At 39.8% G+C, this 57671-nt stretch carries 59 protein-coding genes, 1 riboswitch and 1 other annotated feature (2 of these 61 cut by a window edge); of the genes, 3 read left to right on the top strand and 56 right to left on the bottom strand.

The window, feature by feature from the left end:
• The 16 genes from IJI01_RS03930 to IJI01_RS03855 all read right to left on the bottom strand — a co-directional run.
• Positions 1 to 67: the 5' end (the start) of a heavy metal translocating P-type ATPase gene (locus tag IJI01_RS03930; protein WP_292186168.1), read on the bottom strand. 1847 nt of this gene lie to the left of the window's left edge; only the first 67 of its 1914 coding nucleotides appear in the window; it begins with the start codon at positions 65 to 67; its stop codon lies off the left edge, out of view.
• Positions 68 to 129: 62 nt separating this feature from the next.
• A complete protein-coding gene (locus IJI01_RS03925; protein ID WP_292186165.1) occupies positions 130 to 345 on the bottom strand; it encodes a cation transporter in 216 nt (71 codons plus the stop codon).
• 69 nt (positions 346 to 414) lie between these two features.
• Complete coding sequence (locus tag IJI01_RS03920; protein ID WP_292186162.1) at positions 415 to 774, bottom strand: ArsR/SmtB family transcription factor; 360 nt, start codon at positions 772 to 774, stop codon at positions 415 to 417.
• 489 nt (positions 775 to 1263) lie between these two features.
• Positions 1264 to 2484 (bottom strand): tyrosine--tRNA ligase, encoded by a 1221-nt coding sequence (gene tyrS, locus IJI01_RS03915; protein WP_292186159.1) that lies wholly within the window; start codon positions 2482 to 2484, stop codon positions 1264 to 1266.
• Between the two features lie 72 nt (positions 2485 to 2556).
• Positions 2557 to 2836: a binding site (T-box leader), on the bottom strand.
• A gap of 64 nt (positions 2837 to 2900) precedes the next feature.
• Entirely contained in the window at positions 2901 to 4430 is a 1530-nt protein-coding gene (gene abc-f, locus IJI01_RS03910) for a ribosomal protection-like ABC-F family protein (RefSeq protein WP_292186156.1), read from the bottom strand.
• Between the two features lie 38 nt (positions 4431 to 4468).
• On the bottom strand, positions 4469 to 5440 hold the full coding sequence (rsgA, locus tag IJI01_RS03905; RefSeq protein ID WP_292186153.1) for a ribosome small subunit-dependent GTPase A: 972 nt from the start codon (positions 5438 to 5440) through the stop codon (positions 4469 to 4471).
• A gap of 352 nt (positions 5441 to 5792) precedes the next feature.
• A complete protein-coding gene (locus tag IJI01_RS03900) occupies positions 5793 to 6077 on the bottom strand; it encodes a hypothetical protein (protein WP_292186150.1) in 285 nt (94 codons plus the stop codon).
• A gap of 208 nt (positions 6078 to 6285) precedes the next feature.
• Positions 6286 to 6465, bottom strand: coding sequence for a hypothetical protein (locus IJI01_RS03895; RefSeq protein WP_292186148.1), 180 nt, complete (start codon positions 6463 to 6465; stop codon positions 6286 to 6288).
• A 220-nt stretch (positions 6466 to 6685) separates the two neighbouring features.
• Positions 6686 to 7402: a DUF4097 family beta strand repeat-containing protein gene (locus IJI01_RS03890; RefSeq protein WP_292186145.1), complete on the bottom strand. Its 717-nt coding sequence runs from the start codon at positions 7400 to 7402 to the stop codon at positions 6686 to 6688.
• Entirely contained in the window at positions 7399 to 8415 is a 1017-nt protein-coding gene (locus tag IJI01_RS03885) for a permease prefix domain 1-containing protein (RefSeq protein ID WP_292186142.1), read from the bottom strand. Before IJI01_RS03885 ends, IJI01_RS03890 begins: the two co-directional genes overlap by 4 nt.
• A gap of 2 nt (positions 8416 to 8417) precedes the next feature.
• Positions 8418 to 8753 (bottom strand): PadR family transcriptional regulator, encoded by a 336-nt coding sequence (locus IJI01_RS03880; RefSeq protein ID WP_292186139.1) that lies wholly within the window; start codon positions 8751 to 8753, stop codon positions 8418 to 8420.
• A gap of 251 nt (positions 8754 to 9004) precedes the next feature.
• Complete coding sequence (locus tag IJI01_RS03875; protein ID WP_292186136.1) at positions 9005 to 9571, bottom strand: folate family ECF transporter S component; 567 nt, start codon at positions 9569 to 9571, stop codon at positions 9005 to 9007.
• A 65-nt stretch (positions 9572 to 9636) separates the two neighbouring features.
• A riboswitch (THF riboswitch) is annotated at positions 9637 to 9735 on the bottom strand.
• Positions 9736 to 9810: 75 nt separating this feature from the next.
• Positions 9811 to 10833 (bottom strand): NAD(P)H-dependent glycerol-3-phosphate dehydrogenase, encoded by a 1023-nt coding sequence (locus IJI01_RS03870; RefSeq protein ID WP_292186133.1) that lies wholly within the window; start codon positions 10831 to 10833, stop codon positions 9811 to 9813.
• A 15-nt stretch (positions 10834 to 10848) separates the two neighbouring features.
• Positions 10849 to 11532, bottom strand: a complete 684-nt coding sequence (locus tag IJI01_RS03865) for a glycerol-3-phosphate acyltransferase (RefSeq protein WP_292186130.1) — start codon at positions 11530 to 11532, stop codon at positions 10849 to 10851.
• A 1-nt stretch (position 11533) separates the two neighbouring features.
• Positions 11534 to 12862, bottom strand: a complete 1329-nt coding sequence (der, locus tag IJI01_RS03860) for a ribosome biogenesis GTPase Der (RefSeq protein WP_292186126.1) — start codon at positions 12860 to 12862, stop codon at positions 11534 to 11536.
• A 50-nt stretch (positions 12863 to 12912) separates the two neighbouring features.
• Positions 12913 to 14271 (bottom strand): DUF512 domain-containing protein, encoded by a 1359-nt coding sequence (locus tag IJI01_RS03855; RefSeq protein WP_292186123.1) that lies wholly within the window; start codon positions 14269 to 14271, stop codon positions 12913 to 12915.
• Between the two features lie 118 nt (positions 14272 to 14389).
• Here IJI01_RS03855 and IJI01_RS03850 point away from each other — a divergent pair, with 118 nt between their 5' ends.
• A complete protein-coding gene (locus IJI01_RS03850; RefSeq protein WP_292186121.1) occupies positions 14390 to 15589 on the top strand; it encodes a ribose-phosphate pyrophosphokinase in 1200 nt (399 codons plus the stop codon).
• A gap of 86 nt (positions 15590 to 15675) precedes the next feature.
• On the opposite strand, the gene IJI01_RS03845 is transcribed toward IJI01_RS03850, so the two are convergent.
• From IJI01_RS03845 to IJI01_RS03670, 36 genes are all read right to left on the bottom strand, one after another.
• The gene (locus tag IJI01_RS03845) at positions 15676 to 18177 is read right to left on the bottom strand and encodes a sensor histidine kinase (protein ID WP_292186118.1); all 2502 of its coding nucleotides are present in this window, start codon (positions 18175 to 18177) and stop codon (positions 15676 to 15678) included.
• 3 nt (positions 18178 to 18180) lie between these two features.
• The gene (locus IJI01_RS03840; RefSeq protein WP_292186115.1) at positions 18181 to 18876 is read right to left on the bottom strand and encodes a response regulator transcription factor; all 696 of its coding nucleotides are present in this window, start codon (positions 18874 to 18876) and stop codon (positions 18181 to 18183) included.
• 122 nt (positions 18877 to 18998) lie between these two features.
• A complete protein-coding gene (pgeF, locus tag IJI01_RS03835) occupies positions 18999 to 19868 on the bottom strand; it encodes a peptidoglycan editing factor PgeF (protein WP_292186113.1) in 870 nt (289 codons plus the stop codon).
• 17 nt (positions 19869 to 19885) lie between these two features.
• Complete coding sequence (locus IJI01_RS03830) at positions 19886 to 20251, bottom strand: YraN family protein (protein WP_292186110.1); 366 nt, start codon at positions 20249 to 20251, stop codon at positions 19886 to 19888.
• Between the two features lie 74 nt (positions 20252 to 20325).
• Entirely contained in the window at positions 20326 to 20622 is a 297-nt protein-coding gene (locus IJI01_RS03825; RefSeq protein ID WP_292186107.1) for an EscU/YscU/HrcU family type III secretion system export apparatus switch protein, read from the bottom strand.
• A 2-nt stretch (positions 20623 to 20624) separates the two neighbouring features.
• Positions 20625 to 22421: a flagellar hook-length control protein FliK gene (gene fliK, locus IJI01_RS03820; RefSeq protein WP_292186104.1), complete on the bottom strand. Its 1797-nt coding sequence runs from the start codon at positions 22419 to 22421 to the stop codon at positions 20625 to 20627.
• A complete protein-coding gene (locus tag IJI01_RS03815; RefSeq protein ID WP_292186101.1) occupies positions 22418 to 23179 on the bottom strand; it encodes a ribonuclease HII in 762 nt (253 codons plus the stop codon). The genes fliK and IJI01_RS03815 overlap by 4 nt, the downstream gene beginning before the upstream one ends.
• Positions 23179 to 23712 carry a signal peptidase I gene (lepB, locus tag IJI01_RS03810; protein WP_292186098.1) on the bottom strand — a complete coding sequence of 178 codons (534 nt, stop codon included), beginning with the start codon at positions 23710 to 23712 and terminating at the stop codon, positions 23179 to 23181. The genes IJI01_RS03815 and lepB (IJI01_RS03810) overlap by 1 nt, the downstream gene beginning before the upstream one ends.
• Positions 23713 to 23749: 37 nt before the next feature.
• The gene (gene ylqF, locus IJI01_RS03805; RefSeq protein WP_292186095.1) at positions 23750 to 24631 is read right to left on the bottom strand and encodes a ribosome biogenesis GTPase YlqF; all 882 of its coding nucleotides are present in this window, start codon (positions 24629 to 24631) and stop codon (positions 23750 to 23752) included.
• Between the two features lie 15 nt (positions 24632 to 24646).
• The gene (gene lepB / locus IJI01_RS03800; RefSeq protein ID WP_292186092.1) at positions 24647 to 25243 is read right to left on the bottom strand and encodes a signal peptidase I; all 597 of its coding nucleotides are present in this window, start codon (positions 25241 to 25243) and stop codon (positions 24647 to 24649) included.
• A gap of 96 nt (positions 25244 to 25339) precedes the next feature.
• On the bottom strand, positions 25340 to 25690 hold the full coding sequence (rplS, locus tag IJI01_RS03795; protein ID WP_292186090.1) for a 50S ribosomal protein L19: 351 nt from the start codon (positions 25688 to 25690) through the stop codon (positions 25340 to 25342).
• A 142-nt stretch (positions 25691 to 25832) separates the two neighbouring features.
• Positions 25833 to 26258, bottom strand: coding sequence for a cytidine deaminase (gene cdd, locus IJI01_RS03790; protein ID WP_292186087.1), 426 nt, complete (start codon positions 26256 to 26258; stop codon positions 25833 to 25835).
• Positions 26259 to 26261: 3 nt separating this feature from the next.
• Positions 26262 to 27206, bottom strand: a complete 945-nt coding sequence (locus IJI01_RS03785) for an ABC transporter permease (protein WP_292186084.1) — start codon at positions 27204 to 27206, stop codon at positions 26262 to 26264.
• Positions 27203 to 28345 carry an ABC transporter permease gene (locus IJI01_RS03780; RefSeq protein WP_292186923.1) on the bottom strand — a complete coding sequence of 381 codons (1143 nt, stop codon included), beginning with the start codon at positions 28343 to 28345 and terminating at the stop codon, positions 27203 to 27205. Before IJI01_RS03780 ends, IJI01_RS03785 begins: the two co-directional genes overlap by 4 nt.
• Complete coding sequence (locus IJI01_RS03775; protein WP_292186082.1) at positions 28345 to 29886, bottom strand: ABC transporter ATP-binding protein; 1542 nt, start codon at positions 29884 to 29886, stop codon at positions 28345 to 28347. The genes IJI01_RS03780 and IJI01_RS03775 overlap by 1 nt, the downstream gene beginning before the upstream one ends.
• Positions 29887 to 30041: 155 nt before the next feature.
• On the bottom strand, positions 30042 to 31253 hold the full coding sequence (locus IJI01_RS03770) for a BMP family lipoprotein (protein WP_292186079.1): 1212 nt from the start codon (positions 31251 to 31253) through the stop codon (positions 30042 to 30044).
• 47 nt (positions 31254 to 31300) lie between these two features.
• Positions 31301 to 32077, bottom strand: a complete 777-nt coding sequence (gene udp / locus IJI01_RS03765; protein WP_292186077.1) for a uridine phosphorylase — start codon at positions 32075 to 32077, stop codon at positions 31301 to 31303.
• Positions 32078 to 32171: 94 nt separating this feature from the next.
• A complete protein-coding gene (gene rimM / locus IJI01_RS03760; protein ID WP_292186075.1) occupies positions 32172 to 32684 on the bottom strand; it encodes a ribosome maturation factor RimM in 513 nt (170 codons plus the stop codon).
• An 11-nt stretch (positions 32685 to 32695) separates the two neighbouring features.
• Positions 32696 to 33511: a tRNA (guanosine(37)-N1)-methyltransferase TrmD gene (gene trmD / locus IJI01_RS03755; protein ID WP_292186072.1), complete on the bottom strand. Its 816-nt coding sequence runs from the start codon at positions 33509 to 33511 to the stop codon at positions 32696 to 32698.
• A 91-nt stretch (positions 33512 to 33602) separates the two neighbouring features.
• Positions 33603 to 33830, bottom strand: a complete 228-nt coding sequence (locus IJI01_RS03750; protein WP_292186069.1) for a KH domain-containing protein — start codon at positions 33828 to 33830, stop codon at positions 33603 to 33605.
• Positions 33831 to 33872: 42 nt separating this feature from the next.
• Positions 33873 to 34115, bottom strand: a complete 243-nt coding sequence (rpsP, locus tag IJI01_RS03745) for a 30S ribosomal protein S16 (protein ID WP_292186066.1) — start codon at positions 34113 to 34115, stop codon at positions 33873 to 33875.
• Between the two features lie 83 nt (positions 34116 to 34198).
• A complete protein-coding gene (gene ffh / locus IJI01_RS03740) occupies positions 34199 to 35581 on the bottom strand; it encodes a signal recognition particle protein (RefSeq protein WP_292186064.1) in 1383 nt (460 codons plus the stop codon).
• A gap of 3 nt (positions 35582 to 35584) precedes the next feature.
• The gene (gene ylxM / locus IJI01_RS03735; RefSeq protein WP_292186062.1) at positions 35585 to 35932 is read right to left on the bottom strand and encodes a YlxM family DNA-binding protein; all 348 of its coding nucleotides are present in this window, start codon (positions 35930 to 35932) and stop codon (positions 35585 to 35587) included.
• A 106-nt stretch (positions 35933 to 36038) separates the two neighbouring features.
• Complete coding sequence (locus IJI01_RS03730; RefSeq protein WP_292186059.1) at positions 36039 to 36899, bottom strand: AraC family transcriptional regulator; 861 nt, start codon at positions 36897 to 36899, stop codon at positions 36039 to 36041.
• A 7-nt stretch (positions 36900 to 36906) separates the two neighbouring features.
• Entirely contained in the window at positions 36907 to 37995 is a 1089-nt protein-coding gene (locus IJI01_RS03725; RefSeq protein WP_292186056.1) for a glycoside hydrolase family 25 protein, read from the bottom strand.
• Between the two features lie 2 nt (positions 37996 to 37997).
• Positions 37998 to 38879, bottom strand: a complete 882-nt coding sequence (locus IJI01_RS03720) for a YitT family protein (protein ID WP_292186053.1) — start codon at positions 38877 to 38879, stop codon at positions 37998 to 38000.
• 1 nt (position 38880) lies between these two features.
• Positions 38881 to 40107, bottom strand: a complete 1227-nt coding sequence (ilvA, locus tag IJI01_RS03715; protein WP_292186051.1) for a threonine ammonia-lyase — start codon at positions 40105 to 40107, stop codon at positions 38881 to 38883.
• 33 nt (positions 40108 to 40140) lie between these two features.
• Positions 40141 to 41055, bottom strand: coding sequence for a signal recognition particle-docking protein FtsY (ftsY, locus tag IJI01_RS03710; protein ID WP_292186048.1), 915 nt, complete (start codon positions 41053 to 41055; stop codon positions 40141 to 40143).
• Positions 41055 to 44612, bottom strand: a complete 3558-nt coding sequence (gene smc, locus IJI01_RS03705) for a chromosome segregation protein SMC (protein WP_292186045.1) — start codon at positions 44610 to 44612, stop codon at positions 41055 to 41057. Before smc ends, ftsY begins: the two co-directional genes overlap by 1 nt.
• Positions 44613 to 44614: 2 nt before the next feature.
• On the bottom strand, positions 44615 to 45307 hold the full coding sequence (rnc, locus tag IJI01_RS03700) for a ribonuclease III (RefSeq protein ID WP_292186042.1): 693 nt from the start codon (positions 45305 to 45307) through the stop codon (positions 44615 to 44617).
• A gap of 73 nt (positions 45308 to 45380) precedes the next feature.
• Positions 45381 to 45617, bottom strand: coding sequence for an acyl carrier protein (gene acpP, locus IJI01_RS03695; protein ID WP_292186039.1), 237 nt, complete (start codon positions 45615 to 45617; stop codon positions 45381 to 45383).
• 60 nt (positions 45618 to 45677) lie between these two features.
• Complete coding sequence (gene plsX, locus IJI01_RS03690; protein ID WP_292186037.1) at positions 45678 to 46682, bottom strand: phosphate acyltransferase PlsX; 1005 nt, start codon at positions 46680 to 46682, stop codon at positions 45678 to 45680.
• 125 nt (positions 46683 to 46807) lie between these two features.
• On the bottom strand, positions 46808 to 46990 hold the full coding sequence (gene rpmF / locus IJI01_RS03685) for a 50S ribosomal protein L32 (RefSeq protein WP_013280968.1): 183 nt from the start codon (positions 46988 to 46990) through the stop codon (positions 46808 to 46810).
• A 123-nt stretch (positions 46991 to 47113) separates the two neighbouring features.
• Positions 47114 to 48805: an ArnT family glycosyltransferase gene (locus tag IJI01_RS03680; protein ID WP_292186028.1), complete on the bottom strand. Its 1692-nt coding sequence runs from the start codon at positions 48803 to 48805 to the stop codon at positions 47114 to 47116.
• A gap of 49 nt (positions 48806 to 48854) precedes the next feature.
• Positions 48855 to 49715 (bottom strand): AraC family transcriptional regulator, encoded by an 861-nt coding sequence (locus IJI01_RS03675; protein ID WP_292186026.1) that lies wholly within the window; start codon positions 49713 to 49715, stop codon positions 48855 to 48857.
• A 162-nt stretch (positions 49716 to 49877) separates the two neighbouring features.
• Positions 49878 to 51071 (bottom strand): acetate/propionate family kinase, encoded by a 1194-nt coding sequence (locus tag IJI01_RS03670; RefSeq protein ID WP_292186023.1) that lies wholly within the window; start codon positions 51069 to 51071, stop codon positions 49878 to 49880.
• Positions 51072 to 51259: 188 nt separating this feature from the next.
• Here IJI01_RS03670 and IJI01_RS03665 point away from each other — a divergent pair, with 188 nt between their 5' ends.
• Together IJI01_RS03665 and IJI01_RS03660 are read left to right on the top strand one after the other, a co-directional pair.
• Entirely contained in the window at positions 51260 to 52507 is a 1248-nt protein-coding gene (locus IJI01_RS03665; protein ID WP_292186020.1) for a tRNA(Met) cytidine acetate ligase, read from the top strand.
• Between the two features lie 96 nt (positions 52508 to 52603).
• Positions 52604 to 54715, top strand: coding sequence for a hypothetical protein (locus tag IJI01_RS03660; protein WP_292186017.1), 2112 nt, complete (start codon positions 52604 to 52606; stop codon positions 54713 to 54715).
• Position 54716: 1 nt separating this feature from the next.
• On the opposite strand, the gene IJI01_RS03655 is transcribed toward IJI01_RS03660, so the two are convergent.
• The 4 genes from IJI01_RS03655 to IJI01_RS03640 all read right to left on the bottom strand — a co-directional run.
• Entirely contained in the window at positions 54717 to 55352 is a 636-nt protein-coding gene (locus IJI01_RS03655; protein ID WP_292186015.1) for a GDSL-type esterase/lipase family protein, read from the bottom strand.
• Positions 55353 to 55474: 122 nt separating this feature from the next.
• Positions 55475 to 56491 carry a TRAP transporter substrate-binding protein gene (locus IJI01_RS03650; protein WP_292186012.1) on the bottom strand — a complete coding sequence of 339 codons (1017 nt, stop codon included), beginning with the start codon at positions 56489 to 56491 and terminating at the stop codon, positions 55475 to 55477.
• Positions 56491 to 57300, bottom strand: coding sequence for a response regulator transcription factor (locus tag IJI01_RS03645; protein ID WP_292186009.1), 810 nt, complete (start codon positions 57298 to 57300; stop codon positions 56491 to 56493). The genes IJI01_RS03650 and IJI01_RS03645 overlap by 1 nt, the downstream gene beginning before the upstream one ends.
• A 13-nt stretch (positions 57301 to 57313) precedes the next feature.
• Positions 57314 to 57671 carry the 3' portion of a sensor histidine kinase gene (locus tag IJI01_RS03640; RefSeq protein WP_292186006.1) on the bottom strand. The gene runs 1142 nt beyond the window's last position, so the window shows 358 of its 1500 coding nt (coding positions 1143–1500); its start codon lies beyond the right edge, outside the window; the stop codon is at positions 57314 to 57316.

Genomic DNA, 57671 nt, shown 5'->3' with positions numbered 1-57671 from the left:
GCAGTACTACAAATATTACAAGTACAGCTATTATTCTATTTCTGTTCTTCTTCTGTTTCTTTGTCATGTCTTTTTTCCTCATATTTTATGCGATAACGCATGCCTTCGTGCCAAAGCACTTCCGTCATGCTATAGCTCAATTTCACAGTCTGGCTCAACCTTCTTGCAGGCCTTAACAGCAGCATCAAGAACTGAATCAAATACATCATCAGCTGCCTCAAGCATAAGCTTCTGAGTCATGAAATTAACTCTAACGCTTTCTACTCCATCAATTTTCTTAACAGCTTCTTCCATCTTAGCAGCACAGTTTGCACAATCAACTTCACACTTAAATGTCTTCTTCATAGTTTTTCCCTCTTTTCCTTTTCTTTTTATCTTTAATTTAATTATTCACTTTATTTACGATTCACCAGGTTATTCTTTGATATGGTTCATGCCCTGATCAATAATAGTTCTGACATGATCATCAGCAAGGAAATAGATAATTGATTTGCCTTCTCTTCTATTACTTACCAGCTTACTTTGCTTTAATATCTTAAGCTGATGAGAAATAGCTGACTGAGTCATTCCAAGTGTTTCTGCTATATCGCATACACACATTTCTGATTCAAATAATGCAAATAAGATTTTTATTCTGGTCGAATCACCAAACACCTTAAACAGCTCAGCGAGATCATAAAGATCATCATCCTCAGGCATCTCATGATTGATTTTATTAACAAGCTTTATATGAACTGCATGTTCATCACAGAGCTCAACATCATTCAAAGCCATCTCAGAACCTCCTTGTCTTATACATATGAATATCTGTTCATATGTTTAAACTATCACTAAGTTATTTATTTGTCAACACCACTTTGCTTTGTTTTTTATCTTTTTTTATCTTTGTTTCTTGCTTTGTTTTTTGCTTTTTTCCTGCCCCCGTCTGCTGAAATCTTCATCTTTGAAATTTAAGCAGGCTCTTTTATCACTATAGCATTTATGCAGACGCACTTTTCGCTGACCAATTCTCGATTATATGCATTTCTTGCAGCATCAATAATTTTCTTATGTTAATGCGTTAATAATTTGCCATTTTAGTCTGCCTATTTTCCATTTTCTTGAGTTTCAGCAGGTCGATTATCAAAATATCGACAACAAATTAAAAAGCACATCCCAGGTTACTAGATATATACCTTTTTTCCAGAATAACCAGAAAAAATAGGATATACCAGCACCTGTAGATGTGCTTCGTTATGTTGTTATATTGTTATATTTATTAAATTAAGCTGTTACCTTCTTGTAAGACTTCTTACCCTTACGAACCATTACGCCATCGCCGAATACGTCCTTAGTATAAGTTGTCTTAACATCTGTAACCTTCTCTTCGTTGAAGGTTACGCCGCCCTGCTCAACGGCACGTCTAGCCTCGCTTCTTGTAGCACAAAGACCAGCTGAAACAAGTACCTGAAGGATATCTACAACACCATCTCTGAAGTCCTCTTCCTTAAGAGCTACAGCCGGAACATTGCTCATATCTCCGCCACCTGCGAAAAGAGCTCTAGCTGCGTCCTGAGCCTTCTGAGCTTCCTCTTTACCATGAACAAGAGCTGTAAGCTCAAATGCGAGGATTTCCTTCTTCTCGTTGATTCTGGAATCATCCCACTTCTCCATCTCGAGAATCTCTTCGATAGGAATGAATGTGAGCATCTTGATGCACTTATCTACGTCAGCATCGCCAACATTTCTCCAGTACTGATAGAAATCAAATGGTGATGTCTTGTTAGGATCAAGCCATACAGCGTTACCAGCTGTCTTACCCATCTTCTTACCCTGTGAGTCTGTAAGAAGTGTGATTGTCATAGCGTGAGCATCCTTACCAAGCTTACGACGGATAAGCTCTGTACCACCGAGCATGTTGCTCCACTGATCGTCGCCACCAAACTCAAGGTTACAGTTGTACTTCTGGAACATGTAATAGAAGTCGTATGACTGCATGATCATGTAGTTAAACTCAAGGAATGAAAGTCCCTTCTCCATACGCTGCTTGTAGCACTCAGCACGGAGCATGTTGTTAACTGAAAAGCATGCGCCAACCTCACGAAGAAGCTCGATGTAGTTAAGGTTCATGAGCCAGTCAGCATTGTTAACCATCATAGCCTTGCCTTCGCCAAAGTCGATGAATTTCTCCATCTGCTTTTTGAAGCACTCAGCGTTGTGATCGATGTCTTCTCTTGTGAGCATCTTACGCATATCAGTTCTGCCTGATGGATCACCGATCATTGTTGTACCACCGCCGATAAGAGCGATAGGCTTGTTACCAGCCATCTGAAGTCTCTTCATAAGTGTAAGAGCCATGAAATGACCAGCTGTAAGAGAATCTGCTGTACAGTCAAAGCCAATGTAGAATGTAGCCTTACCTGCATTAACAAGGTCTCTTATCTGTTCCTCATCTGTTACCTGGGCAATAAGTCCTCTTGCCTTAAGTTCGTCAAAAATCTGCATAAAGCACCTCCAAAATATTATCCGGATCGTGTAAGAACAAATAAAAAAGTCCTTCACAATCCACAAAAGATCGTGAAGGACGAATTAATCGTGTTACCACCTTCATTCACACACAGCTCGCACTATGTGCCTCAGTAAGTACGACATCTCAGATAAAAAATATCAATCTGATCAGCGATACTCTTTTGATATAACGGTCAATCCCGTCCAAGTCTAGTATTCAAAATTTCCTGAAATTCAACCTGGCAGCTCACGGAGGTATTCATCATCGCTCTTAACATACGCCTCTCACCAACCGGCAATTCTCTGTTGTCAGAATTCGATTCTTACTTGATCCGATCATAGCCTTTTCAATATATAGCAATTTTAGTTAACAGGTTAAAAAATGTCAATATGGTTATACTATAAAGATAATTTTATCCCTCCTGTATTTTAACAATGTCCGTTGCTATTTTCTCTTGGAATCTGACATCATGTTCCACAATTAGCATTGTAGGCTCAAATTCAAGTATCAGCTTTTCAATCTGCATTCTGGAGAATACATCGATGTAGTTAAGTGGTTCATCCCAGATATACAGATGTGCAGGTGTTATGAGACTTGCTGCGATCAGCACTTTTTTCTTTTGCCCTTCAGAATAATCCTCCATATTCTTGTAAAACTGAGCCCTACCAAAATCAAGTTGTCGAAGGATTGCAAGGAACAGGCTGTAATCAAAGCCTCTCTTTTCACAGAAATCCTTAAGTGAGCCTACTAAAAAAGATGTATCCTGATTGACATAGGAAACGATAAGCCCCGAGCCTACGTTAAGAGTTCCATCAACAATGAGAGGTTCTTTGTTTTCGCCAAGTTTTTGGAAAATAGCCTTAATTATGCTGGATTTACCGCATCCGTTTTCTCCGGAAATAATTACTCTGTCTCCTTGCTTTACCTGAAATCTCAAGTTTTCAAATAGAGGCTGTGCTGCATCTTCGTATCTAAGTGTCAGATCCTTGGCATCAATCAGCACATTCTTGTGATATTTAAGAGGACAGAGTTTTAAATCCACTACAGTCTCTATATCCTGCAAAAGGCCCTCTTTTTCTTCGATCTCTCTATCTATCCTGTTTTCGAAAGCTTTGACTCTGGCCTCCATTTTCTTGGTCTTTGCCCCAATAAATGATCTTGACGATATGCTTCTGTCATGTTCCTTAACTGGATCAAAGCCAATCTTGGAATTCTCACTCTTATCAGCCCACCTGCTGTTTCTGTCGGCAGCAGCCTTAAGTTTTCCAATTTCTTTGAGATGCTTTTCGTTTTCTGCCTTGGCAAAAGAATCGCTCTTTTCCTTATTATCCCACCAGGAAGAGAAATTTCCCGCCTGCACTTCTACCGTCTGCCTGTTAAGCACTAGAACGTGGTCGCATACAGCATCCAGAAGATCTCTGTCATGTGAAACAAGGATAAACCCTTTTTTCTTTGACAGATACTCTTTTACAATCCTTCGAGCTTCCTGGTCCAGATGATTTGTTGGCTCGTCGATCAGCAAGAATTCATTCTCTGTAGCAAATAAAACTGCCAGCATGATTCTTGTCTTTTCCCCATGGCTAAGGCTAATAAATGGTCTGTACAAGCACTCTGCATCCATCGAAAGCTGATTCATCTGAACCATTACCTGCCAGGATTCAACTTGAGGTTTCCACTCTCCTATCATTTCATCTGCTGTCACCTGCTGATTCGTATCATCGTAAGGATAGGGAAAATAGTCAAACTTTGTCGAAGCACTTATGCTGCCCTTGTACTCATATTTTCCCATCAGGAGATTTAAAAGAGTTGTTTTGCCTTTGCCATTTCTGCCAATAAAACCAAGTTTCCAGTCTGTATCTATGTTAAAAGAAACATTTGTTAATACATCGTCCGCACTGTTATCATATGCAAATGTAAGATCACTAACTCTGATCTGAGACATTTATATCACCTGCTCTCAAGAGCCAATAGGTGGCTCAATTAATATTTTTTGAACATCTTATTTCTTTCTTTTCTCCATTTTGACACCTCCTTCTTCATTGCATAATTCCGTTTATTTTCTGAGCCAAGATTCTTATATAACTGATACCTATCTAGTGATAATTCACCGCTCTCTATAGCCTTTTTTATCGCACAGCCAGGCTCTGTCTCATGTTTGCAGTCACTGAATCTGCACTGCATCTCAAGCTCTTTGATGTCAGAAAAAGTATCATCTATTCCTTCTGCGACGTTAGCCATCCCAACTTCTCTCATGCCTGGCGTATCTATTATTGATACGCCATTAGGAAGTTCGATAAGCTGCCTATGCGTCGTTGTATGCCGGCCGGTAGAATCAGACTCTCTTATTTCAGACGTTTTCATGATTTCCTTACCAGATATAGCATTTATAAGTGTTGATTTACCAGCGCCAGAAGAGCCCATAAGGCATATGGTCGTTCCACTAATCATGTACTCTTTTAACTCATCAAGTCCAATTTCATAAATTGCAGAAATGGCATGAACTCTCACTTTGTCAGATATCGTTTCAACCTCTCTAATGTATCTGCCGGTGTTATTGCACAGGTCAGACTTGGTCAATACTACTACAGGAATCGAGCCTCCCTGAAGAACAATGCTGACATATCGCGCAATTCTATTGTAGCTGTAATCTTCATTTAAAGAAGTAATTATAAAGGTGTAATCCACATTGGCAACCATATACTGCATTACGCCTGTTTTGGCCTGATCAGGTCTTTGCAGCATGTTTTTCCTGTTGCATACTGCCTCTATAATCGAGTCTCCAACTGGATTTAGACTAAAATCAACATAATCCCCAACTACAGGAAAGCATTCTGCATCCTTTTCATAAAAGCTTCCCTTTAGCTTTCCAGGAATGTCTGTACCCTCGTATCTAATGGTGTAACTATTCTTCTGTATTTCAGAAATTCTACCTGTAACTACTGTATTATTCATTTCTATCATCTCTCCATTTTATTGTTTATTTGCAAGTTCAAACATATGGAGATCAACGGGGAATACTAATTGAAAAATCTAGAAAAATCTTGCAGGAAGTAGTTCGCAAACAAAAAGAAAAGCCGCGACAAAAAATGCCACGGCTCATAAATCAATATAATATATCTGCCCAATCAGAATTAAAGGGCATAAACCGAGGTCTCCATATAATATTCAGTTACAATCTCTATTCTCATTGCACTCATTATTATGATTACCTCGCTTTCTTAATATTTACTACTTCTTGAGTCTAACAGTATATATGTACTGCGTCAAGTATTAATCTAAGCAAACAGAGACATTTCTTGCTGACTCAGATTGCAATCTTCCAGGAATTCCTGTCCATATTGAAATATAGCCTCACAGTTCTATACATATCAAGTATCAACACCCTGCACTCGAAGACTTTGTCCTTACTACAGACATAGACTCCATCTGGAGTTGTATACGTCTCTTTATTAAAGAGCTGCCTGTATCCCTTTATTGTATAGGCCTCATAAACGCCATCATCATTCAAGAGCCTGAATCTCATTGGAATCAAACTCCCATCCGCCTTATATTCACATATAACATCAACTTTATCTATAATCCTGCTCATAAACTCACCTGCCCCAAATGCAAACATTTGTTTGGTAATTATATTATATGAACAGGTGTTCTATTTTGCAACCACTAAATTAATTGGCGCCTCCCCCACGTCATAGGACTTTTGTTCGTTCGCAAATTTGTGAATAGTAAATCAGCAGGTAGCTATAGGGGTTGCTACCTGCTGATCTATGGAGGTGATGTATATTAGGGAGAACGCGTTACATCATTACTAATAATGCTGATATAATTCCTGCTCCTATGAGAAGGAAGGCTGAAACTATACTCTTAATAATTATTTCAAAGGTTCGTGAATCAATATACTTACCGCCAAGCAACATTGCATTGATCGTTTTAGGGCCTCTTACAATAGCTGTTTCTTTTGTATATATTCGCTGCATATTGTCATCCCCCTTTACTTTTTAACTCCCAAACACAATATCTTGTAGTTCTTGAAAATATTATATACTAGATATTCTAAAAAATGGATAAACTGAATATGAAATTTTGATAACTAAATATTGATATAATGTTTCAAAATACCACAATATATAGAAAAGCCAGAATTTACCTAAGTAAACTCCGGCTTTTCACACGTCTCATGTATTCATTATATAAGTCTTATTCTATAACTACATTTCCAAGATTACACTGTATCTTGATTGCCCCAGCATTTCCAGTCTGAACATAATTATTCTTGTACTTCTCAGAACCAATCTTAAGTTCCCCAAGAGTGGTGCTTGCACTGATTCCATAATCCTTAAGATCTGATGCTATACCAATATCGACACTTCCCATATTAGCAACAACTGTAATATCTTTGCTATCGCACTCATCAATATTGACGTCTCCTAGATTAGCCTCAATCTTAAGCTCATCAGTTGTAATCTTATCAGCTTTTATGGTACCAATGTCTGCAATGATTACTATCTGATCTGCTGAAAGCTCACCAAGGTCAACATCTCCAATATTATTAACAAGTTTGAATTGTGAAAGTCTGGTCCCTTCTGGCATATACAATATAAGCTCATTCTCGTTAGAAGTCTTGCTCTTCTTAGGCTTATACTCAGGTTGTGTAATACTAAGCTTTTTGCTGTTCTCATCATAAGTAGAGGTTGGGCAGAGCTTTTCAGATCCATCATATTCTACTGCAAAAGAACTACCCTCTTTTACCTTAATCTGTAGCAGCGAAGCTTCAATTGCAACAACACTTACATCCTGGCCAAAGTCCTCATTAAGAGTTGTCCTGCTGTCACTTGGTAAAATATATTTATATACTCCATAGCAAACCGCAGCTATAGTTGCAATAGAAAGAATAAATGAGAAAAACTTTTTCATGACTCTTCCCTCCTATCTCCTGTTAAAATATGCTCAAGTGGTTTTCTGATGATTCCAGCTATTGGCCATATCAACCATGTCTTACCCCAGTCAAATGTTGTAAAGCTTGCTATGAAATAAATGCAGGTAACGATTTTCCAATACATTGACAGAAAGTCTTTGGCAGCATTACTTACATAATGCTTTCTCTCTTTAACTACAGGTTCATAATTGCCTGCAATTGTATTTGCATCGTTAAGTGAGAGAATCTTGTTATAAGCTGCATCCTTGGCTGAAGACATAAGTATCAGCATAACTCCGATTCCTGCTCCTACAAAGATAAGTGCAGGTCCTAAGCCATCTGAAAGAATGCTAATGCTTGAGGAAAAAATAGTATCAAGAACAATAACAGGAATGATGCTGATAATGCAGAGCATAATGCCTATTGTAAGATACAGGCCTCTACTTACCTGATTCTCATCCTTGGATCTTGCTACGGCCTCTGCAGTAGCCAGGTCAATGCTGCACAGTTCCTTATCGAGGAACTTCCAATCATTATTCATAAAAGTAGAAAAAACTATTGCTCCAACTCCAAGAGCTGCTAAAACAAACATCAGAATCACACCGATTGCTGTGAAACTGCCAATTCCAATTGAATCGCCTATTGCCTCGAACATTATTGGTCCGACAGGAGAAAGGATACAAAGTAGTACTCCAATAGCAAGGATGAATCTGCGATGTGTACAGTCAGCTACATAGTTGATAACTTCCTGAGTAGTAAGCATTCTCCTATCTGTAGCATCACTTTCCTGATTAACAACTGTTCCGATTCCAAGGCTCTCAGCAAGCTCATCCAGATTACCAAATTCTGATATTACAATCCCCACAGCTTCGTTTTCAGGCTTACCTTCTGCGATGAGCTCTGAATATTTATCTTCCATCATTGAAAGAAGTTCATCCTTAGCATTCTTAACCTCAACTGTATTCGGAAGATTTGCAAACATTGTCTCCAAATAATTTTTAATTGTTTCCATAATCACCTATCTCCTCTGATAAATTTTTCTATAACCTCTTTGGTTAAATTCCACTCCGCACATTTCTCCGAGTAATAATCTCGCCCCAACTGTGTAATGCGGTAGTACGTTCGTTTCTTGCCATTCTCTGCATTCTGACTATAGGATTCTATGTATCCGTTTTTCTCCATCCTGGTAAAGGCTGAATATAACGTGGTCTCCTTGATGATGTATTTATCTTCTGATAATGACCTGATCTTCTTGGAGATTTCATAGCCGTAGGATGGTTCCTCTAGCAGAATAAAGAGAATGATTGTGTCATTATAGCCTCTAATGACATCACTACTGATCTCTATCATTCTGTAGATATCTCCTTTCCTTCGATATTCCTTCAATACTTTCTAACTAATCATATGTCTGTCGTACTATGTCTGACATACTATGTCTGTCGTAGTACATCTGACGTAGTAAATATACCACGGCAGTCGTAGTATGTCAACAGTATTTGTAAAAAAATTTACGAAATAAAAAGCACCTATTTCCATAGCGGTTTGAAACGCTTGAAAATAGGCACTTTTAGCTTATTTGTATTCAATTATATTTAAGATTATTACTTCTCAAAATAAGGTTTGATAGCAGATTTTACAACTGTAAGCATAATAAACATGATGGCTGTATCAACTGGAAGCATAACAGCGTTAGAAACAATTCTTCCTGGAAGAATAGCTGCTATAGCCTGTCCATAGAGCATATTGAGCCATAATGTATTAAGAACAAGATTACAGATAACCTTAACAGTCAGCTGAGCTGCAATTACTCTCCACAGCTTAAGTGGCTGGTTATAAAGGAACATACCATAAATAACTGCACCGAGCATTGCTGTAATGGTAAAGCCAGGGAAGAAATCTCCATCTCCTGAAAGAAACCACTTAACAATGTCCATTGTTCCACCAAATATAGCACCGATCCATGGTCCAAAGAGATAATCAACTACCTGATTAGGAAGTCCTGAAAATCCAATTCTGATATATGGGCCAAACTTGATAGTTGCCACATATCCTAGAACAATTGCAAGTGCTCCCATCATTCCACAGAAAGTGAGGACCTTGGTTTCCTTGAGTCTTCTGATTGATGAAAATGTGTTACTTCCGATTACTTCTACTGAATCTCTAGACATAAAAATACCTCCTTTGCAGTTTTCCTTTAACCACATCAGAGGCATAAATATCTCATCTTTGATGTAGCAGCGGGATGCGACACTAGAACCGCGGACCTGAATCCTTCGTCCAAATAGCAACTCCCTGTCTATCTGGCACTTAACGCTGTAGCGTCTACTCTGCGTAAACATTTTTTATTTGAGTAAATAATACATTAGAAACAATATAATTGCAATGATTCTTTTATCGAATATATCTATTACCAGTCAAGGTTACTACTCTCTATTTTCTTATCTCTGATCATAAGATCATTGAGAGCTTCTTCTGGTGTCTTGCCTTCGAATAAAACCTGATTAACAACAGTAACTATAGGCATTTCAACCTCGTACTTCTCAGCAAGAAGTCTGGCTGCCTTGGCACTATATACACCCTCTACTACCATCTTAACTTCGTCCATGGCTTCCTGTGTGGATTTGCCCTGTCCGATAAGTATTCCTGCTCTTCTGTTTCTGGAATGCATGGAAGCACAAGTAACAATAAGATCGCCTATACCTGACAAGCCACTGAAGGTCTCAAACTTACCACCCATAGCCATACCAAGTCTTCCGATTTCTGCAATACCTCTTGTAATAAGAGCAGCCTTGGCATTATCGCCAAGTCCATAACCATCAGCAATACCAGCTGCAAGAGCAATGACATTCTTAAGAGCAGCACCAATTTCTATTCCCTGCATATCAGGACTGATGTATACTCTGAAAACACTGCTCATAAATACGTTCTGAACAAATCTCGCTGTATCTTTATCAAAAGCACCTACAACAATTGAAGTAGGCATGCCTTTTCCAACCTCTTCTGCATGTGAAGGTCCAGACATAACGCATACCTGACAGCCTGGAATCTCATCCAGAATAACGTCAGACATAACCATAAGCGTATCTTCCTCAATACCCTTGGAACAGTTAACAATAATCTGAGGATGTTCCTCAGTGCCATCGATATATGGCGCCATTATTTTAACGGTCTCTCTCATGTGAGCAGAAGGAACAACAAGTACTATAAGGTCCTTGTCCTTGACAGCCTCTTCCATGTTACAGGTGAACTTAACAGAATCATCCAGAATAACTCCCGGAAGCTTGTCTTCATTACCATGATAAGCACTGAGCTTATCAACTGTTTCCTGTCTCCTTGACCATACAATGACATTATGTCCGTTATTGCTAAGCAAATATGCAAGTGCGATGCCCCAACTGCCCGCGCCTACTATGCCTATATCTTTTCCCAAAATAGTCTCTCCTAATCAGTCAATCTTATTTTTCTTGAAAATGTATGTCTTTCTCTCCTGACCAGCAAAGAGCTTCTTGATATTGCCCCTGTGCTGATAAAAAGCAAGGAAAGTAAGAATTGCTAAAATAACATAAACTTCAATGAGTTCTCCCTGAGGAATAGCTCCAAAAAGCCCCATCTGACCATAAATAACAGTCATTATAAGAAGTGCAGAATAATAGAAAAGGCTGCACACTGATACAATATGGAAAAGGTTAAATGGAAGGAAGAAGGATACTACACCCATAAGGATAAACAGCCATGTAAACTGAATTCCAAGGTAAATAGTATATCCTGCTGTACAAGCAATTCCCTTGCCACCCTTGAAATGAAGGTTAACTGGGAAATCATGTCCAAGTACAGCTCCTGCCGCTGTATATGTCATATACAGAATAATGTAATCAGGATTGCTCCTGCCAAAGAGAAGGTAGGTAATAAAAATAGCTGCCATACACTTAAGCATATCACCAAGAAGAACAATTCCTCCCGCCTTAGGTCCAAGGACTCTGAGTGTATTGGTTGTTCCAGCGTTACCACTTCCAACCTTTCTGATATCAACACCCTTCATTCTGCCGTAAAATACTGCAGTCTGAATCATTCCAAATACATATCCAACAGCAATACAAATAACTCTCTCCACCAACAAACTAAGTCCCATGTTATTTGTCCTCTTTTCTCTCCCTGATTATGAATCTAAGAGGAGTTCCCTTAAATCCAAAGGCCTCTCTGATCTGATTTTCGATATATCTGGTATAACTAAAGTGCATAAGCTTCTTGTCGTTAACGAAAATAACAAATGTCGGTGGCTTAACAGATGCCTGTGTAATATAGTAAAGCTTGAGCATCTTGCCTTTGTCACTTGGTGGCTGCTGCATTACTACAGCCTGTGTCATGATCTCATTCAGGACACCAGTAGAAACTCTGAGTGCATGGTTCTCTGATACCATATCAATCATGTCATAGAGCTTAACAAGTCTCTGTCCAGTCTCAGCAGAAACAAATATGATCTCAGCATAGTTCATGAACGCAAGAGTATTTCTGATATCCTTGGTGAACTCTTTAACTGAGTGATTGTCTTTTTCGATAAGATCCCATTTATTAACAGCAATGATAACAGCCTTACCACTCTCGTGAGCGATACCTGCAATCTTGGCATCCTGCTCTGTTACGCCGTCCTCAGCGTTGATAACAAGGATAGCTACATCAGCTCTCTCTACAGCACCTACAGTTCTGACGATCATATAGTGCTCAAGTTCATCCTTGACCTTGTTCTTCCTACGAAGACCGGCTGTATCAATAAAGGTATACTTCTTGCCGTTATATTTGACCTGAGTATCGATTGCGTCACGTGTTGTACCAGCAATATCAGATACAATAAGTCTGTTCTCACCGATAAGCTTATTGATGATTGAAGACTTACCAACGTTAGGCTTACCAATAATGGCAATCTTGACGCTGTCATCTTCCTCTTCATCGGTTGAGCTCTTGCTGAAATGGCTGACTACTTCCTCAAGAAGGTCGCCGATTCCCTGCTTGTTAACTGCGGAAATAGGGAATGGCTCACCAATTCCAAGATTATAGAACTCATAAACATCCATTGAGTCTCTGTTATAGTTATCAACCTTGTTAACACAAAGAACTATTGGCTTACCAGATTTTCTGAGCATATCGGCTACCTTGGAATCTGAATCTGTAAGTCCCTGCTTAACATCAACCATGAAGATAATGACATCAGCAGTATCAATAGCAATCTGCGCCTGGTCTCTCATCTGTGCAAGGATAATATCCTTGGAATCAGGCTCGATACCGCCAGTATCAATAAGAGTAAAGCTATGATTAAGCCACTCTACATCCTGGTATATTCTATCTCTTGTTACGCCTGGTGTATCCTGTACGATAGCGATTCTGCTACCAGCAAGCGCATTAAAAAGTGTAGATTTACCTACGTTTGGTCTTCCAACCACCGCTACAATATTTCTTTTACTCATAAATCATCCTTATCTAAAAAACTATAGTGTCCGTTTACAGCTAATATCTGTTAAAAGAGCTCCTCAACAGGAATATCAAATAATAACGAAACAAGCTCATGTCCATCGCACTTGGATATTCCTACATTAACGCCAAGTTCTCTTTCTATATCACCTATTCTCACATCATCGAGAAGGTAATCTTCGCCGCTTCGAAGGAGATTCTCTGGAAGGAACAGTTCATCTCCTAGATCCTTGCCTTTGAGCTGTTTGATTATATCCTGACCAGTCAAAAGACCTGATACAGTAATCCTCTCGCCAAAAAACTCATTGATTATCTCATAAACTGTTACTGTAAGTCCAGGGCAAACTTCCATTGCCTTATCAGCAAGCTCCTTAATACTAGGATAAACAAGCTTACCAGTAGCAAGAGAAATATGCCTTTTAAGACCATCAATGTGTTCCTTGTGGTTCTCAAGCGCAGCCTCGAAGGCTTCATTATACTCATTGATGAGAAGCCTCATCATGCCAACGCCGTTCTCAAGCTGAATATATCCGTCATATCTTTCTTCCTCAGGGAAATCTCTTCCAGCAAGGAAGTACCATTCATCACTGGCATGTATGAAATGAATGCCATGCTCGTCGTATATCTTGCGCTGCCAGCTCTCGATTTCATCTATAACCTTGGCAGCATCCTCACCGTTAAATGGCTCAAGAGGATAAAGACCGTCTCTAAACTTAGAAAGACCTACCGGGACAACTGATACGCTCTGAAGGTTAGGAATATACTTGGTAAGATCAGTGATTGACCTTGTAAGCTCCGCACCATCGTTGACTCCCTTGCACAGAACAATCTGTCCGTTTATCTCGATTCCTGTTCCTGGAGCACAGAGTCTGTCTACCTTTTTGAGGGCTTCTCCTGCAAATCTGTTACCCAGCATCTTGCATCGAAGCTCAGGATTAGTTGTCTGGAAAGATACGTTGATCGGGGATAAATGATATTTGAGAATCCTGTCTATATCTTTATCCGACATATTAGTAAGTGTAACGTAATTGCCCTGAAGGAAAGAAAGTCTGGAGTCATCATCCTTGAAGTACAGAGTTTCTCTCATGCCCTTAGGCATCTGATCAATAAAGCAGAAAATACATTTATTACTACAGGACCTGTAATTGTCCATAAGTCCGTTTTCAAATTCTATTCCAAGGTCTTCATCAAAGTCCTTGTCAATATCAAGAAGCCACTCTTCCCCATCAGCTTTTTTGATGAGAACATCGAGATGCTCATCCTGAACAAGATACTGATAATCAAATACATCTTCCAGTTCCTGATCATTGATTTTGAGAAGAATGTCGCCTTTTTCTATATTTAGTTCTTCAGCAATGCTACCTGGCTCAACACTGCCTATTAGATGTCCATTATATTTATTCATAGCCTTTTTATTATACAATAATATCCTTGACGTGTCAGTAATACAGATGGTAAAACTGTATTTGGAGAAATGCGTTATTCGCATGGCCGCATAATAATATAATACAAAGGGGACAAAAATGCCAGATTTTCACAAGCTTGAAGGAACAATTCCTGTAGCTCCACTTAATCTTATTGTTATGGAATCTGCTAAGGAGCTCGGAGATAGCGTAGATAAGTATATCTCTCAGTTCAGGCATGAACTCTACAAGATGCCTGAGAACGATCCTGCTTTCCACGGATATGTCAAAGACAGCTATCAGATCAAGATCAATCTTAACAGATTTTCAAGTGGTGAAGCTAAAGCTACTATTTCTGAAAGTGTTCGTGGTAATGACGTTTACATTCTTACTGATGTTTGTAACTACAGCATTACTTACAAGATGTACAATTACCTCAATCACAAATCTCCTGACGATCATTATCAGGATCTTAAGAGAGTTATTGGTGCCATCACAGGCAAAGCTAAGAGAATCAACGTTATCATGCCATTCCTCTATGAAGGAAGACAGCATAAGCGTAACGGCATGGAATCTCTTGATGCAGCCCAGATGTTCAAAGAGCTGCATGATATGGGTATTTCCAACTTCATAACCTTTGATGCACATGATCCTAGAATTTCGAATGCCAAGCCACTTGGCGGCTTTGATAACTTCCTTGCATCCTATCAGTTTATGAAGGCTCTTTTATCACATATTGATGACCTTATTGTAGACAAGGATCATCTCACAGTTATCTCTCCTGATGAAGGTGCTCTCGACAGAGCCGTATATTTTGCTAACGTTATCGGCGCTGATACAGGTATGTTCTACAAGAGACGTGATTATGCTCACGTTGTAAACGGTACTAACCCTATTGTTGCTCACGAATTCCTTGGTTCAGATATTCAGGGCCGCGATGTTATCATCATTGACGATATGATTTCCTCCGGTTCCAGTATGATTGATACAGCCAAGCAGCTCAAGAACATGGGTGCCAAGAGAGTATTTATCTGCACAACCTTCGGTCTTTTCACAGATGGTATGAGCAAATTCGATGAAGGTTACAAGAATGGCTACTTTGATGCAGTCATCACTACTAACCTCACATATATGAATGAGGAAGTTACATCAAGAGAATATATCTTTATCGCTGATATGGGTAAATTCATTGCAACTATCATTGATTTCCTTAATCACGATGCATCTATGTCAACGGTTAATATGCCAACTGACAAGATTCATGAGATTGTAGGCAAGTACAATTCAGGCTGCAAGACTCCTGCAGAGCTATTTGATTGATCAACAGACTCGTATATAAACATTTTTGATTCATAAAATTGCGGCTTAGGAAAAGCTTCTTCATCTTCTTCCTAAGCCGTTTTTATTTACTCTTCTACTGCATCAAAGGTCAGAATAACCTTGAAAAGGTCTCCATCAAGCCTGATTTTAAAGTCGCCCTTCTGGGCAATTGTAAGGTTCTTGGCTATAGATAATCCAAGGCCGCTTCCCTCTGTAGTCCTGGATTCATCGCCACGGATAAATCTCTCAGACAGATCATCTCCATCAAGGTCCAGTTCTTTGGCTGAGATATTCTTGATAGAAAATACAGCCTTTTTATGTCCATCCTCTCCGTCTACCAGCTTAAGATCCATATATACTCTGGTTCCGGTAAGAGCATATTTGCAGGTATTGCTAAAGAGGTTCTCAATAACTCTCCACAGGTGTCTTGGATCAGCCATTATCTGTATATTAGGCTGTACAGATCTGAAAATTGGCTGAAGGTTTGCTTTTTCAAACTTCTCGTAGAACTCGCCTATATTCTGGTTAACCATCTCAACAAAGTTGATCTTGCTCATCTGAATGCTAATGTTACCAGAACTAATCTTGGAGGCTTCCAGCAAATCTTCTATCAGCTGTTTCAATTTAGCAGACTTAACATCAAGAACGTCCACATATTCATTAACCTTAGGGTTATCAATGTTCTCTCGCTTGATAAGCCCGATATAATTGATGATAGAAGTAAGCGGAGTCTTGATATCATGAGAGACATTAGTAATAAGATCAGCCTTAAGCTTCTCATCCTTCATGCTAGTATCAACTGCCTTTTCAATTCCTTCGCCAATAGAATTAACAGCGTCTGCCAAAAGAATATTATCTGCATGAAGATCTCTTACATCCACCTTGGCTTTAACATCGCCATTTTTGATGTTCTCAATTACATGAATGATCTTGTCTCTATCAGTGTTCTGTCTATATATAAACACACCGATCAGAAAATCCATGAAAGCTGCTATCACAACTCCTGCAATGCCAATTCTGAAAAGTAACAGGTTAATGACCACAAATGTGACATAAGGAATCCAGGTTCTGATAAACACACTTCCGTTATCCGTTGTATTAATGATCAAGTCTCTTGCACCAAAGCTTATTTTTCTGGTAAAGCTGTTTTTCCATAAGCTCTTACCAGTAATTCTACTAACGTACTCATAAACAATGTATGTAAGTCCTACATCAGCTACTACTACGCAGATTCCAAGAATATATGGAAAAGCCGTAAGCTGCGTCAGCTTAAGAAGTGTAGTACCTTTTACATAACTTGCAATGATAAGTACAGCTATAGGGAAAAGAATAAGCAGCGCTCCAAGCAGGAATACGACTTCGGAATCTATTACGTTTCTATTGTCATCCACAGGAGGAAGTCCCTGGGCAGCAAGCTCTAAGTTCTTATCTTTTCTGGCATCTTTAAACAGGATCATGAAAATAGCAAGATAAGCTACCGCTGCTATAACACCCAGAATATAGAGCTGAGTTCTGTAAGGCATATATTTGGTAAAGCTGCTCTTACCCTGCGCAAAATCATCTGAACATGGATAATTGTTGGTATCTACAGCAATATATACCTTAGTCTGGTCAGGGAATGCATATCCATAAGAACGAAGTAGTGACCTGAATACATTTTCTTTTATCTTGGTATTAGTCTCATATCTAAGTTCATAAGGGCAATAATAAATATATCTGCCAAATTCCTTAAACATAGAGCCTATATCCACGCCAACAGTATCCTTAGAAAGCTCATCAACGTTTGTAAATACTTCTGTCTGGCCATTAATTGTTCTGGATACGTAGTATCTGACGTTACTATTCTGGTAGGTGTAATAGTTTAAAAGAGATCCATAATCCTTGTAGTTCGAAGAAAGATCTCCAATTGCCTCCTGAATATAGCTGCACAAAAGAATATATTCATCCCAGTTCGAAACGATATCCTCAATATTCTTGCCATCTACAGTCTGATATCTGGAAATAAGAATATTGTGATTACCTGCTTCATAAATACCATTGCCAGCAACTGTAAATGTAAGTGTGTTATCATCCAGCTGAGAGTTAAGGTACGAATTCATGCCACCTGAGACATTATTATTCTTAAGATGGGTGTAGGTTGTAGACTGGTTCAGGAACTTGGCACTCTCTGTCTCTGAAAAGCTTCTGTTCTCTACTGCAATACCGCTCTGTCCCCATTTGAGGATATCAGAAAGATAATAAACGGCAGTTATATAATCTCCAGGGAGCATTGATGCCCTGTTGACATAAGCTGTAACATCAATTTTCTTGTTACTGTCATAGGAGCCACTTGTCTCCATCTGTGATCTAATGGCTACGAGCCTTAGTATATTGGCTGCATTATTGCCAAGAATATTATTAAATAAAAGAGAATCTTCATAGACTCTTGATCTGTCAGACTTATAAAGATTATAGGAATAATCTCCATCTGCGCCGGTAATAACTATGCCAGAACTTGATATAGAATATGCCAGTACAAAGGCGATAAATCCTGCCAATAGATGTTGTGAAATTTTAAGTATCCTTTTAAGCCTAACATTTAACTGCATTTTTTAAACCTCATCTTCAATCTTGTAGCCAACTCCCCAGACAACCTTAAGGAACTTGGGATCCTTGGGATTTATTTCTATCTTTTCCCTGATATGTCTGATATGAACTGCGATAGTGTTATCCGCTCTGCCTTCTACCGTTTCATGCCATATCTGCTCATATATCTTCTCTATTGAATATACCTTGCCTTTGTTCTTAACAAGGAAAGATAAGATATTATATTCAACAGGTGTAAGCTTGATATTCTCACCAAAAACAAAGCACTCTCTGGAGCTATCGTCTATTACAAGGCCTCCAGCTGTGTAGATATTATCATTAACTATTTCAGAACCTAGTGATGTATATCTTCTAAGATTGGATTTAACTCTCGCCACAAGCTCTAGCGGATTAAATGGCTTAGTAATATAATCATCCGCGCCTATATTAAGGCCAAATATCTTATCTGAATCTTCTGATTTAGCTGATAAAAAGATAACCGGAATAGTACTGAATCTTCTGAGTTCTTTAACAAGTCTGATGCCATCCATTTTGGGCATCATGATATCTATTATCGCTAATTGTATTCTGGCTTTCTGAAGTATCTCCAGGGCTTCAACCCCATCATATGCCTTAAAAACTCTAAAGCCCTCTTCCTCAAGATATATCTCTATCGCTTCAACTATCTGTTTATCATCATCACATACAAGAATATTTTCCATTTCTTCCACCTTTAACAACTAATATATTAATTAAATCAGTAAATTCTTAAGATTTACCATCGAAATTTCTTAATTTTTTGACCTGTTTTCTTAAGAAATTAACGTTTATACGTTTACTGCATTTATTTTAAGCATAAAAAAGCCGCTAAATTACCACGTTCTTCATGGTGAACTCTATGAGAGAACAAAATATCGGAATTACATTTAGTACATACATCTGTAACTAAAATATTTTCCTCTTTTACACCGCTATCTAGTAATGTCTGCTTGATCGCATTCCAAAGATATAATCTGTACTTACCATTTGGGTAAGGCACAAGAATACCTTTTTCATTGAGCTCATCCCTTGAAAAGCTCTCAGCAAACTGACTTGCCACATCTTCTCCGATTTCGTAGCAAGGTCCGCAGATAGATGGTCCTATAGCGCAGACAAGGTCTTCAGCTCTTGTACCATAATTATCAGCCATAGCTTCTATAGTCTTCTTGGAAATCTTGCCCTTTGTTCCCTTCCAGCCTGAATGTGAAAGACCTATTGCCTTATGAACAGGATCAACAAAGTAAACAGGAGGACAATCTGCATGGAAGGTAGACAGAATGATACCTGGAACATTTGTGATAAGGCCATCAATATCCATGTAATCTCTAGGTCTTTGAGGGCCTTTTCCCCTGTCATCTTCTGTAACAACTCTTATGTTTGTTGTATGAGTCTGAAAGGTTGAAACAAAGTCATCAAGCTTATGTCCATGCCCCATAACTTCAGATATTCTCATATAGTTCTCATCTACAGCTTCTTTTTCATCTCCTCTTGTATAGCTAAGGTTCATCTCGCTGTAGTAGCCCTTACTTACACCGCCTATTCTTGTACTGAATAAGTGCTCAACAACTCCCAGCTTTTCTAGTTCTGGAAAAACAAGGTAATATACTCCGTTTGTTTCTCTGAGTTCAAGCTGTCTTTTATCACCAGTTCTTTTAATTTGAATTTTATCGTTCATAATTCCTCTTTCCAGGTTTATCCCACATAATCAAACGCATTCTTATGCCATCTGATCACGGGCACATTGTCATCATCAGTAATTGCAATAACATCATATCTAATTGGAACATCAATGGATTTATTCTTGGAATAAAGATAAAGCTTGGATAGCTTACAGATCTGTCTTTGTTTAGAAATAGTGACGGCTCCTTCAGGGGCGCCGAACCTGTTATCTTTCCTGTATTTCACTTCGATAAAGCATAGATATCTGCCGTCGCGGGCGATGATATCAATCTCTCCCCTAAGTGCCCTGTAGTTTCTATCAACGATACAGGCTCCCTGGTTTCGAAGATGAGTACAGGCTAGATTCTCGTAGTAATCTCCCACCTGTCGTTTATTCATCTATGTTAATTCCTATCTATAAAAAACATAAATGGAATAATATCACATAGAAATCCATTTGTCTAATATTGTTTTTATTTCTTTTTCTCTTTGGCCTTAATCTTATCCATAGCATCAACAAAAACAAGAACTTCTGCCACAACCTCATAGAGCTCTGGAGGAATCATCTCCCCAATCTCCAGTCTCGACAAGGTATCAGCAAGCTTATCATCCTCGTGAACAGGAATCTTATTATCCTTAGCCTGCTCAATGATCTTTTCAGCAAGCGCTCCTTTTCCAGAAGCAATTACCTTAGGCGCGCCATCCTCATTAGGATCATAGCCAAGAGCTACCGCAGTTTTTATTTTGTCTTTTTTGTTCTGATCTGCCATAACTACGCCCTCGCATCAAAGGCTGTGGTTGACAAAAGAGGGGTTCTGGTCACAGCCAATAGCTCATCTACGGCATCATTCTCGCCCTCTTTGCCAGCATCAGAATGAAGCATCATATTAGCCTGCATAGTGTATCCACGCTTCTCAAGCCTTTCATTAAGAATGTGTATGTTGTCATTCAAAAGATCAATCACAGAATCATCAGCCACATAGAAATTTGTAGTTACCCTGGTGTCTTTGAGCTTAACATAAACATCTACAGGCCCAAGACTTTCCATATCAAGATGAAGGATAGCGCTAACAGAGCCATCCTCGCTCATTCTTTTATTCTTGTTCCTATATACATAAAGATCCCCATTAGCATTCTGACCAGCCATCTGAAGAGGAAGCTGAACATATTGGAACATCTGATTTAGCTGGTTCATAAAATCCAGATTATTGCTAAGATTGTTAGCCGACTGGGCAAGCTTGGATTCTGAGCCAAGAGTATTGGTGATAGACTCTGCAAGTGCCTTAGCCTGAACTCCCAGCCTTTGATACAGGTTATCTATGTTTTCTTTTTTCTCAACATCAAGAGGCTTTAATAGCCACTGATTTGTAATGTTATCCTTCTGTAGCTTGTTATACTCTTCAGATGTAAAGAGCTTTTTCCAGGATGCCATTTCTACAGGATTGGACATATCAGCATTTTCAAAGGCCTTAGCCAGTTCTTTGAACAATTCCTTTTGAGCATCCATGCCACCAGTAGATGTTTCTTTCAAAAGATTCTGTATAGTTTTCTCTGAAACACCAATATTCTCCAGGTTATTAACAAAGTTCGTAGATAGCTTAACTCCCTGCTCGCCTTGCTGAAGCTTATTGCCATCCGCTTCGCCTATTATTTTCTGGCCATCCTCTGCATTAGCTATGATTGTTCCATCTTTGGAGGCAGCAGCCAAAGTCTCGCCTTCAACTCCAATCTGAGCGCCTGTCTGGCCTACTATCTGACCATCTGCCTTACCTTCAACCTGAGTTTCAGCTTGTGCTACCGTTTGCATGTCTGCCTGGGTCTGTGGTTGAGCCTGTGTCTGCATATCTACTTCACCCGGCGTCTGAGGCTGTGCCTGAACTTCACCGCCTTCAGCAAACGCCTTCAAAACCTCACCATAGAGGTTAATTGCAGCATTTGTATTACCATTTTGCATAAGGGAATCAAAGGCCTTGGGGAGTTCGTCCATGATCTGTGTCATCTCCATGGTCACCTGATGCTCGTAGTTTTTGTAATTACTGTACTGTTCTATATTTGTTTCGTTTATTGGAATATTAAGACTCTTCATTTCAACAAGCGTTGACACACTTGTATCTGAATATGTATTAAGATTTTTGCTCATTTCCAGAAGAGATGATTTATCGATAGGAAGTCCTGCTTCCATCATCTCTTTTACCATCTGAAGTGAAGAATTATTTATTTCAAGGCCAGCTGCTGTCAAGGCCTTCATTGTGCTCTGATAGATTGAAGTATTTTCCAGAAGTGGAGTGATTGTAATGCCATTAGGACCGGTTCCTCTGACAGAAAAGTTCAGTATCTGTCCTTCCTTAAGCCCCATTCCCTCTGACAATTTGGCAGAGATCGTAGCATTACCCAGATCGATATTAGCTATTCTCTCGCCATCAGTATCAGTAATAGACATAACTTTACCAGTAAGTGTAGTGCCACTTTTGACTTCTATGGGCGCTTCTTTGGAAGGAACATTTGTCTGCTCCCTTCCATCAATGATTATATTATTACCAGATCCGGCTATGCCTGAAATATTACTCATACAAAATTACCTATAAAAGATCTGCGATGAATAGGACATGGCCCATACTTTTTGAGTGCAGCTATGTGATCTGCACTTCCGTATCCCTTATTGGAATCAAATCCATACTCAGGATACTCCTTGGCATAGTCCTTCATTATCCTGTCTCTTGTAACTTTGGCAATAATACTTGCTGCTGCAATAGAAGCGCTCTTGGCGTCTCCCTTTATGATTGAAATCTGCTTGTACTCCTCCAGTTGAGGAATATGTACAGCATCAATCAAAAGACCTCCCGGCTTAACAGAAAGACTGTTAACAGCCTTGGTCATAGCTTCATAAGTAGCCTGAAGAATATTGATCTCATCAATTCTCTCACAGGTGTTCGATCCAATGCCTACAGCAACTGCCTTTTCCATGATGACATCATAAAGCTCTTCCCTCTTTTTTTCGGATAATTTCTTGGAATCATTTAGATAAAGAATATCTGAATCTTCAGGAAGAATAACGGCCGCAGCATAAACAGGACCTGCAAGAGGGCCTCTTCCTACCTCATCAATCCCGCACAACAATCCCAGTCCCGCGTTTTCGCGTTCGTACTTTTTCATTTCCCAGGTTCGCTGTATCTCTTTATACAATAGATCCAGCTTCTTGCCGGCATTCTCTACAAGCTTCTGAACGCCTGCTCTCTCATCACTCTTATATGTCTCTATAAAAAGCTTAAGCGCATCCTCGCTTTGAGAGTTCCCCAACGTCTCTTTAATCTGTGATATTGCCTCCATTACTTAATACCCCCAAAACTGTCAAATGGGTAAATCCTAACGAAAGCATGTCCTAAAATATCTTTCTTTTTAATATTACCTACAGAAGGATCTCTGCTGTCCATACTGTGGTTTCTGTTATCTCCCATGACAAAATATTCATCAGTACCCAGCTTGATGCCATTTATGGCAACACCTGGATCAATAATAACCTCTGCGCCATAGTTTTCCTTAAGAAGCTGTTCATTGATATAGACATTACCTTCTGTATCAATTCTGACTGTCTCACCTGGAAGACCTATAACACGCTTTATAAAGTACTCATCTTCTCCATATCTGTATGGAAAAACGATGATATCATATCTTTTTACATCACCAAATCTATAAGTTACCTTCTCTATCAAAAGAGAATCCTGGTCGATCAGAGTTGGATTCATGGAATTACCACTAACCTCTGTTCTCTGCATAACAAAAGTAATAAACAAAAATGTAAGAAGGAATACTATTCCAAGATAAACAATTGTGCTTAATACTTCTTTAAGTACATTTTTCATGTCAAAACCAGCCTATCTGTGCCCGTAAGCACTTGTTTTATTCATTAGTTGGACGTTCAAGAGAAAGCTTGCCAAGTCTTCCATTTCTAAAATCATCCAAAAGAAGCGCTGCTGCTCTGTCCATATCAGGCTGTGCTCCCTGTTTGAAGCATTTTCTATTAATAGCAATAGCAGATAATACAGCACTGGCAGGAGTCGCATACTGATCTTCTAAAAGCTCGGCAATCTGCTCCTCACTTATATTATACTTCTCTATTATCGCATTTGGATATGATTCTTTCAGTATTTTGATAAGTTCACATGCAAGCTCTGTAGTATCAAGATTCTCATCATTCATAGAACCTATAAGCGCAAGGTGAAGTCCAACCTCCTCATCCTCAAACTTAGGCCACAAGATACCTGGAGTATCAAGAAGCTGCATATTCTTGCCAAGTGAAATCCACTGTTTACCCTTAGTAACACCAGGCTTATTACCAGTCTTGGCAGATGCTTTGCCAGCAAGTTTATTTATAAATGTGGACTTACCAACATTAGGAATACCTGCAACCATAGCTCTGATAGGTCTTCCAACGATTCCACGTTTCTTGTCACGCTCTATTTTCTCAGCACAAGCCTTGGTAATAAGATCCTTGACCTTACCAGCTTCATTACCAGTCTTGGAGTTCATTTCCATAACAAAAGCTCCACTCTTCTGGTAATACTCCTTCCACATTTTGGTAACCTGTGGATCAGCCAGATCAGCCTTATTTAGAATGATCAGCCTGTATTTATTCTTACCAAGTTCATCAATATCTGGATTTCTGCCAGCAGCTGGAATGCGTGCATCTGTAAGCTCAATAATAATATCTATAAGCTTGATATTCTCTTGCATCATTCTGACAGCTTTGGTCATATGACCTGGATACCACTGAAAATTCATCCAATCACCACTTTCTTAATTCAAAATAAAACCGCCTGCGTGATCTTCAAGTCCAAGCTTGAACCACGCTTTACCAATCATCATATTGGTAGAAACAATTCCAATATTGGCGCTTCGGGAGTCCTCACTACTATTTCTGTTGTCTCCCAAAACAAAATATTCTCCACTCTTAAGGGAAATCTCATTAGATGCAATCCCTGCATCTTCCATTTTATCATATTTATCCTGATCTTCCGTTTGAACTTCCCCGTTTATATACAAAAGACCATCTACTATCTGAATCTTGTCTCCAGGCCCAGCTACAACTCTTTTCACATAGTAATGAGAGTTAACATTTCCATTAGGCAAAAACACAACAATATCGCCTGTGGATGGTCCAAAAATCTTAAATATAAGTCTGTTTACAAGTACCGTCTGTCCATTATAGGCAGATGGCTCCATAGAATCACCGATAACCTTGACCTGCATGCCAAAAGAAAATACAAATACTGCTGCAAGCAAAACAGCAAATATTGTTACAGTGATCCACGAAAAGATCTCCTTTATCAACTTGGGTGTAATAATCTTCTTTTTCTGACTGAAAGATAAAGTATTCTTTTTTCTGCGACGCATTAGAAATGCTCCCTTTTAATTATTTGTCTATAATAATTATCCTAGAAAAGAAAAAAAGAGGCAATTACTAAAAAGTAACTGCCTCTAGCAAACAAATTATCTGGTAACAAGTTCCTTAACCTTAGCTTTCTTACCTGTAAGTCCCTTAAGGTAGTTCAGCTTAGCTCTTCTTACCTTACCTCTTCTAACAACCTCTACCTTCTCAACGATAGGTGAGTGAAGTGGCCATGTCTTCTCAACGCCAACACCGTAAGACTCTTTTCTTACTGTGAAAGTTGTACGGTTGCTACCGCCCTGGATCTTCTTAACAGTTCCCTCGAAAACCTGAACTCTTTCACGGTTTCCTTCCTTGATCTTAGCGTGTACTCTTACAGTATCACCTGTGTTGAACTGAGGCGCATTAGCGTTCAGCTGCTCTTTCTCGAGCTCTGCGATAATTGTACTCATAATTTTTCTCCTATTCTATGGACGTTCTTGCCGTAAACGAAATAGTAATTTGGGTTAATGTTACAGCAGAGGACCGTCTGATTGTCACAACGTACTATACTATACCACACCCCCTAAGGAGAAGTCAATACAATTATCGTTTTTATGATTTTATTAAATTAGAAGGTCCAAATCTGAAAGGCAAAACCTCACTAAGTGTAGATACCGTATAGTCATCCACAGACTTAGCACAGATAACAGTAAAGTCATCTGTACAGAATTCGCTCATTACCTGTCTGCAAACACCACATGGACTGCAATCATCAAGAACTTCTGCTCCTTCTGCACCACCGCAGATAGCAATAGCCTTGAACTCTTTAACGCCCTCACTTACAGCCTTAAAAAATGCAGTTCTCTCCGCACAATTAGTAGGAGTAAATGAAGCATTTTCAATATTACAGCCTGTGTACACCTTGCCATTAGCAGCAAGAAGTGCAGCTCCAACATTATAGTGTGAATATGGAGTATATGAATAGTTTCGCATATCCAGCGCTTTTTCTATGAGGTTTCTTATTTCTTCATTAGTCATAAATTATCTTGACCCCTTATCGTATGGAATACCTTCAGCCTTAGGAGCTCTTGACTTCTGTGAAGTGAATGCAAGAACTATAAGTGAAACAATGTATGGGAACATGTTATAAACAGTTCCAGGAATCTTAAGTGCATGAAGGAAATCAATTCCCATGTAAACATTAGACAATGATCTAAATACAGCGAATAATACTGCAGACCATGCAATTCTCTCAGGCTTCCACTGACCAAAGATCATAACAGCCAGTGCCAGGAATCCCGCTCCTGCTACACCATAATCAAAGTGCCAGGTTGAGTTGGCAGCAGCGATATAAATAATACCACCAAGTCCAGCAAGAAATCCAGATAAAAGTACTCCTGAGTATCTCATAACATATACGTTGATACCTACAGAGTCAGCAGCCTGAGGATGTTCGCCGCAGGCACGAAGTCTAAGTGCAAACTTGGTCTTATAGAAGAATACAATTGCAGCTACAAGAAGAGCTGCAGCAACTACTATAAACCAGCTGAGCTGCAGAGATCCTACATTAAACATGAATGCATCATGTCCTCTTACATAGTCAAGCTTGGCAGAAAAGTCTGTTCCCTTAGAACGGCTTGTATTAAATGCCTTAACAATAACTGTTGCAGCTGCTGTAGCAAGCATATTTACAGCTGTTCCGATAAGAGTCTGATCTGCTTTGAAGTAGATACATGCAACACCAATAAGGAGTGATGAAAGCATTCCTGCTATTGCTGCTGCTAAAAGTGTAAGAATTACAATAGTTGCATTAGAAGCTGTCTCTGGTAAAAGGACCATAACCATAGCTCCTGCCATAGCTCCAAATACCATAATACCTTCAAGTCCCAGATTGATAATACCGCTTCGCTCTGAGAACATACCGCCCAAAGCAACAAGAATAAGTACTGCTGAGAAGATGAGTGTGTATTGAATCAGTAGTATCATCTCTGCACCTCCTTCTTAGCTGACGCATTTTTATCAGCTTCAGCATTACTTTTTTGTACCTTTTTAGGCTTATTGATAATAGTTTTAAAGAAAAGTACAAAGCCGCAGAGATAAATGATGATAGCGATCATAAGATCTGCAACCTGTGGGTTGAAATAGTTAGTGTTAAGATACTGACCGCCAAGGGTAATATACTCAACGAAAAGTCCTGCAACAATTGCTCCAATAGGATGAAGACCACCAAGGAATGCAACAGCAATACCAGAGAAGCCCATACCAGGAACAGATGATGCGATCTTGTAATGCTCAATACTTGTAAGGTAATAAAGTGAAGCTGCAAGTCCTGAAATAGCGCCAGAAATAACAAGTGTAAGAATGATATTTCTCTTAGCGTTCATTCCGGCATATTTAGCAGCATCCTTATTATGACCTGTAGCCTTAAGCTCATAACCAAAAGTTGTCTTACTAAGGATGACAAGAATAACCACAGCGACAATAACAGTAATAGGTACAGCAATTGTCATATACTGGTTATTACCAAATACTCCCTGTAAGAATCCAGGAAGAATTCCTGAAGGATTCTTGGCAGCAATATCATATGTCTCAGACTTGGTTGTATTCATGCAAGTCTCATTACCAAGAACGATGTTACAAATGTAAAGAGATATCCAGTTGAGCATGATACCTGCAATAACTTCATTAACATTACAGAAAGCCTTGAAGAATCCGCAGATAGCGCCCCAAAGTGCACCAGCACAAACAGCTGCAAGAAGACAGAAGAACCAGTTCCATCCAAGTGCAAGTGATGTGTAAAGGCTGGCAAGGATACCAACTGTATACTGTCCGGCAGCTCCAATATTGAAAAGACCTGCCTTATATGCAAAAAGAATAGCTTCTGAACAAAGTATTACAGGAACAGCCTTAACAAGTGTTGATCCAAGATAATACATAAGCTGCTGAGGCTTGCCACTAAACTTGAAGAAGTTCTTAAGAATAGCAACCATACCCTCTGTCGCATGAGCTGGGTTCATGCAAAGCAAAATTATATAACCTAAAACAATTCCGAGAACGGCACATAAGATAGATGCAAGAATAGTCTGAACTGCAGGCTTTTTAAAGAAACTTGTATTTTCTTTCATCACTTAAATACCTCCTTTCTCTCGTCATGTTTAGCTCCTGACATGTAAAGTCCAAGCTCCTGGAGAGTTGTATTCTTGGGATCAACTTCTCCGGCAATCTCTCCATCGTGCATTACAAGAATTCTGTCTGAAAGGTTCATAACCTCATCCAGTTCAAGTGATACAAGCAAAATAGCACAACCTTCATCACGCTGCTTAACTATTTCTTTGTGAATGTATTCGATAGCGCCAACATCAAGACCTCTTGTAGGCTGAACAGCAACAAGAAGCTTGTGATCTCTGTCCATCTCTCTTGCAATAATGGCCTTCTGCTGGTTACCACCAGACATGGATCTGACTATTGTCTGAGCTCCACGTCCTGATCTTACATCGAAGTCCTCTGTAAGCTTGTCAGAGTACTCTCTCATCTCATTCTTCTTGATGAAGCCATTCTTGGAGAACTCTGGTTCAAAATATCTCTGAAGGATCATATTCTCTTCAAGAGTATAGTCAAGAACAAGACCATGTTTGTGTCTGTCTTCCGGAACATGGCTCATTCCATGTGTATTCTTGTAACGGATTGACTTGTGAGTAATGTCATCCCCCATGAACTTGATAGTACCACTTGAGATATCATCAAGGCCTGTAAGTGCTCCTATAAACTCAGTCTGACCATTTCCATCGATACCGGCGATACAAACGATCTCGCCTTCTCTGACATTGAAGGATACGTTATGAACTGAATCATTCTGATGAATCTTACTCTTAACGCATACATTCTCAACTCTGAGAATCTCTTTACCAGGCTTAGCCTCTTCCTTATCAACCGCAAACTTAACGTCACGGCCAACCATCATAGATGAAAGCTCTTCCTTGGTAGTTTCTGCAACATTAACAGTACCGATATACTTACCTCTTCTAAGGATAGTACAACGATCTGCTACTTCCATGATCTCGTTGAGCTTGTGAGTGATGAACAGGATAGACTTACCTTCTGCAGCAAGATTCTTCATAATCTTCATAAGTTCATCTATTTCCTGAGGTGTAAGCACCGCTGTAGGCTCATCGAAAATAAGAATATCATTATCTCTGTAGAGCATCTTGAGGATTTCAACACGCTGCTGCATACCAACAGTGATATCCTCAATAAGAGCATCAGGATCAACCTTCAGATTATACTTGTCAGAAAGAGCAAGTACCTTTTTCTTGGCTTCTTTCTTGGTCAAAAATCCGAATTTACTAGGCTCAGCTCCAAGAATAATATTATCGAGAACTGAAAAGATATCTACCAGCATGAAATGCTGATGAACCATTCCAATACCAAGATCAGTGGCATCGTTAGGATTCTTGATCGTAACCTCCTTGCCATCTTTCTTGATAACACCCTTCTCAGGTGTATAAAGTCCAAAAAGGACGCTCATAAGAGTCGATTTTCCTGCGCCGTTCTCCCCAAGGAGCGCATGAATCTCACCTTTCTTTAACTGCAAAGTGATATCATCATTTGCAATTATGCCAGGAAACTCTTTTGTGATATGCAACATCTCAATTACATAATCATCCATAATAAAACACCTTCCTAACAAAATTTTTTCATGGCAAAACCATAATAATTCCCACTACACAAGTCAGTAATAGAAATTATTATATTCTTGTTGAAAAAAGGGAAGGAATTAAGTTCCTTCCCTTTTGAAGAACAACACAAATGAATAATATTCAATTAGTGAATGTTATCAAATGTTGTTACCTTGATAGCTGTTGTAGGCTGAACATCGATATTGCTATCTACTGTTACATAGCCATCAGCCATTGACTTAACAAGTGCCTTGTAATCGTCAACTGTGAAGTTTGTCATTGACCATGTCTCTGTTGGAAGCTGAACATAGTTAAGTGATGGGTCATCACCTGAAACGATACCAAGGTTCTCGATCTTACCAGCATGTGCAGCCCAGTTACCAGCAACTACGTCTGTAAGTGTTGCATTAACTGTAGCAGCAAGACCCTTCATAGCAGATGTTACGCAAACACCCTCGCCATAGAGGCCATCAATTGTGCCAGACTGGTCAACGTCTACACCAACAACCTTGCCGTCTACCTTCTTAGCAGCCTCACCAGCTGATGTGAAGATACCGCCACCGCAAGCGAATACGATCTCTGTTCCGTTAGAATACCATGTATCCATTGTAGCTGTAACAGCTTCATCACCGAAGAACTGTCCGCCGTATACATAGTTAACTTCTACGTCAGAAGCAATGCCGAGCTCTGTAGCTGCAGCGTCTGCACCCTGAACGAAACCGTAACCATAACGAACAACAGCAGGAACTGCCATACCGCCAAGGAAACCAAGCTTCTTGTAGCCTTCCTTAACAACAGCATAACCAGCCATGTAACCAGCAAGCTCTTCCTGGTATGTGAAAGAACATACGTTAGAAGGAAGCTCTGTCATACCAGCGCCTTCGAAGTCACCCTGTGAAACGTCAAGAGCGATGATTGTAACCTCTGGGTTAGCATCAGCAACTGAAGCGATCATTCCAGCGAAAAGGTAACCAGGAACAACAACTACATTGTAGCCATCAGCAACAGCGTTGTTGAAAGCTGCTGTACGAGCCTCATCAGAATCCTCTGTTGGCTTGTAGTACTGGAACTCAAGTCCGTTAGCCTTAGCGAAAGCATCAGATGCCTCGTAAGTTGTCTGGTTGAATGACATATCTGTGATGTCACCAGAGTCTGTGATCATAGCGATCTTGAGGTCAGCAGCTGCCTCTGTAGCAGGTGCCTCTGTGTTGTCTGCAGCTGGAGCAGCCTCTGTTGTAGCAGGAGCCTCTGTTGCAGGAGCTTCCTCAGTTGTTGCAGGTGTCTCTGTTGATCCACAAGCTACAAGAGAAGCAACCATTGTCGCAGCCATAAGAACTGCAAAAAGTCTCTTTTTCATAATTTCCCTCCATTTTGAATTGGTTGACTTTTTATAATAAAACCTTTTCAGGCTTTATCCATAGCTATAAGGCGCTTAATTGCACCTATTGTTGTACGGTAAACGTCATCCATCTCGTGAACCTGAGGATTGGACAAACCTTTCTTAGCCCTCTCCTGGTTGGCAACAACGAGCATAACAGCCCCCGTTCTACATCTCAGATAATTACCAACTATAAAAAGTGTAGATGATTCCATCTCAGAGCAAAGAGCTCCGCACTTGATCCATGCATCCCATTTGTAAAGAAGCTCTGGTCCAACTGGCTTGGTCTCCGGTTCATGCTGACCAAAGAAAGAATCCTTACACTGTACTACACCAACATGATACTTGGCGCCTGCTTCCTTGGCTCCCTCTACAAGAGCATTGACAACGTCAAAAGAAGCAACTGCAGGATACTCAATAGGAGCATATTCCTTGGAAGTACCCTCTGCACGGATAGCGCCATTGGCAATAACTATATCACCACCAATAACATCATCCTGCATACCGCCTGATGTGCCCATTCTAATAAAAGTATCGGCGCCACAACGAGCAAGCTCCTCAACAGCAATAGCTGTTGACGCGCCACCGATACCATGAGACATAACAGTAACCATCTCTCCATCGATAGTTCCTGTATATGTATTATATTCTCTGTTATATGCTACAAATCTTGGATTATCAAATAGACGTGAAATAGTCTCGCATCTTCCAGGATCACCTGTAAGGATGACATAACGACCTACATCACCTTTTTTAACATGAGTATGATACTGATATCCAGCACCTTCAGTATAATCAACCATAATAGAATTCCCCAAAAAAATTACATTTTCACACTAACATAACAATTATATGTCATTTTGACATAAATGTCACCAGCACTCAATTATATCTAAATTATAATAAACCTTCAAGTACATGAATGGTAATTTTTCCACCATCTATGTCTATATTTTTGATGCAGTCTTTGATAACCGGAATATAAACTTTCTCCTCAGAGCCTTCTCTTGTCATTTCATAGACATCATTAGCTCCAGTCTGAATAATATCAGATACAACACCAAGCTTGTTGCCGTCTTCATCAACAATATCAAGCCCCATAAGGTCTGCACAATAATACTCCCCTGGTTCAAGCTTGATAGCATCCTTACGATCGATTGTAAGCTCACAGCCTCTGAATTTCTCTACGTCATTGATATTGTTGTACTGCTTGAACTTAACAATAACAAATTTCTTGAAAAATCTGGCGCTCTGAACATCAAGTTCAATCTCTTCTCCTCTCTGAGTATGAAGAGTTACCTTTTTAAGCTTCTTAAATCTGTTTGGGTCCTCTGTTGTAGGAAAAACGTTAACTTCTCCCTGAAGGCCATGTGTAGATGCAATTACTCCTACCTGAAATCTATCTGTCATTTATTTCTCCATTATTTATCTTCAATCTGTTCCTTGTTACTATCTTCCCTTACTGTCTCGGCAGATTCAATATTTTCAACCGGTTTCTTTTTCCTGCGCTTTTTCTTTTCTGGTTTAGGTGGATTCTCCGCCAGCCAAATTTCATACAGATCTGGTCTTCTCTCTTTGGTTCTCTCTATAGACTTCTCAAGCCTCCACTCATCAACCTTCTTGTGGTCTCCGGAAAGAAGGATGGCAGGCACTTTTTTGCCCATCCACTCCTCAGGCCTTGAATACTGAGGATATTCCAAAAGATTATTATTAAAGCTCTCAGTCATAGCTGATTCATCATTATTAAGAACTCCCGGAACAAGTCTTGATATAGCATCTATCATGACCATAGCAGGAAGTTCGCCGCCAGTCAGTACATAGTCACCAATTGAAACATAATCAGTAACAATCTCTTCTAATACTCTCTCGTCAACGCCTTCATAGTGACCACAAAGGAAAACAAGGTCCTCTTCCTGTGCCAGTTCCTGAGCCATTTTCTGGTTAAAAACTGAGCCCTGAGGCGTTACATAAACTACTCTTGGAGCTTTACCACCCTTATCAAGTATATCTTTTTCTATAGATTTATAGCAATCATAAATAGGCTGTGCCTGCATAAGCATACCAGCACCGCCTCCATATGTATAATCGTCAACCTTATGATGTTTGTCAGTAGAATAATCTCTTATATTTACTGCGTTAAATGAAATATATCCCTTATCACTTGCTCTTCCAGTAATACTACTGGATAAGCTACCCATGATCATCTCCGGGAAAAGAGTCATAATATGAAAATTCATGTATTCGTCTCGTATATTTATTGTAATACATTAAGAGTCGAATAAAGCTAAACGCCCTATTCGACTCATTAACTGGCAAATTGAGGTCTAATCAAACTATCTCAACATCAACCTTGAGGTTCTCTCTGGTAGATGCAGCCTTAACAACAGCTCTGATTGCCTTAGCAATACGTCCCTGTTTGCCAATAACCTTGCCCATGTCTGAAGGTGCTACATGAAGCTCGATCATAATATTACGCCCGTCTGTCTTCTCGGAAACAACGACTTCATCCGGATTATCAACTAGCGCTTTTGCGATAACTTCAACTAATTCTTTCATTGATTAACCCCCGGCATTTGTATTTTTACAATAAAGCCTTGATTATCTGATGCCGGCCTGCTTAAGAAGCTTAGCAACTGACTCAGTTGGCTGTGCACCGTTAGCGAGCCACTTCTTAGCGAGCTCCTCGTTGATCTTTACTGTGCTAGGATCTGTGTTAGGATCGTATGTTCCGATCTCATCGATGAACTTACCCTGTACAGGAGCCTTTGAATCAGAAACGATAATTCTGTAGAAAGGAACCTTCTTCTTACCAATTCTCTTTAATCTCATTTTTACTGCCATTTTAAATTTCCTCCATTTAAAAAAATTAAGATAGATATTATTTGCTTATATGTGTAAAACAGCCATTATAGCCATTAGACATATCAAAAAGGGAACTTACCGCCTGGGAAACCACCAAAGCCTCCAAGGCCACCAAACTTACCAAAGCCGCGCTTACCGCCCATAAGTCCAGGCATCTGCTTCATCATCTTCTGCATCTGCTCAAACTGCTTGATAAATCTGTTAACATCAGCAATGTCGTTACCTGAGCCCTTAGCAATTCTGAACTTTCTCTGTGGACTCATAAGCTTAGGATTCTTACGCTCCTCAGGAGTCATGGAAAGAACAATTGCCTCGATCCTTGCGAGCTGCTTCTCATCTGGAAGCATGTCATCGCTCATCTTGCCCATTCCTGGAAGCATGCCCATGATGGATGAAAGACCACCCATATTACGCATTGCCTTCATACTCTCAAGATACATTTCAAAATCGATCTTGCCCTTCTTCATCTTCTGGGCCATTTCACGATCTTTTTCTGCATCTCTCTCGGCATTAGCTTCTACAGCCTTGTCGATAAGGCTCAGCACATCACCCATTCCAAGGATACGGCTCGCCATTCTGTCAGGATAGAACTGTTCCAGATCAGAAAGCTTCTCGCCCATACCTACATATAAAATAGGCTTGCCTGTAACTGCCTTGGTTGAAAGAGCTGCACCACCTCTTGAATCACCATCCATCTTGGAAAGGATGATTCCATCAACTCCTACCTTGTCATTGAACTCAGAAGCAACATTAACTGCTTCCTGACCAGTCATGGCATCAACAACAAGAAGTGTCTGGTGAACGCCAACTGCATTCTTTATATCAACGAGCTCCTGCATCATGATATCATCAATCTGCAGACGGCCGGCTGTATCAATGATTACAACGTTATTGCCGTTCTTCTTGGCTTCATCTATAGAAGCCTTGGCAATATCAACTGGATCAGCATGTGATCCAAGTGTAAAGAAATCTACTTCCTGCTTGTTTGCATTGATCTGTAACTGATCAATAGCCGCAGGTCTGTAAATATCGCAGGCTACAAGAAGTGGCTTTCTACCTTTCATCTTGAGCTTGCCAGCGATCTTGGCTGCTGTTGTTGTCTTACCAGCACCCTGAAGACCACACATCATGAGGACTGTAACCTCATTTATAGGCTGAAGTTTGATCTCTGTGGTCTCAGAACCCATAAGAGAGATCATTTCTTCATTAACGATCTTGATAACCATCTGTCCAGGATTAAGACCATTTAAAACATCTTCTCCAACGGCTCTTTCCTGAACTGCAGAAATGAACTGCTTAACTACCTTAAAGCTTACATCAGCTTCCAGAAGCGCCATCTTAACTTCTTTTAAAGCAAGCTTAACGTCTTCTTCAGTCAAGCGTCCCTTACCGCGAAGGTTCTTGAATACATTTTGTAATTTATCTGTAAGACTCTCAAAAGCCATCTATTAAGTCAGCTCCTCAATTAGTTTTCCTGAAATGGACCTCAGTCTCTCTCTCAGCTCATCACTAAGAGCATTCTCTGTATCCTCAGCTATACTGTCCAAAGCCATAGCCTCGGCCTTAATAGCCTCAAAACGTCTGATCATATGAAGCCTGTCTTCATATCCCTGAAGAGTATTGGTACACCTCTTGATAAGATCATGTACGCCCTGTTTGCTGATACCATTCTCATCAGCAATCTCGGTAAGAGACATATCATTATAAACAGCGGCCTCATATATTTCCTTCTGATGTTCAGTTAGAAGCTCGCCATAAAAATCATACAACAAGCCTTGCTCTACGATTTTCTTCATATGTATCCTCTTTACCTTTAAACACAAATGATATAATAACTAAAAACAAAATAAGTGTCAAGTATTTTTTCTTGACACTCATTTTCTGTATTTTTTTATTATCATTTTAGTTCTTAATATCAGATGGCAGGATTCCCAGCTGATTCTTAAAGGCTCTGCTAAAAGAGGAATAATCCTTAAAGCCGCAGTTAAGACAGGCTGTTGTCGCGGGAACTCCAGACATGATCATATTCTTGGCAAAAAGAATTCTCTTTTCAGAAATATACTGATGAATGGAATACCCAGTCTCATTCTTGAAAACTCGCATCATATGATACTTACTCATGTAGAAATGGTCAGCAAGATAATCAATAGAAAGATTTCCCGAAAGATTCTCAGAAATATAGTTAATTATCTCAATGACCTTACGATTATATCTGGCCTCAGGCTTAAACCCAAAGTCCTCTTTAATACAGGCTTTGTTAAAACAAATAAGCGCCTTAAGTACATCTATCCTTGTAAGAAGTTCTCCAGCATACTCTTCCTTTTCTTTATGGATATCCTGCTCTATTCTGCTGAACTGCTCATAGATACTTGTACTCACATCACCAGGAAATCTCACTACATAGCTGCCTATCTCTTTAGCTTTATCAAAGGCATCAAGAAGATTATAGCTCCTTAGAAAATCATCACTAAGATACAGAATCACTCTGTCATAGCTATCTCCCATCTCGATAACAGGCCTGTGAATAAGATATCTGTTTACAAGCACAAAATCGAAGGGCAAGAGCTCGTACTCTCGTCCTTCGATCAGGTATTTAACATTGCCACCAAGAATCAGGACTACTTTGTGAAAGTCATGATAATGGTATGGAATATCAACATTCGTATGATCTTTTATATGAAAGAACCTGAAATCCTGTTCCAGATATCCCTTCTGCTCATATGCAGAATAAGGAAGTGTTTCATCAAATTCTCTAATCATCATGCTCTTCTCAATAGTCAGTTATGCATATATCAAGGTCAACATTGCCATCAATTCCGTTTACAGAACCAGATGATGTAAACTGCCAAACATCAAAATGATATGGATAATACAGTGGTGTTCCGTAATATGCGATCCAGATATCGTAGTCGTCAACATCCTGAGCATCCATCAATAGCGTGTATGACTTAACATTGCCATATATCATTGGCTTGTATCCGGCACTTCTGACAGTATCACAGAAAACATGAACAACCTCTTCATACTGATCAGATGTAAGATCAACGGTTCTGGCTGTATCTGAGTCGGCGGACTCTATATCGATAACCACAGGATATTTAACATCGTATGGTTCGATCATATCAAGAACAAGCTGAACCTCTTCAAGGGCTTCTTCCTTATTAACAGCCTGTGAGTAGAAATACACTCCCACATCTATGCCATTTTCAGTTGCGCCCTTCATGTTATCTTCGAAGTAGTCATCAACTAAGATCTTACCCTCTGTAGTACCACGAAGGCCAACTCTTATAAATGCAAAATCAATTCCGTCATCTGCAACCTTCTTCCAGTCAATCTTGCCCTGGAATCTGGATACATCGACACCTTTTTTGACATTGACAGAAGGATCAGTTCCAACATATTCAAGGAAGCCGTCATCTCCAACTTCGAAATCTTCAGAAGCAAATCCATGATGAGCTATAGAATCCAGAATAGGGAAGAAATAGTATCTTCCTGAGCTTGCAACAACCATCTGATCTGGAAAAAGAGATCTGATAGTACTGGTAGTACCTTCACCAGCTTCAAGCTTTTCCTGAATCATGTCTCTGATAGAGTTTGTAGTCTCTACCTTGGCTTCTTCCCTGGCATTCTCAATGAGCTTATCAGCTTCAGTAAGCGTATAATATCCTTCCTCATTAAGAGCTTCCAGCTCACTTCTGACTGCCTCTTCTTCTCTTTTCAGGGAGGCATTCTTAATAAGCAGCATGACACTAAAAGATAGTGCCAGCAGCGCTACAAGACTCAAAAAGATAATTGAAATGATATTATGCGAATTTCTAATGCCGATACGTTCTCTGGTATCCTGGGAAGTATTATTCATGCTCACATTCTCTCGTCAAAATAACTTTTATAACCTTCTCCGAATATCTCACTTGCACTTGTAACTATCATGAATGCATTTGGATCTTCTTCTCTAACGATATCCTCAGCCATAGGTGATAATCTCTTCTTAATAGCACACATGATGACTTTTTTCTTCTCACCACTGTATGCACCCTGCGCAAAAACATGTGTTGCGCCAATGTCAAGCTCATCAAGAAGTCTAGCTGTAATAATATCCGGATGGTCTGAAATAATATAAATAAGCTTGGCTCCATCTCTTCCGTACAGTACAAGATCAAGTACCGATGATGTAACCATTACAGAAAGAAATGAATAAAGTGCTGCTGTAATATCCTGAAATACAATACCTGCTACAACAAGAACTACTATATCAGTAAGAATATAGAGCATTCCTGTCTTGATATGAGGATATTTAAGTCTTAATAGTTTAATTATAACATCTGTTCCGCCACTTGTAGCATGAGATTTGAACACAAGTCCCATGGCTATCGCAGAAAGTGAACTACCTATTGTCACACCCAGAATAATATCGTGAATAAAGAATGCTGATAAATAGGTGCTAAAAAAGTCTGTAGTGACAGAAATAACTGATGTCGCGTAAATAGTTGAAACAGTAAATCTGATGCCGAATTTCCAGATTGCCACGATCAAAATAGGTATGTTCATAATAAGGAACCACATACCCGTTCCGATAGGAATAAGTCTGTTAAGTACGATGGCAAGACCTGTAATTCCGCCGGGAGCAATGTTATTAGGATCGATCAAAAGAGCTGTTGCAAAGCCGTAAAGTGATGCTGCAAAAGTGATCACCAGGTAATCCATTACTCTCTTCTTAATGCTTATTGTCTGTGTACTGCTCATATTAAATATTTGTCCTTACAATCCTTGGTTTATATCCTTCTCTATTAAGAGCCTCCATGATCTGCTCTTTGTGCTCGCTTCCAAAAGCTTCGAGTGTGATTCTAAGCTCAACAGCAGCGTTTCTGTTAATAGAAACAAACTGATTATGCTCAAGCTTGATAACATTACCACTTACTTCTGCAATTACGCCAGCAACTCTTGATAATTCTCCCGGCTTGTCAGGAAGGAGTACAGAAACAGTAAAGATTCTGTCTCTCATGATAAGTCCCTGCTGAACAACAGAAGACATTGTGATAATATCCATGTTACCGCCAGAAAGAACACAAGCGATCTTCTTGTCCTTGCAGTCAAGCTGCTTAAGCGCAGCAACTGATAAAAGACCTGAATTCTCAACTACCATCTTGTGGTTCTCAACCATATCAAGGAATGAAACAACGAGATCCTCATCAGGAACTGTGATTATCTCATCAATGTTCTCAGAAAGATATGGGAATATCTTCTCACCTGGCTTCTTAACAGCTGTACCATCAGCAATTGTATTAACTGATGGAAGTGCAACTACATGACCAGCCTTGAGAGATTCCTGCATACAGTTAGCTCCAGCTGGTTCAACACCGATTACCTTAACCTTAGGATTAAGGAGCTTGGCAAGTGTTGATACACCAGTAGCAAGTCCGCCTCCACCAATAGGAACAAGGATATAGTCTACTGTTGGAAGCTCCTTGATAATCTCCATTGCTATAGTTCCCTGACCAGTAGCAACATCAAGATCATCAAATGGATGTACCATGGTGTAGCCATATTCCTGAGACAGCTCTACAGCCTTCTCATAAGCCTCATCATATACATTTCCATAAAGAACAACCTCAGCTCCAAGAGCTTTGGTTCTATTAACTTTAATAAGAGGAGTAGATGTAGGCATGACAATCGTAGCCTTCACCCCATAGCATTTAGCAGCGTAAGCAACACCCTGGGCATGGTTACCAGCAGAAGCTGTGATGAGCCCTTTCTTACGCTCTTCATCTGAAAGAGTTGTAATCTTATAATATGCACCCCTAACCTTGTATGCTCCAGTTCTCTGAAGATTCTCAGGTTTGAGATAAACCTTATTTCCAGTTGTATTACTCCAGTAATCACTGTAAATAAGCTTAGTTTCAAGGGTTACTTTCTTGACGTCTTCATAAGCCTCTTCGAACTTATCGAGGGTCATCTTTTTCTCATCAGCCATTTTCTCATCTCCTCCAAAAACTTATAATCTATATCACTTAAAAAGTGCGTCTACAAATTCATCCGAGTTAAAGCGTTCCAAGTCATCGAGCCCCTCACCGACGCCTATATACTTAACCGGAATGTTAAGCTCTGAAACGATAGCTACAGCAATTCCCCCTTTGGCTGTTCCATCAAGCTTGGTCAGAACTATACCTGTAAGCTGAGCTGCTTCTCCAAACTCTCTGGCCTGATTAAGCGCGTTCTGTCCTGTTGTTCCATCAAGAACAATAAAGTTCTCTCTGCAAACATCACCAAGCTCTTTATCAATGATTCTATTCATCTTGGCAAGTTCTTCCATAAGATTCTTCTTATTATGAAGTCTTCCTGCCGTATCAACTATAAGAATATCAATATCTCTTGCCTTGAAAGCTCCTACAGCGTCATAAATAACACTGGCTGGATCTGCTCCTTCTCTTCCGGAGACAAGAGGTGTTCCTGCTCTGTCTGCCCAGGACTGAAGCTGCTCTGTTGCAGCTGCTCTGTATGTATCTGCAGCAGCAATGAGTACCTTCTTGCCTTTTCTCTTGTAGATAGATGCAAGTTTACCTACGGAGGTAGTCTTACCCACTCCGTTAACACCGATAACGAAAATAACTGTCTTCTTATCTTCGAAGTCATATGCATTCTCATCTGTAAGCATCTGCTCTCGGATATCTTCTATGAGAAGTTCCTTACACTCAGCAGGATCCTTGATATGCTTCTCCTTGACCTGAGCCCTCAGTTCATCCATGATCTTGCTGGTAGCATTGATACCAATATCTCCCATGATCAGAGTCTCTTCAAGCTCCTCATAGAAATCATCATCAATATTGGAATAACCACTAAAGACATTATCAAAGCCTTTAACTATATTATCACGGGTCTTGGAAAGTCCCTGCTGTAGTTTAGAAAAAAATCCATTTGCCATTAATTCGTGAGCTCCTTATCAATCAGGTTGACACTAACAAGCGTAGATACGCCCTTTTCCTGCATTGTAATACCATAGAGTCTGTCAGCACTTTCCATTGTACCACGCCTGTGTGTAATTACAATGAACTGTGTACTAGACAATTTGTGGAGATACTTGGCAAAACGTACTACGTTATTCTCATCAAGAGCCGCCTCGATCTCATCAAGCAGACAGAATGGTGAAGGTTTGAGGTTCTGAATCGCAAACAAAAGAGCTATTGCAGTAAGAGCCTTCTCACCACCGGACATCTGCATCATATTGACAAGCTTCTTTCCTGGTGGCTGAGCATTAATTCTGATTCCTGCCTCAAGAACATCCTCTTCCTCATTGAGTTCAAGGGTTCCCTTACCACCTCCGAACATCTCCTTGAATACTTTATCGAATTCGACATTGATCCTGTGGAACTGTTCAATAAACTGTTTACGCATTGATTCATCAAGATCCTTGATGATTCCCTTAAGCTGCTCCTCAGCCTCTATAAGGTCATCGTGCTGTGTCTTCATGAATGTATATCTCTCCATGAGGTTCTTGTAGTCCTCAATAGCGTTTACATTTACATCGCCAAGCTTTCTGATAGAGTCCTTGAGAGAAGATGTTTCTCTTCTCATAGCTGGAACATCCGTCATATCCTCATCGCGAAGCTGTGCTGCATCAGAAAGAGTGATCTCATACTCATCCCACATGTAGTTGATCTGAGTTTCGATGGCTTCCTTGCATTTCTCTTTCTTGGATGAAAGTCTTGTAACTTCCTTATCAAGACTGTTCATCTGATTATTAAGTTCCTCGGTCTTACCAAAGAATTCCTTCTGAGATTCTGTCAGCTCACCCTTCTGCTTCTTCTTTTCCTCGAGCTCTTTACTTGTCTCATCGTGAACATTAGTAGAAGCTTCAATTGTAAGCTTGATCTCTTCTATATCCTTTTTGCTCTGCTCAAGTGAGAGAGCGTTGCTGTTGAGATTTTCTACGATCTCATCCAGGGATTTCTGCTCATTTTCAATATCATCACTTATACGATCAATGTTGAGCTGCGCAAATTCCTGCTTCTGAGCAATCTTCTCAAATTCAATATCCCATTTGGAAGCTTTCTCATTCTCTGTCTCTTCTATTTCGTGGAGACCTTCCAGTTCTTTCTGGAATTTCTCTACCTTTTCAGTACACTGCTTCTCGAGTTCTTCTGATTCTAAAAGAGCTGCCTCTGACTTCTCTTTATCTTCTGCAATCTCTTTGAGCTTAGCTTCGATATCGTCATTCTCAGTCTTAAGGTCTGTATAATTGCCCTTCTGCTCTTCCTGACGCTTCTCTTCGTTCTCAACATTAAGTCTTGCAGTATTCTGCTCAATAAACTTGCCCTGAAGCTCTGTTCTAAGCTCTTCAGCAAGTGTTCTGAGTTCATTTCTCTTTTCTCTGTCTTCTTCGATCTCTTTTTTGAGTTCGTCTATTCTGTCCTTGTACTTCTTGACGTTGGCTTCAAGCTCGTCCATCTCACGTCTTCTACCAAGGAGATTACTGTTATTCTTGAAAGCACCACCACTGATAGCTCCTCCAGGAACAAGAAGTTCACCCTCAAGAGTTACCATTCTGACAGTGTATTTGTATTTTCTGGCAATCTTAACAGCGGTATCGATATTATCAACTGCCACAATTCTGCCCAGCATTGCCTTGGCAACACTTCTATACTTGGGATCAGTTGTAACAAGTTCATCTGCCATGCCAAGAACACCAGGCTCCTCAAGGGCTTCCTTAGCCTTGAGTTCTGGTGGATTATCCAGTGATGTAAGAGGTAAAAATGTAGCACGACCAGCCTTGGAATCCTTGAGGTATTTGATCATCTTCTTGGCTGTTTCTTCATCATCAGTAACGATGTTCTGAATATTACCGCCAAGAGCAACCTCGATAGCTGTCTCGTACTTAGGCTCAGTCTTAATAATGTCAGCAACAACACCGATAATACCCTTAGTATCATCCTTGCGCTCCATTACCTTCTTGACACTACCACCGTAGCCTTCATATCTCTCAGTAAGATTAGCCAGCGCTTCAAGTCTTGACTTCTCCTGCTGATACTTCTCAGTAGTCTTACGAAGTTCAGTATCCTTAAGGCTCATACCCTCTCTGATACGAACAACTTCCTGCTCAGTCTCTTTCTGCTTTTTGTTCATCTCAGAAATAGTGGCAGTTATAGCATCAAACTCATCTCTGAGTTTCTTGATGATTTCTTCCTGTCTGGATTCATCAGATCTGGCACGAACAAGCTTACTGGTAAGTTCAGCCTTTCTGATGTTAACCTGTTCCTTCATTGTCTCAAGGGAACTAAGCTTGGACTTGATAGTAGCTCTTGTACCGAGAGTCTCAATGATTGTGTTCTTGCACTCTTCGATTTCATCATTAACATTAGAAATCTTGGTAATAACACTATCGAGCTCTTTTCTTGCTTCATTTCTCTTAACAGAAAGCTCTTCTACTTCCTTGTCTATTTCAGCCTTGTCAGCAAGATATTTCTCTTTTTCTGTATTCTTCTCATCAATCTTGGCCTGCTCATCCTTCATTCTCTGCTGGAAATGCGCATCATTAGCAGAGGCAGCCTTGATCTTCTCGTTGAGAATACCAATCTGACCTTCTAACTTCTCACGCTTAACAGATGAGTCAGTGATCTTAGCTCTTGCTTCGTCAATCTCCGCATCCAATACCTCAAGTCTTTTCTGAATTTCCTCATACTCAGCCTTGGTATTGTCATAGGACTCTCTAGCTTCCTCAAGGGATTTCTGTGCAATCTCAAGGTTCTTCTCAGCATCCTCGAGCTGCTGCTTCTGGTTCTTGTTCTCAACCAGGAACATATTTACATCAAGAGTTTTAAGTCTCTCTCTGTATTTGAGATACTCTTTGGCAACCTCTGACTGTTTCTCCAAAGGTCCGATCTGTTTCTCAAGCTCTGAGAGAATATCACTAAGTCTTGTGAGGTTTATCTTTTCCTCTTCAAGCTTCTTGATTGCTGTTTCCTTACGGGATTTGAACTTAACGATACCAGCGGCCTCGTCGAAAAGATTTCTCCTGTCCTCAGGCTTACTGGAAAGAATCTGATCGATCTGACCCTGTCCGATAATGGAATAGCCCTCTTTACCGATACCTGTATCCATAAAGAGCTCGTTGACGTCCTTAAGACGACAAGAAGAGCCATTGATCATGTACTCACTCTCACCAGAACGATACAATCTTCTGGAAACAGTAACTTCATCATAATCAATAGCCAGTGAATGATCTGAATTATCAAGAGTAATGGCAACATAAGCATAGCCAAGAGGCTTACGAAGCTCAGTTCCTGAGAAAATAACATCCTGCATGGAACCGCCTCGAAGCTGCTTGATACGCTGCTCACCCAGAACCCATCTGACAGCATCAGCTACGTTACTCTTACCTGAGCCGTTAGGTCCTACGATACCTGTAATACCATTGTGGAAATCAAATTTTATTTTATTGGCAAAAGACTTAAAGCCATGAATCTCAATACTTTTTAAATACATTATTACTTATTTTTTAATACAAGAAGAGCCTGATAAGCAGCTTTCTGTTCAGCAGCTTTTTTGGTTTTTCCTGTCCCCTCTCCCATATTCTTGTCACCAATTAAAACGCGGACATCAAATATTTTATCATGTTCAGGACCACTTTCGCCACATATTTCATATTTAATCTGGCCAAGTCCCCCAGCCTGAACAAATTCCTGCAAAATAGATTTACTATCGCTAAACATCGCCATACTATCAGCATTTGTCAGCACATAGGTATCTATAAAACGCTTGGACTGTTCGATTCCACCATCCAGGAAAAGAGCTCCAATTACCGCTTCCATAACATCAGCGATAATGGATTCCTTATTTCTGCCACCTGTGGCCTCTTCACCCTTACCAAGCTGTATATATTTCTTAAGCTCAAGCTGCTCAGCGCAAAAAGCAAGAGCTGGTTCACATACAAGTGATGCCCTTATTTTAGACATCTCGCCTTCTTTTTTATCAGGATATTTCTTAAAAAGAAACTCACTTGAGATCATCTCAAGAATAGCATCGCCCAAAAACTCAAGTCTCTCATAATCAGGCTTTTTGTTGATCTTCTGTTCATTGACAAAAGAGCTGTGTGTAAGCGCCTGAATAAGAAGATCTGTATTCTTGAATTCGTATCCAATAATCTGCTGGAAGTTTCTAATTTCCTGCTCGTTTAACATAGTTTACCTCACTACAAATTGAAAAAAAGAGGCAGTTATTAACTGCCTCATCCATTCATTGTATTTATTACAATTATTTGCCAGAAATTGCAGCCTTAAGAAGCTCAACAGCCTCTCCTACAGTAGAGATATTCTCTGTCTTCTCAGGATCGATCTGTACATCAAATTCATCCTCAAGTCCCATGATGATCTGGAAAAGGTCAAGAGAATCAGCCCCAAGATCCTCTGTAAAAGTTGTATCCATTGTGATCTCCTCAGGATCAACATTGAGTACATTAGCAATAACTTCTTTCATCTTCTCAAATTCCATAATAAACCTTCCTTTTACCGCCTAGCAGTTTAGTAAATATTTATTCGAAAAGCGCATTTCTCACTGTGAGATCTTCTCGCTAATCTTTTCACTTATTTTCTGTTCTGTAAATGTTACGCACTGAAGAATAGAATTCTTAACTTCTATGTCATTGGCACTTCCATGAGTCTTGACTACAAGGCCCTTAAGTCCCAGCATAGGTGCTCCGCCATACTGATCCATGCTATAGTTCCCAAGAGATTTCTTGAGATCATCCTTGATGAGAAGTGCACCAATCTTGGTCTTAAGATTACTCATAAGGCTCTTCTTGATGACATGCATCATTGACTTAGCAACACCTTCGTACATCTTGAGAATTACATTACCTGTAAATGCCTCACATACGATAATATCAGCACCGCCAGCAGGGATATCCCTTGCCTCTATACTTCCAATAAAGTTAATGTCAGGACAATTCTTAAGAAGTGGAAATGTCTCCTTAACAAGAGCATTGCCCTTCTCTTCCTCAGCTCCAATGTTAACAATGGCAACTGTAGGGTTCTTCTTGCCCATTACATTTTCCATGTACACTGTACCCATCTTGGCAAACTGAACAAGATGATTGGATCTGGCATCAACATTAGCTCCACAGTCTATTAAAAGTGAGCTACCCTTCTCTGTAGGAATAAGTGGAGCAAGTGGTGCTCTGTCTACACCCTTGAGTCTTCCGACAATTACCTGTCCTCCAACAAGTGTAGCACCTGTGCTTCCTGCAGAAACATATGCATCGGCCTCTCCGTGATTGACCATGTACATAGCCTTAACTATAGATGAATCCTTCTTGGTTCTGATAGCCATTACAGGAGGTTCAGCCATCTCAATTATCTCAGTGGCATTAACCACTTCGATTCTGGCCTTGTCGTAGTCATACTTGGAAAGTTCCTCGTTAACTACAGCTTCCTGTCCTACCAGAAAGACCTTAAGGTTATCTGACTCTTTGATGGCATCGACTGCGCCCTTAACTGTAACAAAAGGAGCGTTATCTCCACCCATTGCATCTACTGCAACTCTTACAAGTTCTGACATTGCTCAGTCCCCCATTTAAAATTCGACTTATTCTAATATACTAGAGTGATATGCAAAAATCAAGGCTTTCCGAAGTATTCGGAAAGCCTTTAAATTCGAACTAAATGAAGTTGTACTAAAACTTATCAAGCCTCAGTTTCAACAATGTTCTTCTTATTGTAGTAGCCACACTTCTTGCAAACCTGATGAGGCTGCATAAGAGCTCCACAATGACTGCACTTTACAAGAGTTGGAGCTGTCATTTTCCAGTTAGCTCTTCTCTGATCTCTATGGCCTTTTGATGACTTATTCTTTGGGCAGATTGACATTTCAGTAACACCTCCTTACAGTAACCGTATAAGAAACTGCCTGTGTTGTAGGCAATTGTTTACGTTTATTCATTAGCATACCTAAGTAGTATATCCGCAGTGTATGTTTTTGTCAACATTTTTTTATTTATAAAATGAAGCTGTTTTGTAAACCACGTGATATCCTTCATAATCCTCAACGGTATATGAGGTATCCTCTCCGATCATAGCAAGGTCGTTACTGGATAAAACAAACACATCATTATAATAAGAAGTATCTGTAATATTCTCTGGCAATCTAAAATCAAAATTACCGAAAGCATCTGCTACTCTGAACTCATCAAGTTCATTTCTGTATTCTACAGAAGAAACAAATTTATGCGGATCATACTCTGTATAATACAGTGCCAGCATAAATGGTGATGATAAGCCATCATATGTAGAATAGATCATGTTATCATCCCCTGTCAGCTCATAAGCTCTTTTTATGGCATCTCCATATCCAGGCATGAATATGCTTGTGGCATATACGTTGTAATCTCCAAAATAGTCCTTGGCAAAAGACATAGCTCCGAGAAGTAGAAGTCCTAAAAGACATATCAGAAGCTTGCCTGACTTTGTCATTATAAATCCCATGCCTTTTATAAAGAAGTAAATAAATGGAACATAAATAAGCACCAATCTGTTAGTGTCAGGAACTATCACCATGCTAAGGATAATATTCGAAAGAACAAGAAATCCAAATACTGCATCAGAAAGGTCTCTAAATCTATCCTTGAAAGCGAGAATAAGTCCCAGTAATGTCACAGGGAATGTGAACTTATAAAGCGTAGCATAACCCGGATAGAAATGGGCCAATGTATGCTGTTCATCTCCCACTGAAACAGACAACATAACAGATCTAAGGTTTGATAATAACGTCTTTGGAAGATCTGAAAAAGCTATAAGTGCTTCGCCGGTTCTTGCCGATGTAAATCTGTTTACTGTAAGGCTCCTTGAAAAGAATTCCGGAAGGCCACAGTAGTTAACCATGTAAAACCATAAAAGAGGTGCAAAAACTATCACAAAAGCGCCTACAGAAATTGCAAGTTGCCCCCAGGTAATTTCCTTCTTACAAATACAATAAATGCTGATAAAAACAAGGAATATCGGAATTACAATTGTGGCTGCTCCGTAGCTGTACATGCAGATTGCAAAGGCTGCAGAACTAAGAGCATAAAGAATCGTGCTCTTTTTCTTATTTGCAAGCATAAACAGATATACAGCAAATATCATATTAAAAGGCATTATATTACAGTCAAGGCTCCATCTGGACAGAATAATATGCCATTGACAGATTGCAAGAAATCCTGCACCAAGGAGTGAGAGTTCATTCCTATAGTTTTTTTTCTCAAATGCTATTCTAAGCGTCAGATAAAAGAATAAAACTGTAAGTACTCCGCAGGTAGCAGGTATCATTCTGAGCTTGACTATACCAGTCCCAAACAATCTGATAGATAATACATTTAAATAGATTAGAAGTGGACTTCCGCCGCCACATCCCCAGGTAATTGGATAAACAGGCCATGTATATCCATTCCTATCTATTCCGTATTTAGCCAGAATATAAGCTTCATATCCTATAGACGCCTCATCCTGCTGAAGTCCAAGTGGAATACTGCCAAGCTGATAGAAACGAAGCACACTTGCTAAGACCAAAATAAGCAAAAACAAAGCGTTTGCCTTTTTATCGGAAACAAACGCTTTACTATTTTTCTTTTTCCCCATGATAGCTACTATCACTATGACAGCATAGATAAAAGTAGCCACATAATTAAAGTAATCAATAATACGCATTTATAAAGCTTCCCCAACAATTAAGAATCATAGAGATTATAGCATATTCTCACTTATTGCAATACTGAGAATACTTCTTGGGCGAAATACCTACAGACTTGGTAAAAGCCTTGAGGAAATTACTATAATCGCTAAAGCCGCACTTATCGCATACTTCACTGACTCCAGTGCCCTCTGCAAGAAGTGACTTGGCTATGGAAATACGTCTGGCTGTCATATATTTATTGATTGTAGTTCCTGTAGCAGCCTTGAAAATCCTGCAAATATAAGATTCGCTGATATAGAAATGCTTGGCCAGATCTCCGATGCTGATTGGATACTGAATATTGTTATTAAGATATGAAAGGATAGCATCTACCTGCTCGTTATAGGTTGCAGTCTTCTCTGTAGCCTTGTTATTCTTCTTGTCATTGATGATCTGATTGATCATGACAAAGAGCTCTGTAAATGTAGCTCTCTCCAAAAGATCATGACCATAGCCATTACTTGTAATTATCTTATTGATAAAATAAAGAAATCTTCCCTGCTGTTCCTGGGATAGATTGAGCTTGTGAGAGAACTTCTCTCCCCTGTCCTGGAAACATGCATCAAGATTAGTCTCCTCGCTGGAAATACTGCGCATGTACTCTGGATCGATCATGATAACTATTCTCTCATGAAGCTCTTTATCAATTTGTGTAAGATAGTGAGAATCATACTGATTGATCAGGAAAAGATCTCCTGGCTCAATATCATAGACCTTGTTGTCGATAAGGAACTGCTTGCCACCAGAAATAGAAAAATACACCTCATAGCAGTCATGAATGTGCATCTCCATGGCCTTCTCGTCCTTATAAAGATGTGCCACTGCAAAGTACTTGTTCTCAATACTCTGCGCCATTGCTTCCTTACATGAATTTAATTCTTTCATTACTACATAACCCCATAAAACAAAACTAATACATTAAACACCCAATAGTCTCCTCCCAAACATGTAAAAAGAGACAATATATATAATATATTGTCTCTTCAAAATTTGCAATATTTTTAATCCGTTTTATTACGAATATGAAAATTTTGACTTTAGATTTAATTATTTGCAAAGAGCATATGTATCACGGGCAATTGCAAGCTCCTCGTTAGTAGGAACTACAAGAAGTGTTACCTTGCTGTCTGGAGTAGAAATTGTTTTCTCCTCGCCGCGAACCTTATTAGCCTCAGCATCGATCTTGGCACCAATGAATCCAAGTCTGTCGCAGATAAGCTTACGAACGAATCCGCTATTCTCACCAACACCAGCTGTGAAGCAGATAACGTCTACTCCGCCCATTGCTGCTGTGTAAGAACCGATGTACTTAACTACTCTGTATACGAATGCATCTACAGCGCGCTTTGCACCAGCATGTCCGTTGTTGTAGCCATCCTCAAGATCTCTGAAGTCAGATGAAAGCTCATCTGAAAGACCGAATACACCAGACTTCTTGTTGAGAAGGTTAGTAACATCAGCTACTGTAGAATTCTCTTTCTTCATAACAAACTCAACAACTGAAGGATCGATATCTCCAGTTCTTGTTCCCATGATAAGTCCCTCAAGAGGTGTAAGACCCATTGAAGTATCTACGCACTTACCACCGTCAACAGCTGAAAGTGAAGCACCGTTTCCAAGGTGGCAAACGATCATCTTGAGATCTGCAGGGTTCTTGCCAAGGATCTCAGCTGCGCGTTTGCTAACAAATGAATGGCTTGTGCCATGGAAGCCGTATCTTCTGATACCGTACTTCTCATAGTATGAATATGGAAGACCATACAGGTATGCATCCTGAGGCATTGTCTGATGGAAAGCTGTATCAAATACTGCAACCATAGGAACACCAGGCATAACCTTCTGGCAAGCTCTGATACCGATGAGGTTAGCTGGGTTGTGGAGAGGCGCAAGATCGCTTACATCCTCGATAGCCTTGATAACTTCATCTGTGATGATAACTGACTTAGTAAATTTCTCACCGCCGTGAACGATACGGTGTCCAACTGCTCCGATCTCCTCAAGAGATACAACACCATTCTCACTGTTAGTAAGAGCCTCGATAACAAGCTCGATTGCTCTGTTGTGATCTGGCATAGGCTCAACCTTAGTGATCTTGTCCTTACCTGTTGGAGTATAAACAATCTGGCTGCCCTCAATACCAATTCTCTCGCAAAGTCCCTTGCAGATTACTGCCTCAGAATCAGAATCGATGAGCTGGAATTTCAGTGAAGAACTACCGCAATTGATTACTAGAATTTTCATAAATAACCTCTTTTCACTATATTGATATTGTTGTGTAAAACTTATAAGATGAATCCAATAAGTTCTAGAAATAATAGAATTCTGACTTAACAAATTAGAGTCGTCATAATAATTGTATCAGTGTAAAATATATAAGCAAGGGTAATATTGTACAAAAATAGGCAAAAACTGAAAGCGCTTACATCCACATGAAAACAACAGGTATAATAGCAGAATTTAATCCATTCCATAACGGTCATTTACATTTACTTGATTATTGCAGAAAAGAACTTGCTTCTGACCATATCGTAATCGTAATGAGTGGTGATTTCGTTCAGCGTGGCACTCCTGCCATGGTGGATAAATTTGTGCGGACTAAAATGGCCCTTGAATGTGGCGCCGACCTTGTTCTCGAGCTTCCAGTATGCTACTCAACAGGAAGCGCTGAATACTTTGCCAGTGGTGCTGTTTCTATTCTTGATAAGCTTGGATGTGTTGACCAGCTCGTATTTGGAAGCGAATGTGGAGATACTGCTCTTCTCACCCAGATAGCTCAGATTCTGGCCAAAGAGCCATCGCAGTATAAAGAAACGCTTGCTTCTTACATTAAGCAAGGTGACTCTTTCCCCGTAGCAAGGCAAAAGGCTCTTATCAGCTATTTATCAGATGCTGATGGTTTTTCCATGGATGAAGCTCTTCTTAAATCAGTTCTTAGTAGCCCTAATAACATCCTTGGAATTGAATATATCAAGGCAATCCTTACCCGTGGCAGCAGTATTACACCTGTCACTATCAAAAGAATCGGAGAAGGCTATAATTCTACAGAAATCACACCTCTTTCAAGTGCCTCTGGAATCCGAAGTGCAATCGCAGATAATGACTTATCTTTCGATGACTTAGGCAAAGCTATGCCTGCACCTAGTCTATCTCTTTTAAAAGAAAACGCTGGTCGCATGGCTGATATTAAGCGTTTTTCTGATCTTGTTTACTATAAATTATTATTGGAAAAAGATAATGGCTATACCAAATACCTTGATGTGACAGAGGATCTTTCTAACAAAATAGCCTCTAACCTTGAGAAATATCAGGATTTTGACCAGTTCTGCTCTCTCCTTAAATCCAAGGATATCGCTTATTCACGCATCTGCAGATGTCTGACACATATAGTTCTTGGAATTACTTCTGCTGCAATGGATGAGTATAAGGCTAACAATTACACTTCTTTTGTGAGAGTCCTTGGAATGAAGGCTGATTCCTCAGTACTCCTTAGGCCAATAGGCGATAGTGAAGGCTCTAGTGCACTTACAAATATCAAGAACGCCGCAAAAGAGCTGACTACAGCAGAGTATAGTCAGTTTAAGGAAACTCTTTTTGCAACAGAAATATATAACTCTATCTGTCCTGTCAAAAATGCCAACGAATACCGCTTAAAACAGATAATCTACTCCTTTACATAAATTTAAGATTTACAGCCCACATGCGGATTGAAGTAAACTTTTTGACGTGATAACATTATTATGAGTAGGTATCTGGCGATCATCCGGAGGCATAATATGGGTCTTATCAAACTTGAAAAAGGGCAAATTCTTCATAAAGCAGGCACAGATATTGTTGAAACCATCGAGGTTGTTGTAAAGGGAAGTCTGAAGATTTCTAATCAATATACTTCTATTGTTATGTCTGTGGGCGGATTTATAGGCATAGTAGAAACTCCTGGCTCTACCTACAAATACAACATAGAAGCCCTGGATGAAGCTGCTGTCTATTCCTACCCTTTCGAATCAGAAAATGATATTCCAAACGTTGTTAAATCAAATCCCAAGATTGCCCCTATTCTTGCTGCTCAGTCTGTTGAAGCAGCTATTAAGTGCTGTGATGTCTACGAAAAAGAATACGAAGATGCCACTTCCGAATACGATCAGGTTATTACAGATTACACTGATTATCCCAACCTTTGCATAAAGGTAGGCGAAGTTCCCAAAGAATTCCCAGAAATAAAAGAAATCATAGCGCCCGAACAGAGCGATGATATAACTGAATGGTCCTTTGAATTTATCAGAAGCCTTAAGAAAAATGAGGCTTCCCTTAAGAGAACCTTCTATCCTCTTAGCATTGAGATTGCTACCGGTGTCGTAATGTGCACCTACGAGATATATACCAAAATTTCCAGAGAATCCCAGCTTCTTATCGAATACAGAAATACGCTCAAAAAGAAAACTGCAGCTTTTGCTACAACGATGAAGGCCATACGTGCTAAGCTAAATAACCTTGAGAACAACAATGGTACTGGAGAAGGCTCTGTTACAGTTGTTAATGCCCTTAGCACAATTCTTCAGTATGCAAATGTCGCTCCTGAAATCTCTGTAAAGTTCGAGGAGCAGCTATCTCAGTTCAAGGCCATGAACAATCGCTATGACTCTGCCGATGAAGCCAGAGCTCTCCGTAGAAACATAGCCACAACCTTCTACGAGGTATACACTCCTGCTTTCTTAAAGAGTCTTGGGGATGACAATGTTCCTATGGAAGTTCGTATGTTCTTCATGTTTGGCTTTGTAGATGAAGAACTTGCCGGAGAAAAAAATACAGCCATACTCTACAACATGGCCAAAGCCTATGTCTCAGATCCTGAAGGCAAGGTATTGACCTGCTACGAATGGCTTAAAAAAGTATACAACCTTGAAGTCGAGCCTTCACGAAATGAATTTGACCAGGACTGGCCTACCTACCTTAGAGAACAAAAGGCAAGTGGTCAGCTCAATCAGGCACAGGTAGAGCTCATGACAAATGATCCTACCAGCAAGCTTAATTTCGAGGTTCACAATCTATTTGCTCTTGGAAACAGAATGACCTTTGGACGAATCTCATCCTTCGTTCCTGTTTTTGATGCACAAAACGTCCTAAGACCGCTTGATATGGCTTATCTTAACGTTGCCAAGATCAATGAGTATTACGCAATGATCAGAAGTGTCGACTACGGTGTATTCTGCAGAACAGCTCTTTTCTCTAATCCTGAGATTGGTGTTCCACAGCTCCACTACGCAGACGACATTACTCCATATATGATTCTTATGCCTAACGTAGGCTCAAGAGCATCCCTTTGGCAGGAAATCGAAGGTAAAAACAGAAGAACTCCAGCCAGAATGCTGGTTTCAATATTCAACACTGAAAACACTGAAGAATGCATGATAAGACTCTTTGCTGAGTTCAGATGGGAAATGTGTAAGACTGAACAGGGTATTCACTGGAATGATGTAACAGATCCGTCTCTTACATCCATGTACTGCGATTATCTGCAGTTCTACAAGAAGAATCCTGCTCTTTCTACAGAGAATAAAGAAAAGCTTCGTACAGATCTTAAGAAATTCAGCAATAACTATAAGAACGTATTTATCGCTGATTATCTTGCTTACGTTAAATTCGAGGCAGCAGGCTCACCAAGACTTAACAAGGTTGTCAGGGAAATCATGTTCACCTTCTGTCCATTTGCCAAAGAGCTACGTGAAAAAGTGGCCGATAATCCTCAGTACACTGAGCTTATCAACCACTACAATACCAGAATATCTAATCAGACCAAACCTGTCGTCAATATAATCAATAAGCTCAGAAAAGAAGAAATTCCTGTTCCTGAGGAGCTTATGACTCAGTACGAACATCTTAAGAAATAAATTATGCAACAATCCTTGCAGATGCTATAAGTTCGTTATAAACTGCATCAGCAAATTTCCTGTGTGCTTCTGCATCCATATGTTCATCGTCTATAGGGCTAGCCTTGACCACATCTGATGCAGCAAGGAAATTAACTCCGTGCTTATCTGCAATAGACCTGTACACCTCTTTTAATTTAATGCTAACATTAACGGACTCCTTGCTAAACTCGGGGTCCTTTTCTTCGTGCCATACATCTTCTCCAAGTGCCATTGGAGAAACAAGTAGGATATTCTGTGGCTCTAAATATCTTTCCAGAATATCAAGGCACTTCTCAATACCCTTACCTATTGTTCTCGCCGAAACATTGTAATAACTCTTACAGTCATTTGTTCCCAGCATAATGATCGCATAATCAACCGGGTAATGGCTTTCCAGCATGACCTGAAGGCTGTCAACACCTTTTCTGCCAGGCCTGAGTTCATCTTCGAACACTGTTGTTCTTCCACATAAACCCTCTTCTATAACCCTGACATCACTGAATTTCTTTTGAAGAAGACTAGTCCATCTAACTCCCCATGGATATCTCTCATATGGAGTTGATCCAGGAATAAGCCCCCATGTATTTGAATCTCCAAAAGCTAATATCTGCTTCATAATCCCTCTTTTCCAAGAAACCATCTTAACAAACTGACAATACGTTTTATCTGTATTTATCATAATTCCAAACAGAAACTCTTGTAAAAGAACTAAAATTTATAGGCAGATATAAATCCTACTTAATATTCTGTTATCTTGCTGATCATGTCCATCTGATCACCTGCATATTTCTCATATACAAGGCTCATGGCATTTCTAAATCTCTTTTTCTCGCTATCAGGCAGGGTAATAACCGTTGTACCTCTCTTTTCTGCGATTTCCTTTGAGGTCTTTTCTCTCTCCTGCCAAAGGCGCCTCTCTAAAAGAGCTGACTCCCTGGCGCACTCCATAATTATCTTCTGATCTTCTACTGAGAGCTTATCCCATATTACCTTGGAGCATATCTGAAGCTCTGGTACTCTCGTATGCTCATCAAGCGTGTAGTACCTAGCCACATCACAGTGTCTCATGGCTTCATAGGAAGGCCAGTTATTCTCAGCACAGTCAACAATTCCCTGCTCCAGCGCTGAGTATACATCAGCATAGACAATCTTCATAGGATTGGCGCCCAGTGCAGAAACCATATCAGCCATCATATCTGATTCCTGAACTCTTATATTCATGCCTTCCAAATCTTCCAGTTTGGAAATTGGCTTTGTACTATAGAAGTTTCTCGCGCCAGCGTCATACCAGGAAAGACCAACAATGCACTCTTTTAACGTCTCCTCAAGGAAAAAGTCACCAATTTCACCATCCAGAACTCTCCACATGTGCTCAGAATCGCTGTACAGATATGGCAGCTGCAAAACGTTCATCTCAGGAATATACTCAGCAATCTGAGAAAGAGATACTCTGGCAAAAGCAATTCCGCCAAACTGCATCTGTTGAATAACCTGCATCTCACTGCCAAGCTCAGCTTCGCATTTAACTATAATCTTGATTCTACCATCAGTACATTCATATACTCTGTCAGCAAATTTCTGTGCCCCGAGTGTTGTAGGATAGTCCTCAACCTGATTCTCAGCATAGAAAAGTACATATTCAGGTGTAGTCTCATTTTTCCCCTTATTGACCCAGAAAAAAATCCTGATGCCAAGCAGTACCACAACTATTATTGAAATAAAAATAGCGATACCGTATCCCCATTTCTTATTCATCAGCCTAAAACTCCACTCCTGTACTCACTAGGCGTAACGCCTGTCATACGTTTGAACAGTCTTGTAAAATAGTTGGCATCCCTATAGCCAACCTCCTGTCCCACATCCTTGATATTTATCAAAGGGTCAGACAAAAGCTCTTTAGCCTTATTCATCCTGTATTCATTAAGATAAGTAATGAAATTCTTGCCAAAGTTATGTTTAAAAAGCTTGCAGAAGTAAACATCTGAATAATCAAGAAAGCCTGCAATATCCTGAAGTGCTATATCCTCTGTGTAGTGCTCATCAATATATTTCTGAACAATTCCGATCAGGGTGTTATCCTGCCCATCATGTAAACAGTTTTCGCTTCCCATAAAAGCAGAGCAATTCTCATTTGCCACTTCATTTATATGCTCTAATTCCTCTGTAACCTTAGCTGCTCGCTGCTCAGATTCGTCACAGATTCTAAAGGCTTCCTCCATTACATTTACAAGCTCTTCATCGGAACCAGGCTTAAGCAGATAATCAAGAGCCCTTACTCCGATAGCTTTTTTGGCATAACCAAATTCCTCAAAAGCCGTCAGAAAAACTATGCTGCAGTCCTTGTCATAGCTTCTGATCTTCTCTGCAGCCTCAAGGCCATTCATTCCAGGCATCTCAATATCAAGAATGGCTATCTGACACTCTTTTTCCTCAAATAATCTGGATGCTTCAATTCCATTTTCGGCAGTTATTATCTGAACCTTCTCTGGAAAAAAACTATTCAGTTTCTTGAAAATAACCTGTCTCTCTATAGGTTCATCATCTGCTACAAGTATTTTGTACATAAAAATCCCCCAATCACTCTTTTCCATGGAACGGAATATTTATGGTAATAACCGTTCCTTCCTCTAATTTACTGTCTATCTCAAAGCTCGCACTTTCGTACATAGCCTTTATACGCCTACTGATATTGCCTATTCCGATGCCAACAGCACCGTCATTTTTGGTCAGGTTTCCGCCCTCAGAGATGCTCTTTCTGATCTCAAGGAGCTTATCATCACTTATTCCAACGCCTGTATCGCCTATGTCTATGTTAAGCCAGTTACCAGAATGCTGAACCCGAACATATACCTTTCCTCCATCAACCTTGGGCGAAATACCATGGATAACACAGTTCTCAAGAAGGGGCTGGAACGTAAAGGTCGGTACTATTACA

Origin of the sequence: Butyrivibrio sp. (genome assembly GCF_017433805.1) — a bacterium.
Taxonomy (GTDB): Bacteria; Bacillota; Clostridia; order Lachnospirales; family Lachnospiraceae; genus Butyrivibrio.
The sequence above is the reverse complement of the archived record's forward strand: the minus strand, read 5'-3'. Positions and strand labels throughout refer to the sequence as shown.

Coding starts and splice junctions, on each gene's coding strand:
- IJI01_RS03655 (WP_292186015.1), bottom strand. CDS start 55,352: ATGAAGCAGATATTAGCTTTTGGAGATTCAAATACATGGGGGCTTATT.
- IJI01_RS03825 (WP_292186107.1), bottom strand. CDS start 20,622: ATGGCAGATCAGAACAAAAAAGACAAAATAAAAACTGCGGTAGCTCTT.
- IJI01_RS03785 (WP_292186084.1), bottom strand. CDS start 27,206: ATGATACTACTGATTCAATACACACTCATCTTCTCAGCAGTACTTATT.
- ilvA (WP_292186051.1), bottom strand. CDS start 40,107: ATGGCTGATGAGAAAAAGATGACCCTCGATAAGTTCGAAGAGGCTTAT.
- IJI01_RS03675 (WP_292186026.1), bottom strand. CDS start 49,715: ATGAAAGAATTAAATTCATGTAAGGAAGCAATGGCGCAGAGTATTGAG.
- IJI01_RS03880 (WP_292186139.1), bottom strand. CDS start 8,753: ATGATAGAGATCAGTAGTGATGTCATTAGAGGCTATAATGACACAATC.
- ffh (WP_292186064.1), bottom strand. CDS start 35,581: ATGGCTTTTGAGAGTCTTACAGATAAATTACAAAATGTATTCAAGAAC.
- IJI01_RS03650 (WP_292186012.1), bottom strand. CDS start 56,491: ATGAATAAGAAATGGGGATACGGTATCGCTATTTTTATTTCAATAATA.
- IJI01_RS03770 (WP_292186079.1), bottom strand. CDS start 31,253: ATGAAAAAGAGACTTTTTGCAGTTCTTATGGCTGCGACAATGGTTGCT.
- IJI01_RS03725 (WP_292186056.1), bottom strand. CDS start 37,995: ATGAATAATACTTCCCAGGATACCAGAGAACGTATCGGCATTAGAAAT.
- IJI01_RS03855 (WP_292186123.1), bottom strand. CDS start 14,271: ATGAATAAATATAATGGACATCTAATAGGCAGTGTTGAGCCAGGTAGC.
- IJI01_RS03665 (WP_292186020.1), top strand. CDS start 51,260: ATGAAAACAACAGGTATAATAGCAGAATTTAATCCATTCCATAACGGT.
- IJI01_RS03660 (WP_292186017.1), top strand. CDS start 52,604: ATGGGTCTTATCAAACTTGAAAAAGGGCAAATTCTTCATAAAGCAGGC.
- IJI01_RS03780 (WP_292186923.1), bottom strand. CDS start 28,345: ATGAAAGAAAATACAAGTTTCTTTAAAAAGCCTGCAGTTCAGACTATT.
- trmD (WP_292186072.1), bottom strand. CDS start 33,511: ATGAATTTTCATATTATGACTCTTTTCCCGGAGATGATCATGGGTAGC.
- lepB (WP_292186092.1), bottom strand. CDS start 25,243: ATGCGTCGCAGAAAAAAGAATACTTTATCTTTCAGTCAGAAAAAGAAG.
- ftsY (WP_292186048.1), bottom strand. CDS start 41,055: ATGGCAAATGGATTTTTTTCTAAACTACAGCAGGGACTTTCCAAGACC.
- rpmF (WP_013280968.1), bottom strand. CDS start 46,990: ATGTCAATCTGCCCAAAGAATAAGTCATCAAAAGGCCATAGAGATCAG.
- IJI01_RS03925 (WP_292186165.1), bottom strand. CDS start 345: ATGAAGAAGACATTTAAGTGTGAAGTTGATTGTGCAAACTGTGCTGCT.
- rplS (WP_292186090.1), bottom strand. CDS start 25,690: ATGAGTACAATTATCGCAGAGCTCGAGAAAGAGCAGCTGAACGCTAAT.
- tyrS (WP_292186159.1), bottom strand. CDS start 2,484: ATGCAGATTTTTGACGAACTTAAGGCAAGAGGACTTATTGCCCAGGTA.
- IJI01_RS03680 (WP_292186028.1), bottom strand. CDS start 48,805: ATGCGTATTATTGATTACTTTAATTATGTGGCTACTTTTATCTATGCT.
- IJI01_RS03890 (WP_292186145.1), bottom strand. CDS start 7,402: ATGAAAAAGTTTTTCTCATTTATTCTTTCTATTGCAACTATAGCTGCG.
- pgeF (WP_292186113.1), bottom strand. CDS start 19,868: ATGAACGATAAAATTCAAATTAAAAGAACTGGTGATAAAAGACAGCTT.
- IJI01_RS03645 (WP_292186009.1), bottom strand. CDS start 57,300: ATGTACAAAATACTTGTAGCAGATGATGAACCTATAGAGAGACAGGTT.
- IJI01_RS03775 (WP_292186082.1), bottom strand. CDS start 29,886: ATGGATGATTATGTAATTGAGATGTTGCATATCACAAAAGAGTTTCCT.
- ylqF (WP_292186095.1), bottom strand. CDS start 24,631: ATGAATTTTCAGTGGTATCCAGGTCATATGACCAAAGCTGTCAGAATG.
- IJI01_RS03865 (WP_292186130.1), bottom strand. CDS start 11,532: ATGGGACTTAGTTTGTTGGTGGAGAGAGTTATTTGTATTGCTGTTGGA.
- cdd (WP_292186087.1), bottom strand. CDS start 26,258: ATGACTAATGAAGAAATAAGAAACCTCATAGAAAAAGCGCTGGATATG.
- udp (WP_292186077.1), bottom strand. CDS start 32,077: ATGGTTGATTATACTGAAGGTGCTGGATATCAGTATCATACTCATGTT.
- lepB (WP_292186098.1), bottom strand. CDS start 23,712: ATGAAAAATGTACTTAAAGAAGTATTAAGCACAATTGTTTATCTTGGA.
- rpsP (WP_292186066.1), bottom strand. CDS start 34,115: ATGGCAGTAAAAATGAGATTAAAGAGAATTGGTAAGAAGAAGGTTCCT.
- IJI01_RS03720 (WP_292186053.1), bottom strand. CDS start 38,879: ATGAGCAGTACACAGACAATAAGCATTAAGAAGAGAGTAATGGATTAC.
- IJI01_RS03900 (WP_292186150.1), bottom strand. CDS start 6,077: ATGAGCAGGATTATAGATAAAGTTGATGTTATATGTGAATATAAGGCG.
- IJI01_RS03730 (WP_292186059.1), bottom strand. CDS start 36,899: ATGATGATTAGAGAATTTGATGAAACACTTCCTTATTCTGCATATGAG.
- der (WP_292186126.1), bottom strand. CDS start 12,862: ATGAGTAAAAGAAATATTGTAGCGGTGGTTGGAAGACCAAACGTAGGT.
- IJI01_RS03875 (WP_292186136.1), bottom strand. CDS start 9,571: ATGTCTAGAGATTCAGTAGAAGTAATCGGAAGTAACACATTTTCATCA.
- abc-f (WP_292186156.1), bottom strand. CDS start 4,430: ATGTCTCAGATCAGAGTTAGTGATCTTACATTTGCATATGATAACAGT.
- rnc (WP_292186042.1), bottom strand. CDS start 45,307: ATGTTAAACGAGCAGGAAATTAGAAACTTCCAGCAGATTATTGGATAC.
- IJI01_RS03840 (WP_292186115.1), bottom strand. CDS start 18,876: ATGGAAAATATTCTTGTATGTGATGATGATAAACAGATAGTTGAAGCG.
- IJI01_RS03670 (WP_292186023.1), bottom strand. CDS start 51,071: ATGAAAATTCTAGTAATCAATTGCGGTAGTTCTTCACTGAAATTCCAG.
- ylxM (WP_292186062.1), bottom strand. CDS start 35,932: ATGAAGAAAATCGTAGAGCAAGGCTTGTTGTATGATTTTTATGGCGAG.
- IJI01_RS03920 (WP_292186162.1), bottom strand. CDS start 774: ATGGCTTTGAATGATGTTGAGCTCTGTGATGAACATGCAGTTCATATA.
- smc (WP_292186045.1), bottom strand. CDS start 44,612: ATGTATTTAAAAAGTATTGAGATTCATGGCTTTAAGTCTTTTGCCAAT.
- fliK (WP_292186104.1), bottom strand. CDS start 22,421: ATGAGTAATATTTCAGGCATAGCCGGATCTGGTAATAATATAATCATT.
- IJI01_RS03750 (WP_292186069.1), bottom strand. CDS start 33,830: ATGAAAGAATTAGTTGAAGTTATCGCAAAAGCGCTAGTTGATAATCCG.
- acpP (WP_292186039.1), bottom strand. CDS start 45,617: ATGGAATTTGAGAAGATGAAAGAAGTTATTGCTAATGTACTCAATGTT.
- IJI01_RS03885 (WP_292186142.1), bottom strand. CDS start 8,415: ATGGAAACAATTAAAAATTATTTGGAGACAATGTTTGCAAATCTTCCG.
- rsgA (WP_292186153.1), bottom strand. CDS start 5,440: ATGAATAATACAGTAGTTACAGGTAGAATTTCTGAAATACAGAAGAAT.
- IJI01_RS03895 (WP_292186148.1), bottom strand. CDS start 6,465: ATGCAGCGAATATATACAAAAGAAACAGCTATTGTAAGAGGCCCTAAA.
- plsX (WP_292186037.1), bottom strand. CDS start 46,682: ATGTCAGAACTTGTAAGAGTTGCAGTAGATGCAATGGGTGGAGATAAC.
- IJI01_RS03850 (WP_292186121.1), top strand. CDS start 14,390: ATGCCAGATTTTCACAAGCTTGAAGGAACAATTCCTGTAGCTCCACTT.
- IJI01_RS03830 (WP_292186110.1), bottom strand. CDS start 20,251: ATGAATAAACGACAGGTGGGAGATTACTACGAGAATCTAGCCTGTACT.
- IJI01_RS03845 (WP_292186118.1), bottom strand. CDS start 18,177: ATGCAGTTAAATGTTAGGCTTAAAAGGATACTTAAAATTTCACAACAT.
- IJI01_RS03815 (WP_292186101.1), bottom strand. CDS start 23,179: ATGGAGGCAATATCACAGATTAAAGAGACGTTGGGGAACTCTCAAAGC.
- rimM (WP_292186075.1), bottom strand. CDS start 32,684: ATGACAGATAGATTTCAGGTAGGAGTAATTGCATCTACACATGGCCTT.